Origin of the sequence: Sediminicola luteus (genome assembly GCF_040566555.1) — a bacterium.
Taxonomy (GTDB): Bacteria; Bacteroidota; Bacteroidia; order Flavobacteriales; family Flavobacteriaceae; genus Sediminicola.
On record NZ_JBEWYP010000004.1, the window covers coordinates 57,672 to 115,342 of the forward strand.

Consider the following 57,671-nt stretch of genomic DNA (forward strand, 5'->3'; position numbering starts at 1 on the left):
TGAAAGTGACCGATAAAATAATTCTTCGAAGATGGATAGGTCCTTAATAGGGTTCTCGGCCTGGTCGTAACCATTGAAAGTTTCAATGACCTTTTTTTCCAAATTCATCTCGTTATCGTAATAGAATGTTTTTAAGGTGTCCAGGTTTCCACTTGAATTGAGACTGATTTGAATGTGCTTAGGGTTTAATGTATTTCTTGAGATAATAGTAGACAGCTTTCCATCCGCATCATAGTTATAGTCCAGCGTATCTTTTTGTTCTGGGGTGTCAATGATCTTTTGCAATATCTTATCTTCTTCCCCTAGGATATATGTTCTTACAAATTCCGGTAGCACGATCTCCGGGTCAGTAGTGGATCTTTTAACAATGATTCGGTCAGTTTCATGTGAGACTTCATCGTAGATCTTTTCGGAGAAATCATATGAAAACCCAATCATCTCATTAAAAGCTTCATACATTCCTCCGACTCTCTTAATCACTTGATTATCAGCATCTCTTTCCAAGAGCACCAACTTATCCAAATCCCTGTAATCCATTTTCGCAGGAAACATCATATAACCTAACTTATAGCTACTCATTACCTGGGATATATTCTCAGTGTCCTTCGGGTCTTCTGTTCCAATGCGCTCCGGATTATTAATGGTTTGTTCCGGCTTGGAGCAAGCAGTAATTAGGATAAGTAAGACCGGAAGTAATATGTATTTCTTCATGAGAATGATTTTATGCGCATAAATATATAGTATAATTTCTCTCTAATCTTAAATTTTTCGTTGAATGGTACAGTAATTACCTAAAATTATAAATGCGAGGCGGGGATGTGCTTATTATTACTATTAAATGTTCTAAAACAAAAACCTTGCACTGAAGAAGTGTGTTCTAGTCAATATTTCATTGTAAGCCAATAAATATAAAAATAACGACAAACGACTACAAACGTTTGTAAACGAAAGTAACTATTTCCAAACCGAGTGCAGCGGAAAAGGGGTGGTAGGTTTGTACCGTCGAAACATAGGAACTCGATAGTATGAACTGTAAACCATTAAAAATAAAATTATGAACGCACTTAGAAACAGAGTACAGTTGATTGGAAACTTGGGGAACGACCCAGAAATTGTGAACATGGAAAGCGGAAGCAAACTCGCCAAGTTTTCCATAGCCACCAACGAGACGTATAAAAACACAAAAGGGGAGAAGGTAACGGATACCCAATGGCATAACGTCGTGGCCTGGGGCAAGACAGCAGAGATCATTGAAAAATACCTTGTCAAAGGGAATGAAGTGGCCATCGATGGGAAGCTTACGTCCCGTTCCTATGAAACCAAAGAAGGGGAAAAGCGATATGTTACCGAAATTAAATGCAATGAACTTTTGATGTTGGGCAAGTAGCCCTCAAAACAAATAAAAGCCCCACAATGGAACTTCTCCTTGTGGGGCTTTTTTATTGGTAGTGGTCTATGGTTATTCATTTTTTCCTCCATCACGGTTAGGGGACCTGGTCTCCGGCCATGTCCGTTGTTCCCCAGTTCTTGGATTGGTATGCAATACCGCCTTTTCCCTAGAGGTCCTATCAGGATCCTCACTGGCCATATAGGCCAAGATGGCGGTGAGGATGGCATTGTTCCTCACATCGTCAAATACAATTTTATCATAGGTATCCAAATTGGTATGCCAGGTATAATCAAAATAGCTCCAGTTCAAAGAGCTCAAAGAAAATGCAGGGGCACCGGCGGCTACAAAAGAGGCGTAATCAGAACCTCCTCCTGCGGGAGAACCTGGAAAGGTAGTTTCAATCTGTTTCGTAATAGACTCCGGAGCGGCTTCCAACCAACGACCCATATAATCATAGGAATTCAAAAAGCCTTGTCCAGAAATGCGGACTACCCTTCCTGTTCCATTGTCTTGGTTGAACAAAGCCTGCATCCCTTCCACGATTTCGGGATGGTCCTCTACAAAAGCACGGGAACCGTTCAAGCCTTGTTCCTCACTGCCCCAATGCCCCACAATAATGGTACGCTTTGGGTTGGGATAGATTTTTTTAAGGATACGAGCTGCTTCCATCATGGTGATGGTTCCAGTTCCGTTGTCAGTAGCACCTGTTGCTCCGTCCCAAGAATCAAAATGGGCAGAAAGGATGACATACTCATTGGGAAATTCTGTCCCTGGGATGGTGGCAATAGTATTAAAAGTTGGTACGGTCCCCAATTCCTTGGACTCGGCCATTACTTTAATAATGGGTTGTTCTCCATGTTCCACCATACGGTATAAAAGACCATAATCCTCAAGGGAAAGATCCACTACCGGAATCTTCTTGGTGTTCGCGCCGAATATTTTATTGGCGCCAAAACCTTCTGACCAGCGGGATTGGAGAATTCCGATTGCCCCTGCTGCCTCCAAGGCCTCGTTGATGTTTCTAGTGGTATATCCTGTTTTTTTATAGCGCTCTCTCCAAGTTTCATTTAGGGAATTCCTGTCTTGTTTCATTTTTTCAAAGGACTCCTCAGTAGCATACTCCTTCCAATTATAATCTGGTCTACCGGTAGGCTCCATCATGGAGACCATTACAAATTTGCCCTTCACATTGGGCAACCATTTTTGAAAGGCCAAAGAGTCGGCTACATCAGGAATAATGATCATGCCTGCGGTAAGTCCTTTTTTAGGGGTGCTTGGGCTCCAGGCCAATTGCATGCCGCTTAGGCTCACAACCCTTGGGGAAACAAGGTCTACATGGGTAATTCCGCGTTCCCATCCGCGCCATTGTCCCCATTTTTCATTTTCGGCGGCAATGCCCCACTGGGCGTATTTTTGAACGGCCCAGTCATGGGCTTTTTTCATTTGTGGGGTACCCACCAAACGAGGGCCGATGACATCCATAAGTTCATGGGCCAAAGGCTCCAATTGAGAATTCTCATTGGCCTCCTTTACTATTTTATCGACAATTTCTTGTGTGGTCTGGGCAAAGGCAATTATGCCCTGTAGCATAAAAAGCACTACTAGGAATGGTAAACTTTTTTTCATGGATGTTGGTTTGTTAAAAGTTGAATTCACTAAGATAGTAATTTAGTTATCTAGATAAAAAAGATAAATCTCTATGGTTTTTTAAGTAGGGTTTTTTCATTCTTGGTTGTTATACTAATAGAAGCACAATATTAATAAAGAAGAATTTTAATTTTTTGATATGAAACACATACAGACGTTACTTGCCATAGGATTGTTCATTGGTTCATTTTCTGCCTTTGCACAACATGAAGGAGAAAATGAAGAACAAAAATTGTCCTATTATGAGCAAAGAGCTCAACAGGATGCCAAATTTGAACAAGAATTGAGAGCAGAGAATGAAGAAGAGGCCGAAGAATTCTGGGAAGACCAACAGGCCTATGAGAAAAATTTAAAGAAAAGGGATAAAAAGGCCTATAAGGCTTATATGAAAGGTAAAAGGGATGCTTATGAAGAGCATGCAGAACATTGCCACCACCATCACCATAGTGCACACTTCTACTATTATGCCGACCATTATTATAGTTCCCCGAGGTATTATAGGAGTTCCCCCAGAAGGAGTACTATAAGCACAGGAGTTAGAGTTGGTGCACCAAGAGTGCGATTGGGAATTGGATTGTAAAGAAAAAGGAAAGAAGAAAAAACACCGCCATTTGGCGGTGTTTTTGTTTTTATGCGCCCCGTTTTTTTAATGATTCGAAACAAGTACAGACGTTACATCTCTTGCCTTCTGATTTTTAAAATACTTCATCATTTGTTGTTGATACCTAGCGGTTCAATAGTTTTAAAATCTTAGGGTTACCCCCATGGTGCCAGGGCCAAAATTAAGGTCCCAACTCATATCCTTCGATTGGTCATTATATTTTTCATCGTATTTGGAATCTAAATAGCGATCTATGGATTCTACGGTAAAAATACTGATCGCGACACTTATGGCCACATCACTGAGCCAATGTTGTCCGTCCCAGATCCTTGACATACCGGGAATAAGGCCACCCAAGTAAATAGCTCCCTTTATCCAAGGGCTCTCAAACTGTTTGGCGATGGCATACGCGTTGGTAAAGGCCAACATGGTATGGCCCGATGGGAAGGAGTGGAAATTTCTACTTGGATTAAAGGGATCAAAAGTGTCCTTGCCCAAATCGGCTACCGGTCGTGCTCTCCCTACTACTGATTTTAATACTTGTTGCAACAGCCCTGAAGAGGATGCGGAAGCGATCAATAAAACCCCTGTTCTTCTGAGCTTTTCATTTTTCAGGGCCAACCCAGTTAGATATACTCCTGCTGTGGCTAGATAATTGTTTTCAGGGTTGCCATACAATTCCCCATAATCCCTTAAAAGTTTTGGAACACTGGTCTGTTGGTTTCTAATGAATCTTGAGGTATCGTCATCAATCATATAGAGAACGCCCGTACCTGCAACTACTTCTCCAAAGTTGAGCCATTGTTTCCCTTGCCAATGAAGTGGTCTGGAATAAGAATATCCCATGCTCTTAATGATATTGCCCATATCATAGGTGAACATGTTCCATCTCTTTTCATCTTGGGCGGAGGTATCCATTTCTTGTCCCATCGCATGCAAGGAGGACAGAAATAAGATCAAAATAAAAATATTCTTCATAGTCAAAGGCTTCTTTTATTTCAAAAGTACAGTTCTTTTGCCACACGAAAGGTATTGGAATGGGCTTCAATAATAGTTTTAAGGTCGGGAGAATAGCCACCTCCCATGGAACACTGAACAGGGATCTGATTTTTTTTACAGGTTTCCAAAACAAATTGGTCCCGTTTTTTACACCCATCCACAGTAAGTGCCAAGGTGCCCAATTTGTCCGTTTCAAGAATATCAACCCCACATAAGTAAAAGATAAAATCGGGCTTAACATCCTTGATCAATTGGGGTAGGATTTCCTTTACTATAGTTAAATATTCCTTGTCCTTAATGCCTTTTTTCAGGGCGATATCCAAATCGGATTTTTCTTTGCGAAAGGGATAATTTCCTTCCCCGTGCATGGAAAAGGTAAAGACCGATGGGTCATCCTTGAATATTTCTGCGGTGCCATTCCCTTGGTGCACGTCCAGATCCACAATCAATATTTTTTTTGCCAGACCCTTGGCCTGCAGATAGCGGGCACCAATAGCCTGATCGTTGAGCATGCAAAATGCTTCACCGCGGTCCGTATAGGCATGATGTGTTCCTCCAGCAATATTCATGGCAATACCATGCTCCAAGGCATACTCACTTCCCTTCATGGTTCCATCTGCAATAATCTGTTCCCGTAACACAAGATCTTCATTCAACGGAAACCCTATTTTCCTTGCTTCCCTTGGGGGGATCTTCATATTGAGCAGGTCATAGAAATAATCGGGGTCATGAACGGCAACTATATATTTGTCATTGGGAATATCGGGCTCAAAGAAATCTGAAGTGGTACAGGTGCCTTCCAAAATCAATTGTTGGGGCAGTAGCTCATATTTCTCCATAGGGAACCGATGCCCTTTGGGAAGGGGATGGGTATAAATGGGATGATGTGCTATTCTAAACATATGATGTAACGAAGGAATGCTTCAAAAGTTATTTATGCAATGCCAATTGTATCCTTTTGCGGGGAACATCCACCTCCAATACCTTAACGATAACCTGTTGGTGAAGACTTACGTGTTCGTTGACATCTTTCACAAAGGTATCGGATAAGTTGGAGATATGGATAAGGCCACTTTCTTTGATCCCTACATCTACGAAGCAGCCAAAGTTGGTAATATTATTCACGATTCCCGGTAATAACTGTCCTTCCCTTAAATCGGTTATGGTTTTTATATTTTGGTTGAAGGTAAATACCTTGGCTTTCTCACGTAGATCTAGCCCAGGCTTTTCCAGTTCTTGAATGATATCCTCAAGGGTGGGCAAGCCTATGGTGTCCGTTGTATAGGCTTTTAAGTCGATGGTCTGAAGTTCTTTTTTATTGCCGATAAGGTCTGATATGGCAACCCCTTTGTCCTTGGTCATTTGTTGTACAATGGCGTAACTCTCTGGGTGCACGGCCGAATCATCCAATGGATTTTTTGCGTTTTTGATGCGCAGGAAGGCGGCTCCCTGTTCAAAGGCCTTTTCCCCCAATCGCGGCACCTTTTTTATGGCGGCCCTACTCGGGAAGGGTCCATTTTCATTTCTATAGGCCACAATATTTTCTGCGAGTTTTGGTCCTATTCCAGATACATAGCTCAACAAGGACGTACTGGCGGTATTGATGTTTACCCCCACAAAATTCACGCAGCTTTCCACTACGGTATCCAAGGAGTTTTTAAGTTTGGCCTGGTCCACATCGTGCTGGTACTGTCCCACGCCTATTGATTTTGCATCTATCTTTACCAGTTCCGCCAAAGGATCTGCCAAGCGCCTCCCTATGGAGACTGCGCCCCTAACGGTAACATCGTAATTGGGAAATTCATCCCTGGCAATTTTGGAAGCCGAATAGATAGAAGCTCCTGCTTCACTAACCACAAAGACTTCTATGGGATTTTTAAATTGGATGCGTTTAATGAGCTGCTCCGTTTCTCTTGAGGCGGTTCCATTGCCAATGGCAATAGCCTCTATCTTATAAGCATCGGTCAAGGAGCTGATTTTTTTAATGGCCCCAGAGGTGTCATTTTGAGGGGCATGGGGGTAGATGGTCTCATTGTGCTCCAGATCCCCTTGGGCACTTAAGCAAACCACTTTGCAGCCAGTTCTAAATCCAGGGTCGATGGCCAAGATCCTCTTTTCCCCTAGGGGCGAGCCCAGCAAAAGTTGTTTTAGGTTTTTGGAGAAGACACTAATGGCAGCTTCGTCTGCTTTTTCTTTGGCCAATTTTAGGGTTTCATTGGAAAGGGAAGGCAATAGAAGTCGCTTGTAAGCATCTTGTACCGCCAATTTAATTTGTTCCGAACAGGAGTTGTTCGATTTGAGGATTCGGTCCTCTATTTTAGAGATGGCCTTGTCATCATCAATTTCAATTTTCACCCTGATAAATCCCTCGTTTTCAGCCCTGAGAATGGCCAAAAGTCGATGCGATGGACATCTGCTTAGGGATTCGCTCCAATCAAAATAATCCCGATACTTTTGTGCCTTTTCATCATCTTTCTTTGTGCCGATCACTTTGGTGGTGATCTGAGCAAATTTCTCCAGCTGATTTCTGATTTGGTTTCTAATGTCCAGTCGTTCATTGATCCACTCAGAGATTATATGTCTCGCACCTTCAAGGGCATCATCCTCGTTAGGGACCTCCTTGCCTACATATTGTGAGGCGATATACTCTATTTCTTCTGCATTTTGGGCCATAATGATTTTGGCCAACGGCTCCAAGCCATTTTTTCTTGCGGTTTCAGCCTTGGTCTTTCTACTCTTTTTAAATGGCAGGTAGATATCCTCTAAGGTAACAAGGTCATCTGTTGCCTCAATGGTTTTTTTGAGTTCAGGAGTCAACACTTCCTGCTCCTCCAAGGCTTTAAGGATGGCCTTTTTCCGTTTTTCCAACGCTTCAAACTGTGCCTTATAGGTTACAATATCCCCAATCTGCACCTCGTCCAGGTTTCCGGTACGTTCCTTTCGGTAGCGGGATATAAAAGGCACGGTACAGTCCTCATTTAAAAGGGCAACCGTGTTTTCTATACTTTTTATAGGCAGTTGGGTATATTTGGCAATATAGGGGATCAGTAGCATAAGTTTATTTTAATTGCATTAAAGCCTATGCCAGCGTAGGGACTGGTATTATATTATATCGATGACATAGTAAAGCGAACCTAAAAAATTTAAGTATTTGGTCCTAATTGATAGTCTCTCCATTGCCCACACCATCGGTGTCCGGGTTGACGAAAACTAGTTTTCCATCGGTATTTTCGGTCATCAATATCATGCCCTCACTATCCACACCTCTCAAGGCTCTTGGGGCCAGGTTTACCAAAACGGTTACTTTTTTTCCAATGATCTCCTCAGGGGTAAAGCTTTCCGCTATCCCAGAAACTATGGTACGGACATCCAAGCCAGTATCCACTTTCAACACCAATAATTTCTTGGCCTTGGGCATTTTTTCTGCCTCTATAATGGTTCCCACACGCATGTCCAATTTTGTAAAATCATCAAAGGTGATGGTATCTTTCTGTGGTGTTGCTTCCTTGTTCATCTGCTCGTTCGCTTTTTTTGTAGCTTCCAATTTGTCCAATTGCTTTTGTATGGTTTCGTCCTCTATTTTACTGAACAATAGTTCCCCTTTATTGATTTGGTGACCGCCTGGTAAAAGATGTTGTTTTGTCCCTACATCGTTCCATTCCAAATCTGTATCAATGGCCAACATATTTTTGAGCTTTGCAGCCGTAAAAGGCAAGAATGGTTCACCTAATATCGCCAAGGCAGAAGCAATCTGAAGGGCAACATACATAATGGTCTGCACTCTTTCTTCATCCTGTTTGATTACTTTCCAAGGCTCTTCATCTGCGAGGTACTTATTCCCTAGACGCGCTAGGTTCATCAGTTCCTGACTGGCTTCACGGAAACGGTAGCGTTCAATGGAACTCGAAAGGATGGATGGATATTTTTGCAGCTCGGCCAAAGTTTCCTTATCCACATCTGTAAAAGTTGATGGACTGGGAACCACGCCTTCATAATATTTATTGGTCAAAACCACTACACGGTTAATAAAGTTTCCAAATATGGCAACCAGTTCATTATTGTTTTTGGCCTGTAGATCTTTCCATGTAAAATCGTTGTCCTTGGTCTCTGGGGCATTGGCGGTAAGGGTATATCGCAATACATCCTGCATGTCTGGGAAATCTACCAGATACTCGTGCAACCAAACGGCCCAATTTTTAGAGGTGGATAATTTGTTCCCCTCCAAGTTCAAAAATTCATTGGCAGGGACATTATCCGGTAGGATGTAATCTCCGTGTGCCTTTAGCATGGATGGGAAAATGATGCAATGGAAAACTATATTGTCCTTCCCAATAAAGTGTACCATTTTGGTATCCTTGGCCTTCCAATATGGTTCCCAGTCCTTTCCTTCTCTTGCGGCCCATTCCTTTGTGGATGAAATATAGCCTATAGGGGCATCGAACCAGACATAAAGCACCTTGCCTTCGCCACCTTCAACAGGAACAGGGATACCCCAATCCAGATCTCGGGTTACGGCCCTTGGTTTCAAACCGTCATCGATCCAGGATTTGCATTGCCCATAAACATTGGGTTTCCAATCGTTTTTATGACCCTCTAAAATCCATTCCTTTAGGAAATCCTCATACCTGTCTAAAGGTAAAAACCAGTGTTTGGTTTCTTTCATGGTGGGTACTCCCCCGGAGATAGTGGATTTGGGATTGATAAGGTCTGTAGCGTTCAAGGTAGACCCACAGTTCTCACATTGGTCACCATAGGCCTCTTCATGACCACATTTTGGACAGGTTCCGGTTACAAAGCGGTCTGCCAAAAATTGCTTGGCCTCGGCATCGTACAATTGTTCGGTAACCTCTTCGATAAAATCCCCCTTTTTGTAGAGGGTCTGAAAGAATTCCGATGCGGTATCGTGATGTACTTTTGCAGATGTCCTAGAGTAATTATCAAATGAGATCCCAAAATCTTCAAAAGATTGTTTGATGATCCCATGATATTTATCGATAATTTCCTGAGGGGTCACCCCTTCTTTTTTCGCCTTCATGGAAATGGCCACTCCGTGCTCGTCACTGCCGCAAACAAAGGCTACGTCCTTTCCTGTTAAGCGTAGGTAACGGGAGTAAATATCCGCAGGTACATAAACCCCTGCCAAATGGCCGATATGGATGGGACCGTTGGTGTAGGGTAGGGCTGCGGTAATGGTATATCTAGATGGACTTTCTTGATTCTGCGACATCAAATATGAATTTGGGCACAAAAATAAAGATTTTTGTCAGGGTGCAACCTACAATGGCCCAAAAAAGAAAGGCCTCCTGCCAGCTTTTGTTACCTTGGACGGAACACTAGTTGGACAGAAGGCCTTTGTCATAAGTAGGTAGTTTATACGACCACGACGGATTTGCTCATCTTTTGGTCCTGTACTTGTATTCTATAAATGTATTTGCCGGTTGCCAAAGGAAGGGTCATACGTTCCCGAATGTTTATCTCGGTAGAGCCTTCCATCATCATCTCGTTGAATACCGTTCCCAGGTTCTGACCCAGAATATTGTACAATTGGATGTCCACATGGGCACTAAATGGCATTTCCAAATAGATATGCGGCGCCTCTTTGGTAGGATAAAAAGGTTTGTGAACAATGGCGTTCACTAACTCTGGTGTTGGTTCTCCGCCAATAGGGGTTGGAGGTGTTGGGTCCCCATCGCTATAAACGATATCCGGGAAGTCCACTCCACTACAATTAAACCCAAGGTTTACCGGGGCATAGGGGTGGTTCAATAAGTGCTGTTCCACCAAAGGAATGGGTACACAAAGCCATTCGGCCAAAACCGTGGCATAGAGGTCCCTAAAGTCCATAGTATATTCCAAATTCCCTCGCCCGTCTGGATTGTCCAGGGTAGGGTGGTCACCAACAAAGGCACTACCATTTAGTCCAGACCCAAAAAATAGGGTAGGAGCTGCCTTACCATGATCGGTTCCGTTGGAGCCATTTTCAAAGATCCTTCTTCCAAATTCTGAGAAGGTCATGCTCAATACTTTGTCATCTTGTTGGGTGAAGCCCAAATCATCATAGAAATTATCAATTGCTACAGAAAGGTTGGTCATTAACCTTTCATGGGCCAAAGGCTGGTTTCCGTGGGTATCAAATCCACCCATGGAGATCATATACACTTTGGTGCCCAGATTCCCTTTTATCAATCTGGCCAAAAGGGCCAATTGGCGGGCAAAGCCATTGTCCTGGTATTCTACCTGATTTTGTCCCCTTTCATAGGCTGCATGGATTTTACCTGAATATTCATAGGTGGTATTTGCTACTCCCCTAAGGAATTTCAGTTGGTCTCCGTACATACAGTCATTAAATAGGGTATCATCCAAGCTGTATTGCTGTCCTGTTTCCGCAATTTGCTCCAATTGATCAATGTTATTGGTGACAAAGGCGTAATTGGTCTCTTCCCCTTGGAATACCAAACTACCAAACTGACCAATTTGTATGGCTGCTGGGGATTCTGGAGGGTTGACCAGATAATCTGGATAGATATTTTCGAAATGACGGCCCATCCATCCCGTATTCAAACCACTGAAACCGGTAGTGGTCAAATCGGTATTGGCAAAGATATCCGAGCCCGTAAAATGGGAAAGACTCTGTCCTTCATATCCTACCCCGTGAACCGCCTTAAATTGTCCGTCTGCCCACATTGGCTCTAAGGATTTCATATAGGAGGGCACTCCAAATTCATCGGTAAGCTTTAATATCTTGCTTTCAGGAATGTAAATATTTGGCCTGGCATTCGCATAGGTATCGTATTGCTCAATGGGTATAACAGTACTAAGTCCATCGTTTCCACCTGATAGTCTAATAAGGATAAGAATATTGTCCGTTTCCGCCATATTAATGGCCGCGGTCAATGGGGATGGGGCAGAGGCCGTAAGGAAATTACTTCCCAACATCATAGATCCCGATCCTGCAATCCCTAAGGCCTGCATAAAGGAACGTCTACTCCAGAATTTGTGTTCATGGTCGTGACCGTCTTTACCGTTATGGTGATTTATGGGGATATGGATATTATTGCACATGGTCGTAGGTGTTATTTTAATTGGAATTCTGGTTGTCTGGCAAGGTGTTGTAACAAGAGATAAACTTGGAATGGTACTTCCGGACTCACATCCAACATCCAAAGGCCTTGGCCTCCTTCCACATAATCGGAACCATAGTATATCTCAGGAACATCATCTATAGTAAATGCTGAAAGGGCGTTGTTGAAATCTGCCTCTGTCAACAATCCTTTTGGGGTCAGTTTGTTCACGATGGCCTCTACCACAATCCTAGGATTACTTGTGCCGCTATTACCTGGGCCTACGGCGGCCATGGCAAAAGCACGGAACTGTTCGGCATTGTAGCCATAAAAGCCATCAAACATAAATTCTAGGGAGAGCCATCTCCCAATCAAGAAATTGGTGTTGATCCAGGATCTATCCCTTTGCCATCCGGCTACATCCACAGGTTCAAATAGTTCCTGGCTCAGCATTCTGGTCGTTTCAATAATTTGGCTCATAACACTATCATCGTAAAAGAAACCAGTTTCTTTTAACAAATTCAAGAACAGATCATAAGGGCTCTTGATAATGACACCGATGGCCTCATCATCAAAAAAATGCTGGCTTTTAAACAGTTGGGATAGTACAGGGGCAATCTCAAAATTATTTGAGACCATTGTTGTTGCCATTCCATCTATAATTGTTTGGGCATTTCCCGCATCATCCTTGGAGTCGGGGTGTACAAAGAATTCATAGAGCTTTCTACAAATAAATTCCGCTATTTCATTGGGCCTTTGTTGGAAGAGAATATTGATAACATCATCATATCCCCAATTTCCGGTCTGCCCTAAAATGGTCTTGCTGCCAGTATCGTGTTTGCTGGGATCAAAGGTCACTTGGGTACAACCAATCTCGCCTCTTTCCACGTATCCGGTCAAAGCCCTTGCGGTTTCAATAATATCCTGTTCAGAATAGCCATTGCCTTCCCCTAGTGAAAAAAGTTCATAGAGTTCACGAGCATAGTTCTCATTGGGTCTGTTGTTATTGTTATAAGCTCCATCCAAATAGAACAACATGGCATTGGTAAGACCTATTTCATGTATAAAAGTCTTGAAATTGCCAATTGCGTTACGTTGCAAACAGTCCGTATAATAATAAAGGAAGGAATTACAGTCATACACCTCCAGTTCCGTTACAAAATGGTTGCTCCAGAAAAAACTGAGTCGGTCCCTAAGGTTATTGTTGATCAGGCCATTGGCATAAGCCAATTTCCATTCCCCTATTTGGGAATTTCGCAGGGCACGTCGTGCATCATCATCCTCGGGATAGTTACTGTTGTTCCAATCTGCCCAGGTTGGTGCTGCCAAGGGTGCCATGTTTACGGCCTCATTGATCAAACTGTCCACTAAGGCTGTTGCAGATTGTCCTACCGCCTGATCTATAGTCTGAACAGATGCGCTAAACCCCAGCCTTCTGTACAAATGCGCAGCCTTTTGCCTGTCCAAGGGCGCAGTATAGGTAGCTAGACTGGAGGTATTACAATTAATAAAGAATTCCATGGTGTTTGGTGCGTTGGTTTCTAGGTTCATAGTTTTGGGGATACTAATAAACGTGTAAATGCTATTGTATAGTATTAGTAATCAGCTAAATTCGTTGAATCAGCATTTAAATTACGTGCATAAAAATTATTTAGACGGTGAAGTACCTGTATTTTCGACCAACTGCACATAAATTTAGCATATATAGAATTTATTATGGGGAAACATAACGAATTTGGAAAGGTAGGCGAGCAAATTGCAACGGATTATTTGATAGCACAAGGCTATACCATTAAATACCGCAATTACAGATACTTAAAAGCAGAAATAGATATTGTTGCTTTAAAAGGGAATGATTTGGCAATCATTGAGGTAAAATCCAGAAGCACCAATTTTATAGCGAATATAGCGGAAACGGTAAGTACGAAAAAAAAGCAGTTGTTGGTTATGGCCGCCGACCACTATGTGATAGAAAATGATTTGGATGTTTCTGTGCGTTTCGACATCATTACCATTTTTAAACAACAAGGTAAATTTAAGTTGGAGCATCTTGAGGATGCTTTTTATCATTTTTAATCTATTCTTTACAAGGTGTTTAATTCGGTTAATTACCTTACTAATTGATGGTTGCTTTTAATTGTTGATTTTCCTTCTATCTGATAATCATTTAAGTTTAAGAATTTCACAATTATTGATGCCTTATTTTGCGCATTGTTTTGTGGGCATACGATTTCGACTGTAATTTATTCAAAACGACGACTTTAAGCGTAAACAGAATTGTTTTATTTATAACAAATTGTTATATTTGCAGAGACAACCAAACTAATGCAATAAAATGAAAACAATTTCATCCGTCGTAGAGGAGTATATCAAAAAGAAGCCTTTCCTTCAAAGTGCCCTCGCCCAAGGAATTATCAACCTCACCTCCCTTTCTAGGCTTGTTAGGCCGGAAATAGAAGAAGAATTGGGAAAGGATATAAGGAACGGTGCTATTGTTATGGCCTTAAAAAGGCTTTCTGATGATTTGGAATTTAGGGCAACCCATAAAATAATCAAGGTACTTAAGAATATTGGGGAAATCACCGTGCGTTCTTCCCTGACCGATTTTACCTTTTTGGTTTCAGAATCAATTCTCGACAACCAGACCCAATTAATAAAGGAAGTCAATAAGAATAAGGATGTTTTTTATACTTCTTCCAGGGGTGTCAATGAAATGAATATTGTGGTCAGTAACTTGTTGGACGACACCGTACAGGAGTTGTTCAAAAATGAGAAATGTACCCAAAAGGCCACCAATCTTTCCTCCATTACCGTTAAATTGCCAGCGGAGAACGTATCCGTACCTGGTATCTATTACTTTATTTTCCAGCGCTTGGCCTGGGAAGGGATCGTATTGTTCGAGGTCATTTCCACCACCAATGAATTTACCATTATTGTAAATGATGAGCAGGTAGACACGGCGTTTAAGACGATTAAGGATTTAAAGGCTCTTTAGAAGCATTCAATCAGCTCCTATTTTTTTTAAAAAGGATAGTAATTCGTCCAAATCAGAAGGTTTGGCCACTATTCTTTTTTGGGCGTCCAACACATAATAGGTAGGGGTTTGGTGCACATCATATAGGAAAACATATTCGTTTTCCCATTTTCTCAGTCCAAGGACATGGGTAAAGCCGGTCAATTTTGCAGATTCGGCCTTCCATGATATGTCGTCATCCTCCAAGCCTAAGGCCAACACTTGTACTTTTTTAGAATCCTTTAGTTCCTCATATAACTCAGGGACCTCTTTTAAGCAATGGGAACAGGTACTGCTCCAAAAAAGAACTACATAGTTCTGCGCTCCGGATAGGTCGCTCAGTTTTCTGTCATTCCCTTTGTCTTTCCAACTAATTTCTGGTGCCGTGGCTCCTATTCTCAGTCGATTGTCGAGCTCAATTTTATCTGTTATGTCCCGTATTTCTTTTTGCGCATTGGTTTTGGATAAAGGAAGCAGATAGTTGTTGTAGATAAGATCAGAACTAGTACCCATTTTTAATTTGGTGGTCTCCAACCATAATTTTTCAAAAAGTCTTGCTTTAAATAAGGCATCCACACCCATTATATTGCTACTCAAAACTTTAAGATTTTCCTGTACTTCTTGCTCCGGCACATGTCCTGTTGAATTTGATGATGCTGATGAAAAAACATAGGTTGCTGCCTTGTCCATTAAAAACCCTGAACTTTGCAGGATTGGATTATTAAAATCCAGGACATCAAAAAAGTGCTCCTTTTTGGACAGGTTGTATTGTTCATGGGACTCTTGTTGTAATGGGATATATGGTCTATTGGCTTTGATGAAGTTGTGGGCGATCATCCCTTCGGATTTAGTTTCAAAGGAATTTTGTGTTTGTTTTAAATCATTCACGATCGCATTAAATTTTGCCTTTTCTTTTTGTCCGTTGGCATAATAATCCGCCAATTTTTTTTCTGTCGCATTTATCTCTTTAAGATAGGCCAGATAGGTACCATTTTCTTCGGACGATGTGAAGGAAACTCCATTGGAGGTATTAAATGCAAGTTGGATATCTTCCTTCCCGTTATAGATTACATCAAAATAAAACTCATCGGTAGGTATGGCATAGACCATTCTATACAAACCCGCTTCGGCAGTTTTTGGCATTACCAATTCCAAATTTCCATTTTTTACGGGACCTGCTGTCACATATTCTTGGCTGCTTGGTTTTAATTGATAGGCCATTACCCATTTAAAATCCGCTGAAGGTGAAAATGGACCGGAAATGGTATGTTGGGCACATAGGCTTGTGCTTAGGATTAAAAAGAAAAATAGAAGTGATTTATACATATATCATAGTATTCAAAAACTGTTCCAAGAAATAGGTGTTGCAAATCAACATTCTTCAGTGATTCTAGGAAACAGGTTCGGGTGTTTTTGCAAAAGGTTGAAATGCTTTTAATGCTTTGTCCAATGACTTTATATTTTCAAAAACCAACAATAAACGAAGGCCACCACGGGTCTGTTTTTCCTTTATTTTGCACAAGTGGGCATGTGTCTGCACAAATTGAAGCACTTTGGTAAAGGAGGTGCTTTGGTAAAAGGCCGACTGTTGGTCCGAAATAAAATACCCGATCATCTTGCCCTGCTTTAGGACCACTTTTTCAAGACCTATGCTATTGGCAATCCATTTGATACGTACGGAGTTCAAAAGATCTTCGGCCTGTGTGGGCAATTCCCCAAAACGGTCCACAAGTTCGGTTTCGAATTTTTGGAGTCCAGCTTCATCTTTTATTTCGTTCAACTCCGTATAAAGATTCAATCGTTCGGTTACATTGTTGATATAGTCGTCAGGAAAAAGAAGCTCAAAATCGGCATCTATCTGGGTGTCCTTTACATAGACTTTCTCTCTTGCGCTTCCACCGATTTCTTCATACAAGTCTTTAAACTCGTTTTCTTTCAGTTCCTCAATGGCCTCGTTCAGGATTTTTTGGTAGGCATCAAATCCTATATCATTGATAAATCCACTTTGTTCCCCACCCAAAAGGTCTCCGGCACCCCTGATCTCCAGATCCTTCATGGCTATGTTAAAACCACTGCCCAGATCGGTGAATTGTTCCAGTGCCTGGATACGCTTACGGGCATCATTGGTCATCACATCATAAGGAGGGGTAATGAAATAACAAAAGGCTTTTTTATTGCTTCGGCCCACGCGTCCCCGCATTTGATGCAGGTCGCTCAAACCAAAATTATTGGCGTTATTGATAAAAATGGTATTGGCATTGGAAACATCCAACCCACTTTCTACAATGGTTGTGGAAACAAGGACATCAAATTCATTGTTCATAAAGGCCAGCATAAGTGTTTCCAACTTTTTACCGTCCAATTGCCCATGGCCAATTCCAATTTTGGCGTCTGGGACCAGACGTTGAATCATACCCGCTACTTCCTTAATGTTCTCTATCCGGTTATGAATGAAAAATACTTGTCCGCCTCGTTGTATCTCATAACTGATGGCATCCCTTATCGTTTCTTCGTTAAAGCGGATGACCTCACTTTCTATTGGATATCTGTTAGGTGGAGCCGTATTAATGACCGAGAGATCCCTGGCGGCCATCAAACTGAACTGTAGGGTCCTTGGGATTGGTGTGGCTGTAAGGGTGAGCACATCCACATTTTCCTTGATGGACTTAAGCTTGTCCTTTACGGCAACCCCAAATTTTTGCTCTTCATCCACTATCAAGAGGCCCAGATCTTTAAACTGTACCTTTTTGTTCACCAATTGGTGGGTGCCTATGATAATATCCACTTTTCCTTCCCCTAAGCGTTCCAGGGTGTCTTTCTTTTCTTTTGCCGTTCGGAACCTGTTCAGATATTCTACGGTAACGGGCATGTCTTTTAATCGCTCATTAAAGGTCTTAAAATGTTGAAATGCCAGAATGGTGGTAGGAACCAGGACAGCGACCTGTTTGCCATTGTCTACTGCCTTAAAGGCGGCACGTATGGCCACTTCCGTTTTACCAAAGCCTACATCTCCACATACCAAGCGATCCATTGGACGTTCGCTTTCCATATCTCTTTTGATATCCTCGGTAGATTTGCTCTGATCAGGGGTGTCCTCGTAAATAAACGAGGCTTCCAATTCATGTTGCAGGTAACTGTCCGGGGCATATTGAAACCCTTTTTCCAGCCTTCGCTTCGCATAAATTTTAATAAGGTTAAAGGCGATTTGTTTTACGCGTGATTTTGCTTTTTCCTTTACCTTCTTCCAGGCCCCAGATCCCAATTTGTAAATTTTGGGTTCCTTGCCGTCTTTCCCATTGAACTTGGAAATTTTATGAAGGGAATGGATGCTCACATATAGGATATCCCGCTCTCCGTAGACCAGTTTTATGGCCTCTTGCTTTTTACCTTCAACATCAATTTTCTGTAGGCCTCCGAATTTCCCAATACCATGGTCAATATGGGTTACATAATCCCCAATTTCCAATTTGTTGAGGTCCTTAAGGGTAATAGCCTGTTTCTTGGCATAGCCATTCTTAAGGTGGAACTTTAGATATCTTTCAAAGATTTGGTGGTCCGTATAGACCACTATTTTTAAATCATCATCTATAAAGCCTTGGTACAACGGGAATACTATGGTCTGGTAGTGCACCTGTTTTCCTACTTCATCAAATATGTCGTGGAAGCGCTTGGCCTGTTGATCTGTGGCACAAAAGATATAATTGTTATATCCTTTGTCATTATTATCGTTGAGGTTTTCAATCAACAGATCAAATTTCTTGTTGAAAGAAGGTTGTGGTTTGGTATTAAATATGATTACTTCAGGTGGACTTGACCTCAGTTGCTTGTTAAATTGGGTGCCAACCTCAATTAAACTGTAATCGTCCAATTGTTCTTTTAGAAAGGAGGAGCTTACAAATAATTCCTTTGGTTCCCCATGCTTGATATCTTCCGAAAGGGTTTTAAAAGCTTCCTCCGCTTTGGCAAAAAGGGAGTCCATACGGTCGAATAGCAGGTCCAAGTTTTTGGCAAAGACCACCGTATTGGAGGATATATATTTTAGGAAACTTTCCCTGGACTCGTCAAGAAACTTGTTTTCTACATTGGGGATGATGGTAATTTTTTTAACCTTCAGCGTGGACAACTGTGTCTCCACATCAAAGGTCCTAATACTGTCTACCTCATCACCAAAAAATTCTATACGGTAGGGCTCGTCATGGGAAAAGGAAAAGACATCCACAATACCACCCCTTACCGAAAATTCCCCAGGTTCGGTTACAAAATCGACCCTTTTGAACTTGTATTCAAAGAGTACTTCGTTCAGGAAATCCAACGATAGGGTGTCCTCTAATTTTATCTTTAGGGTATTCTTGTCCAGCTCCTTTCGAGTGACCACCTTTTCAAATAGGGCGTCAGGATAAGTGACAATTATAGCTGGTTTTTTTCTGGAGTTGATACGGTTGAGCACTTCAGCACGCAACAACACATTGGCATTGTCAGTTTCCTCTATTTGATAGGGTCTTCTATAGCTTCCAGGATAAAACAGCACATCCGATTCTCCTACCAGTTGCTCGAGGTCATTGAGATGGTAAGCAGCTTCTTCCTTATCGTTTAAGATCAATAGAAAGGGAGCTCCGGCATCTTGGAACGCCTCTTTAACCGCAAAGGAAAGGGCAGATCCCGTAAGGCCTTTTAATCTGATATGTATTTGGGGATCGGCAATAGATTTTCGCAGTTTCTGGAGTTGCAGAGACTGTGAAAAAAGTTGAGGTACAATTTTTTTACTCAAGAGTAAAATTTTTTATGCAAATATAGGCACTCTTGCGCTATCATGAAAAGGATATGTTTAGAAGGCGTTAAAACAAGAGAGGAACTTATCAAAATCTTCTTTCTGGTTGTAAACATTGGGGGAAACCCTAATAGCTTTCCCACGATAGGATACAAAAATGTTGTGCTCTTGTAACCGTTGTTTTATGTTTTGCATTTCCATTTCCTTGGGTAGGTAAACCCCAAAAAGGTGCTGGCCCCTGAAGTCATTTTCTTCTATAAAACAATTTTGTTCACGTAATTTACCCAAAGCATCTCCTGAAATAAACTGACAATATTCCTGAATCCTTTCTGGCTGCCATTGAATCAGTTGTTCCAGGGCATTGATGAGCATGGGGACCATAATAAAATTGCTGGATTCCCCAACTGAGTACCTTCCTGCATGGGGTTGAAATTCGTCGTGATATTGTGTCAATTGGGTAAAATCTTCACAGTGCAGTTTGTTCATCCAATTATCCTCCAAGGGTTTGCCATTGTTAAAGACATCACTGTAATAGGCAACACCTAGGGAATAAGGCCCCATTAGCCATTTGTAACCCCCACAGATCAAGGCATCTGGCTGCAAATCTTTTACCGAAAAAGGTAGGGCGCCGATGCTTTGGGTGCCATCAATAATAAGGAGCGCACCCACTGTTCGCGTTTTCTCCCGAACCGATTTAAGGTCAAATTTAGTGCCGTCTGCCCAATGTACATGGGCCATGGCCACAAGCGCTGTTTTATTGGTAATGGCATTTAGGATGGCTTCATTCCAAAGTCTCCCGCGATCCTTAAACCCGCTGGGAGGCTGAATAATTTTAATATGGGCCCCATAGGTTTTTGCCAGGCGTCTCCACGTATATACATTGCTGGGAAACTCTTCGTCCACCAAAATTATCTCATCCCCGGCCTTTAACTTTATATTATTGGCAACGGTAGCTGTGCCATAGGAAACAGAAGGAATGATGGCGATGTTTTGATAGTTGGGAGCTTCAATGAGTGCTGCAAAACGCTTTTTTAGGATCACCCTTTGTGTGAAAAAATCGGCTGGACTAATGGAGTAGGGTTGGCTTTTCTTTTTGAGGTTGGCAATACCGATTTCCTCCGTGCTTTTTAATTGGGGAGACATATAGGCACCGTTTAAATAGGTGATATTGTCCTCAAGGCTGAACAAATGTTTTTGGCTGGTAAGCATCTTTAATCGTTTGCCACTAAAATAACCTCATTTTTTGTAATGGCGTACACTTCGTCTTCTTTAGTAGGTGTTAAAATATGCGTGCCTGTAAATTCTCCAAAGGCAGGAAGTATCATTTGGTTTTTCCTTTTAAAAAAACAGGGCAATTTAAGTCGTTGTCGTCCCAGTCCTTTTAGTTTTACCGCGGGATGGATATGCCCCGAGAAATTAAAAAATCCATCTCTTTCTTCTGGGTGATGGGTGAGCAAAAAAGGAGGGAGTAATATTTCCTGAATTGTTTCTATACCGATCCCTTCATATTTTAAGGGGGAGATAATGTCGTGATTACCCATCACCAAAATAATTTTTGATGTTTGTTCGCCTATCCAAGCTTCAAAGAGCTGCCATTCGCTATTTAAATGGGAATGGAAAAGATCCCCCAAAAAACAAATGGTCTTTGGCTTAAAATTCACCACAATTTCGGTGAGCAATTCAAAGTTCTTTTCGATGGCCTTTTGGGGTATGGCCGCTCCATGTTTTCTAAAGTGGGAGACCTTTCCCAAATGCACATCACTTACCAAAAGCATACCTTCTTCCTGCCAAAAAAGTGCTCCAGTGCTATGGAGTGTAATATTCTGATCCTGAATTTGAATACGTTGTGTCATGGAATCTTGGATACCTGCAAAACTACTACTAAAAGGAAAATAAACCATCTCCTTCATCCGATTTACATCGGAATTCATTCTCCTCCTTGCATAAGGAGGAGAGCCTTTTTGTTCCCGTTTTAATTAGAAGATTAATTATCCGTCCATTTATCATTTATTCCCCTTTTAAGGAGAGGTGCCCAAAGGGCGGGGGGTCATTTCTTCATCAATTTTGCCGTCATCTTCTTGATCCTGTCAGCCAGCTTTTCACTGGATAGTTTTTCCCTGAGTCGGTCTGTTATGATAGGGAAGGAGAAGGGGGTAGGTTTTTCGCAATCTTTCCAAACCACGTTCTGATCTTCTATGCGTTCCAATGCCAATCTCAAACGGCCTTCCTCCAATTGGTGCTCAAAAGTTTCCGTGAAAGCCTGCTGGAATAACAAATTGTCTGCCTCGTAATCCCTGAAAACATCAAATAGTAGTTGGGAACTACTTTGAAGGTGCTTCATTTTTATGCCCTTATCGGGATATCCTGTGAATACCATACCACTGATCACGGCTATATCCCTAAATTTTCTCCTTGCCATTTCCGTGGCGTTCAGACTTTTTTGCAAATCGTCCAAAAGGAAATCGGCACTGAAAAGATTGTTGTCCAAGACCTGCTGCATATCAATCTCTTGGTCCGAAAGCAGCTCAAATCCATAATCGTTAAAGGCTATGGAAAAGGTTACTGGTGACAAAAGACTGATGCGATAGGCCAAGAGGCTGCCCATAGCTTCATGTACAAACCGACCCTCAAAGGGATAAAAAATATGGTGGTACCCATCTCTTGTTTTGAAGGTTTCTATTAGAAATTCATCCGGTCCGGGAACCATACTTTCCAATTTTTGCCGCTCAAAAATAGTCTCCAGGGCTTTCATCTCTTTGGAAAGTTTGGCGGTTGGAATATTGGCAGCGTATAGCTCTTCCCTAAGGAGTTCTGACATCTGGGCGGAAAAACTCATTCTTCCCCCCATCCAACTAGGGACTTTATTGGTTTTTTTGGACGAATTGCGCACATGTACCTGCATGTCTTTTATGCGGATAAATTCCAGGTTTCTTCCTGCAAAGGTAAATACGTCACCTTGGGTGAGCTTGGAGATAAAAAACTCTTCTATGGAGCCTATATATCCCCCTTTTTGATACTTGACAATTAAATTGGCGTCGCCCACAATGGTTCCAATTTGAAAACGGTGCCGCATGGCAACCGCTCGGCTATTTACCTTGAATCTGCCATCCGCTTCAATCTCTACTTTTTTATATTCGTCATAGGTTTGAAGGCTCTGGCTTCCGAGTACATTAAAGTTCAACAGCCATTGCCACTGCTCTTTGGAAATGGCCTGAAAACAAAAAGTCTCACTAATTTCATTGTAGATCTCATCGGGAAAAAAACCATCAGAAACTGCCAATGTAGTGAGGTATTGCACCAAGACGTCGTAACTATTGAGATAGGGCAAACGATCTTCCACCACTTGTTCTTTTACCGCCCTTTGCAGTGCCGAAGCTTCTATGAGTTCCATGGCGTGGGTTGGTAAAAAATAGATAACACTTTCTTCCCCCGGTCTATGGCCACTGCGCCCCGCCCGTTGTAAAAATCGGGCAACCCCTTTTGGTCCCCCGATCTGGATAACCGTTTCCACAGGAGCAAAATCTACTCCAAGGTCCAGGCTGGAGGTGCATACCACGGCTTTAAGGCTTTCATTCCGGATTGCCTGCTCAACCCATAATCGGGTTTCTTTGTTTATGCTCCCGTGGTGCATGGCTATTTCACCGGCATATTCCGGATGCAGGTGTAGGATTTTTTGGAACCAAATCTCGCACTGACTTCGGGTATTGGTGAACAGCAAGGTGGTTTTACTGGCGTTGATAATTGGTATCACTTCCTCCAATAAATGCAATCCCAAATGTCCCCGCCAGGGAAACGTTTCCATTGTTTTGGGAATAATGCTTTTCACCGTGATTTTTTTGTTCAGCTTCGCTTTGATCAAAACTGAATTTCCCTGAATCTCTTCGTTAGTACCCAATAACACCTCCCTTGCTTGTTCCAAATTCCCAATGGTGGCCGAAATACCCCAAATACGTATATTTTTAGAGACCGTTCTTAATCTGGAGAGTGCAAGTTCCATTTGAACCCCTCGTTTGGTGCCCAATAGTTCGTGCCACTCATCCACAACAATGGCAGAACAATTCTTGAACATCTTGTCATAGCCCTTGGAGGCCAATAATAGTTGTAAACTTTCAGGGGTAGTAATAAGAAGGTCGGGCATATTTTTTTTCTGCTGAACCCTTTCCTTGTTGGATGTATCTCCAGAGCGAATGCCAACAGTAAAATTTGTGCCCAGGTCCTTGGATACCCGTTCCGCTGATTGGAGGATCTCTTGGGATAATGCCCTGAGCGGTGTTATCCAAATAGCTTTAAGGCCTTTTTTGTGTTGGGTCTGGTAGTCGGGATTGTTTTTAATGTAATTGAGGACAATGGGGAACCAAAGGGCATAGGTTTTTCCACTGCCTGTGGGAGCATTGAGGAGGCCATGTTTGCCTTGTAAAAAAGCTCTCCAAGTATCCTTTTGGAATTTAAAAGGAGTCCAGCCTTGTTGTGAAAACCATTCCTCGGCTATGTTGTAAAGCTGCTCTCTAGTCATTGTTGCTTATTGGACCTGGAATTAATGCCTTTAAATCTACGAGGGTATTGGCCTCTTCTATTTTTTTGTCTTTTCGCCATCTTAAAATACGGGGAAATCTCGTTGCCACTCCACTTTTGTGTCTTTTGGAAATGGCAATTCCCTCAAAGGCTATCTCAAAAACCTGATGGGGGGTAACGCTACGAACAGGTCCAAAGCGTTCCAGGGTATTTTTTTTTATCCATGCGTCTATCTTTCTGAATTCGGCATCTGTAAGTCCGGAGTATGCCTTTGCAAAAGTGACCAGTTCCTTTTCGCCTTGTTCATTTTGATCCCAAAGGGCAAAGGTATAATCAGTAAAGAGGTTGCTTCGTCTACCATGGCCTCGCATGGCGTAGGTCAGCACGGCATCAATGGTCAGCGGGTCTACTTTCCACTTCCACCAATCGCCCTTTTTTCTCCCAACTAGGTAAGGGGAGTCTTTTCGTTTGAGCATTAAACCCTCACTTTTAACCTCCCTGGAACGTTCCCTTTCCTGTGCTATCTCATCCCAATGGGAGAATTCCATCGTCTCAGATAATTGGAGGGGTAGGTCTGTGTTTTCCGCTAGGGGCTGCACCATAGCCTCTAAAATTCTTCTCCTTTCCGAAAAGGGTAATTTTCTAATATCCTTTCCTTCCCATTCCAAAATATCATACACTTTTAGAATGACGGGTGTTTTTTTGAGCAATGCCTTGGAAATGGTCTTTCTGCCTATCCTGGTCTGAAGATCGTTAAAAGTCCCGATATCCCCATTTGGGAAAGGAAGGATTTCACCATCCAAGACGGTTCCATTGGGAATTTCCCCAATATAGGAATGGAACTCAGGATATTTGTCGGTTACCAATTCTTCACCGCGGCTCCAAACAAATAGTTCATCATTTCTAACAATGACCTGTGATCGGATGCCATCCCATTTATGCTCTACAAGCCAGTTCTCTACCTCACCTAAATTATCGGGGGTATCCTCTAGGGCATAGGCCAGGTAGAAGGGGAAGGGTTTGGAGAGGTAATCGCTTTTGTTTTCTTCCAAAACTAATTTTTGGAAGGAGATGATATTGGGGTCCCAGTTCCCCATTAATTTGTAAGCCAAAATATCCTCGTCCAATTCCGTGGCCTTTGCAAGTGCCTTGGTCATTAATTTCTGACTGACCCCAATTCGAAATCCGCCAGTGATCAATTTGGTAAAAACAAAACGTTCATAATAGTCCATCGTCTTCCAATTTTGAAAGAGGTAGGCCTTCTTTTCCGATTCTGATTTTGCTTTTAGCGCTAACATTTCCTCAAGGAACTGGGTTAGGCTTTTATCGGTTTGGATGGAGGCGGAAGGGATGACCAAAGCAATGGTTTCGGCCAGATCTCCCACAATATGATAGCTTTCCTCGAAGAGCCACAACGGGATATTGGAAAGCTCAGAGGCCCATTGACGGAGTAAGGTAGTGTTCACTGGCCTAGGTGGCCTGCGATGGGATAGGATAGCAATGGTCCATACCTTATCCCTGTCATCTGCTTGTTCAAAATAGGCTGTCAAGGCTGCCACTTTTAGGGTGGTCTTGTTGGTACTGTCCAGTGTTTTTATAAGTTGGGCGAATTTTTTCATGTGCTAAAGACCTGTCTGAGGTTGTTATCTTTCCGTGAGTAGTTTCAGGTTTCCTTCTTCTGTCTCTTGTGAATTAAGCTCTGACAATTCCCCTTCATATTGGGTTTGTTCTGTACGCGCATCATACCCCAACTCTCTTAAATATCTAGCAAATAAATCTGTATAGCCATGGGTGCATATGATTTTTTCAGCCCCGGTGGACTTTATGCTATCCAATAATTGCTGAAAATCGCAATGATCACTTAGCACAAAACCCCTATCCATGGTCCTTCTTCTTCGCGCCCCTCTAAATGCCATCCAGCCACTTGCAGAGCCAGTGACAAAAGGCACCATTTTTCTGATCCATGGGCTTCCATGCGCGCTAGGTGGGGCCAAAACCATATTTCCGGACAGCTCGTCTTTTTTGGTGTCCTTGGTTATAAGAGTAGTGGGAGGGAAATGGACCAATGGCCTTAGAACCTCAGTCATGTTTTCTATTGCGCCGTGTGTATAGATCTTGCCTATATCCGTATCTAAATATTTTAAGAGTCGTTGTGCCTTTCCAAGACTGTACCCAAAAAGTACTGAGGTTTTTCCGTCGTCCCTATTTGATGCCCACCAATTGTTGATGTCCTTGAATACTTCTTGCTGAGGTGTCCATTTAAAAGCAGGAAGTCCAAATGTGCATTCGGTAATGAAAGTATGGCATTTTACCACTTCATATGGAGTGGAGATCCCGTCATCCTCAGTTTTATAGTCACCAGTAAAGACCCAAACTTCCCCTTGGTGTTCTACCCGAATTTGTGAAGACCCGATGATATGCCCTGCGGGATGTAGGCTAAATTTGACATTATTGATTAGGAAGGTTTCTCCCCACTCTTTTCCGGTAACGGTAATATCCCCCAGCCGGTGCTTAATGATAGGGACATTATGGTGGTGTGTAATGTATTTTTTGTGGCCGTACCTACTGTGATCTGCATGTCCATGAGAAATAATGGCACGGTCCACAGGCTTCCAAGGATCAAGGTATACCTTGGCGGCACTGCAATAGATACCCTTACCCGTAAATTGTAGAAGAGGTTTATTCATAGCAACGGAAAGTTACGAATTTCTTTTGTTTCTTCTTCTCGTTTTTGGGCAAGTGGTTCCCAAGTTACACAAGTGGGTTGAAAAGGGATTTTAACTGGGATTTGTTAAAATAATTGTGCCATTTTTAAACCGATGATTTTTAAAAAATATATCTTTGTTCTTACCAAAATAAGTAAAGTATGTCTTTTGTAGATTTATATGATAATAGCGAGCACAGGAAGAATCTAGCTCATTTTGCCGCAATTGCCTCATTGGCAGCGGTAGATGGGGAGATTAACCCAGAAGAAATAGAGCTATTGAACCGTTTTGCCCAAAAATTGGATGTAACCGAGTTGGAATATAAGGAGGTCATGAATAAGCCTACCATATATCCTATTGACCCTCCCACCTCTTCCGAAAGGCGTTTGGAGCGATTGTTTGACCTTTTTAGGATGATTTTTGTGGATCATATGATCGATGAAGATGAACTTGCCTTAATCAAAAAATATGCCATCGGTCTTGGGTTTAACACCGAAACCGCCAACAAAATAATTGTGAGATCAATTGATATCTTCCAAGGTAAAATATCATATGAAGACTATGTTTATCTACTTAAAAAGTAGAACAGGAAGTATAATATAAAAGGGGGCAAATGCCCCCTTTTTTATGGTTTTAATGCCATAAACTCTTCTGCTTTCTCTACCATTTTACGGCTTCCACAGAAAAACGGCACCCGTTCGTGTAATTCTGAGGGTTCAATTTCCATAATCCGCCTATACCCATCACTGGCCTTACCGTTGGCCTGCTCTGCCAGATAGGCCATGGGGTTGCATTCGTAGAGCAAACGCAATTTTCCATTTTGTGCCACGCTGCTTTTCGGATACATATAAATTCCACCTTTGATCATGTTTCTATGAAAATCCGATACAAGGGAACCAATATATCTGGAAGTATAAGGCCGGTCATCCTCCTCTTTTTGACAATATTTGATGTAATCTTTTACCCCTTGTGGAAAATGGATGTAGTTTCCTTCATTAACGGAATAGATCTTCCCGGTTTCAGGAAACTCCATGTTGGGGTGCGACAAATAAAAGGTCCCAATAGCGGGGTTTAGCGTAAATCCGTTTACGCCATTACCCGTTGTATATACGAGCATAGTGGATGTTCCGTAAACAATGTACCCTGCCGCTACCTGGTTTTTTCCAGGTTGTAAAAAATCTTCTATCGTTACAGGAGTCCCCACTGGTGTAATCCTACGATAGATAGAAAAAATTGTTCCCACCGATACGTTCACATCTATATTTGAAGAACCGTCCAAGGGATCTATAAGAACTACATATTTATTTTGATTCTGTTTGTCATTGCTATTGACGCTGATAAAGTCGTCCTCTTCCTCAGAGGCTATTCCACAAACAATCTCCCTATTTTTTAGGGCCTGAATAAACTTTTCATTGGCTAAGACGTCCAATTTTTGTTGATTCTCACCTTGGATATTGGTGTCACCTGCTGCTCCTAAAATATCTACTAAACCGGCTTTGTTCACCTCATGGTTTACCACTTTGGCGGCAAGTCGTATAGCATTAATAAGCTTGGAAAGTTCTCCAGATGAATACTGAAAGGCCGTTTGGTGCTCTATAATAAACTCCCCAAGAGTCTTATTCTTTTTGTCCATGTAAAAAGGTTGTGTTATTTGGGTACAAATATCGAACATTTTGTGAAACTACAACGATTTCGCCAAGGTTTAGTTTTTTAAATTTATAACTTTGTGTTTTATTTGTAACAATTATGGGAGACTTCAAAATAAGGAATGCGAAAGCAGATGATATGGGTAGGGTTTTGCAACTTATTAATGAGTTGGCGAAATTCGAAAAAGAGGACAATGCCGTAGAGGTAACAGTGGAAGATTTGATCAGGGATGGTTTTGGTGAGAAAAAGCTGTTCCATTGTTTTGTAGCAGAATCCAATGGGAAGATTGAGGGAATGGCTTTGGTTTATCCGAGGTATTCTACTTGGAAGGGCCCAACCGTACATTTAGAGGATCTTATTGTGACCGAGAAAATGAGGGGTAGTGGTCTTGGTACTGCTCTTTTGAACGAGGTTGTTGCTTACGGTCATCAGTTAGGTGTAAAACGTATCAACTGGGAGGTTCTGGATTGGAATGAGCCTGCCATTAATTTTTACGAAGCCAAAGGGGCAGATGTGAAGCGAGATTGGGATGTGGTACATTTGGATGAGCAGGGAATACGGAATTATATAAATAATATAAAATAGGTCAGTAACTGGATATTAAAGTTGAAAAGATAAGGTATGAGAGTTTTCAAATTTGGAGGAGCATCGGTTAAGGATGCAGATGGCGTAAAAAATGTAGTTAATGTCCTAAAAGAGGTAGGGCATGAAAACACCTTGCTGGTTATATCGGCAATGGGGAAGAGTACCAATGCCATGGAAGACGTGGTCAATGCCTATTTTAAGGATAAGGCTGCTTTGTCATCAGCAATTCATGAAGTGGTAAAGTACCACAATGATATTATAATGGATCTGTTTGAAAACGACAAACACCCTATTTATGGAAAAGTAAAAGCACTTTTTGAAGAGGTTCAGGGATTTTTGGCGTGGAACAAATCCCCAAAATACAGCTTCGTCTATGATCAAGTTGTTGGGTATGGAGAAATAGTATCCAGTACCATCGTGAGTGCCTATTTCAATGAGGTGGGGATTACCAACAATTGGTTGGACGTTAGAGATTTTATTAAAACCGATGATAATTATAGAGATGCCACTGTAAACTGGGAAGGGACCCAGAAAAGGGTTACCGAGGGTATTGATAGATCGAGGCTAAACATTACCCAGGGGTTTTTGGGAAGTGATGAAAACAATTTTACTACCACGTTGGGGAGGGAAGGATCCGATTATACGGCGGCTATCTTGGCGTATTGCATAAATGCTACAGAGGTTACCATTTGGAAGGATGTTCCTGGAGTGCTCAATGCAGATCCAAGATATTTTGAAAATGCACGATTATTGAACAACATTTCCTATAGGGAGGCCATAGAACTCGCTTTTTACGGAGCGTCGGTTATTCATCCCAAGACTTTACAGCCTTTGCAGAGAAAGGAAATCCCCTTAAAGGTTAAATCCTTTTTGAATCCCAAGGACCCAGGAACAACGGTAGGGAAAGGTATTGGTATAGAGCCAGAGGTCCCTTGTTTTATCGTCAAGAAAAATCAGGTGTTGATGAAATTATCATCCTTGGATTTTTCCTTTATCGTGGAGGACAGTATCAGTGAGCTTTTTAAACTTTTGCACGACCATAGAATGAAGGTGGACCTGATACAAAACTCCGCTATTAGCTTTTCTGTCTGTGTGGACAACAAGTTTGGAAGGTTACAGGATCTATTGGATTTACTAAAAAGTAGGTTCAAGGTCGTCTATCACGAAGGAGTATCCTTGTATACCATTAGACATTTTGATGCAGAATCTATTTTATCCCTTCAAAATGGGAAGGAAATCTTGTTGGAACAAAGGGGAAAAGAGACAGTTCAATTGGTAGTAAAATAATGGGATTGAAGGTTGGGTCGAGGATTTGGTAAGGTGTTTCAGCTTGCTTTTCCCTATATTTACAGTGACCAATTTTTAAATAAACTATGGGCCTTGTAACCGCAAAGGAGGTAGCGAAAGCTATTCGTATTGATAAATATGGCGTTTTAGGGACTTTTATGGGATGGTTCCTAATGAAAGTCACCAGATTATCTAGCATCAATGAATTTTATCAAGATCACAAACATTTAGAGGGCACCGCTTTTCTGGATGCCATTCTGGAACATTATCAGATCAAATTTGAAATACCCGAGGAAGATTATAAACGTCTACCAAAGGATGGGGCTTATATTACCATCAGCAACCATCCTTTAGGGGGTATTGATGGGGTGCTATTATTAAAATTATTGTTGCAGCACCGTGAGGATTTTAAGATTATCGCTAATTTTTTATTGTACCGTATTGAGCCAATGGCGCCTTATATTATGCCGGTCAATCCTTTTGAAAATCACAAAGATGCCAAAAGCAGTATTGCCGGATTTAAAAGTGCAATGGGCCATTTACGGGATGGGCACCCCTTGGGGATATTTCCGGCAGGGGAAGTCTCTACGTATAGGGATGGCAAGTTAATAGTGGATAAACCGTGGGAAGAGGCTGCCTTGAAACTCATAAGAAAAGCCGGAGTGCCAGTAGTACCCATATATTTTCATGCCAAAAACAGTAGGATGTTCTATCACCTGTCCAAAATCAGTGACATTTTTAGAACTGCAAAACTACCGTCGGAGGTAACAACTCAAAGAAATAGGGTGATTAAGGTAAGGATAGGGCACCCCATCTCCGTTGCAACCCAAAACGAACAAGAAAGCCTTGAAGAATTTACAGATCTTTTGAGAAGAAAGACCTATATCCTTTCCAATGCTTATGAAAGGGAGAGTCTATTGGATAAAGTACCTACCACACTGAAGATTCCAAAGGCTCCGAAAAAGATTGCCACCGCTGTGCGTACCGAGGTCATACAAGAGGAAATAGAACGGCTAAGGGAAAAGGACTGTAGGTTGTTGCAGAGCAAGAATTACGAGGTATTTCTGGCAACTGCCAAGGATATGCCCTTTATTTTGCAAGAGATAGGAAGACAAAGGGAAGTGACTTTTAGGGCCATAGGGGAAGGGACGAATAAATCTATTGACCTGGATAGTTTTGATGAATATTACCACCACCTATTTTTATGGGACGATGAAGAAAAGGCGATAGTCGGGGCCTATAGAATGGGAATGGGATCTGAAATATTTGAAAAGTACGGGATCAATGGGTTTTATTTGCAGGATCTGTTCCGTTTAGAACCTGAACTTTATGAGATGATGCGGCAGTCCATTGAAATGGGTCGAGCCTATATTGTGAAGGAATACCAACAAAAACCAATGCCCTTGTTCTTGTTGTGGAAGGGTATTGTGCATACTACCTTGCGTTATCCAGAACACAAATACCTTATAGGGGGAGTGAGTATTAGCAACCAATTTTCTAATTTCTCCAAATCCCTGATGATAGAGTTTATGAAATCTAATTATTGGGATCCTTACGTGGCCCAATATATTAGGCCTAAAAAGGAATTTAAGGTGAAACTGAATGATGCCGATAAGGAATTTGTTTTTGATGAAACCCAGGCAGATTTAAATAAATTCGACCGACTGATTGATGAGGTTGAACCAGGAGCATTGCGCTTGCCGGTGCTAATAAAAAAATACATCAAACAGAATGCCAAGGTGATTGCCTTTAACGTAGATCCCTTGTTCAACAATTCTGTGGACGGGTTAATGTATATAAAGATTGCCGATCTGCCGGAGAGTACCGTAAAACCTGTTATGGAAGAGTTTCAAGCCGAATTGGAACGGAAATTGGCAGAGTCCCAACAAAATGATGATATCTCCTTGGATTGAGCTATATAAAAAATAGAAAAAAGAAAAGCCCAAGTACAACTACTTGGGCTTTTCTTTTTTAGATGCCAACCTTATTGCTTCGGCGTTCAAATAGTACGTTGTCTTTCCAAATCCCATGTAATTGCGCTACCCTTTCCCTGTGACCTATTTTCCTAAATCCCAGTTTCTCGTGAAGAACAATACTTCCTTTATTGTCTGGGAATATGCCCGATTGCAGGGTCCAATATCCCGCTGCTTCGCTTTCAAGGATGAGGTGGTTAAGTAATAATTTGCCAACCCCAAGCCCCCTACTTTTAGAGCCTACATAAACACTTACTTCTGCCACACCACCGTATACACATCGGCCCGATACAGGGGAAAGGGCTGCCCAACCCACTATTTCCAGGTCATGAGTAGCAACCAACCTACAAATGGTCAAATGATTTCTGTCCCAATGTTCATAAGTGGGTACCTCTGTTTCAAAGGTAGCGTACCCCGTGGCCATTCCCTCGGCATAGATAGAGGCTACATCCGGCCAATCTGAAGGGATCATTTTTCTGATCTCCATAGTATTTTGATTAGCAGCAACCGCTTCCTGGAGCACAGGAATTGGCAGTATTTTCTTGCGCCGATACTTCTGGTACGCCACAGGTTTCTTTTGCCTTACAGTCGGTCTTTTCTACCCCCAAATGTAGGAACAGCGTATCCGCTTGGACGGAATGGTCATTGACGAACAATTGGGCGGTATGGAATTGAACATTGCTATACTCAAACTTCACCTCCGCGTCTTTTACCATTGGCTTTATACGGTCTACCTTAGATAGAATGCCCATGGCTTTGTAAGCCGACATATACTCCGTCTTGTCCTTTTCGGTCGGACTCTCCCAGAGTTGTATGATGGTTTCTTTCCAATAGTCTGTTCCGGCACCGCAATCCACAGAATCTATAGTGATATTCTTTATTTCGGTGATGTGATAATTGGCTCCAACGTTCTTGCCTGGTTGATATTCAAATACAAGGCTCTTGTTGGGATGTTCCCTAAGAAGGGAAAGAAATTCTGAAGTTTTCATAAGCTTAAGGATTAACAGCAGTTAGCCTGCGTAGTATTAAAAAAACTGTTTAGTTGTGATTGGATTTCATTCCATTTGTTTAAATCGATGCAGTAGCATACCGTTTTTCCCTCTATTTCCCCTTTCAAAAGACCGATGCTCTTCAGTTCTTTAAGATGCTGGGAAATGGTGGGTTGGGCCAGGCCAATCTCTTCCACAATATCATTACAGATACATGATTGTTGTTGACTGATATATTGAATAATGGCAATACGTGCTGGGTTGGACAATACTTTAAAAATAGTGGCCAACTCATTTTGTGCCGTAGTGAATATCTGAGTCTTGGTTGTTCCCATAACGTATTTATATATTGCAATATTACGATAATAAAATTAAATAAAAAAGTCGAGATGGGATTTCTCGACTTTTTTTGCTTTTAAAACCAGGGTTTACGGCCTGCTTGGTAGGTGTTGTAAAAATCTTCATCCGACTTTGTTAGGTAAATAACCCCCTCTATGAGTCCAACTATCCACATTAACGAAGCACCGATACCACAAGTTATAGCCCCAATTACAATGGTTATGGCCAACATTATTACACCCTCTTTGGTATATCCCAAGACTAATTTATGGACCCCGAAACCTCCTAGAACGATAGCAAGAATACCAGCCAATATTTTTTTATTCTCCCCTCCGGCACTCTTCAGGCCCTCGGAAAATTCATGGGCAGTTTTTTTTGCCTCTTCCTTAAATTCTTTTGCACTCCCTTTGGCATCCTGCTGAAAGTCCTTAGCAGATTTTTTGGCTTCTTCAAAAGTCTCTTTTGCTCCTTCCGTAAATTCTTTTGCCGATTCCTTTGCTTCCTTTTTTACATCCTCTGCCTTCTTTTTGGCATCATCAAAAGCTTCTTTTGCCTCTTCTTTTATCTTGGAAGTCTTTTTTTCTGCTTTAGCTCCTGTTGCCTTGGTAGTTTTTTTAGCGGAGTCTGTAGACTTTGTAGTTTTGCTTTTTGCTTTTGTCACCTTCTTTTTAGCAGCTTCACCTGTTTTCTTTGCGGCCTTTTTGGCATCCTCCATGGAATCTTTGGCCTTATCCCCTAAATCTTTGTTTTCTTCTGACATGGTTAGTTAGTGTTGGTTTTTTGGTCTACTAAATGTAGTAATTATTTCATTATCAAAGAAATGCTTTATCTACAGGTTCCCATAGTTCCAATTTATTTCCTTCCGGGTCTAGGATCCACCCGAACTTTCCATATTCATATTCTTCAATTTCGCCAACAATAGTGACGCCTTCCTTTTTTAAGACCTCCAACAGCTCCACTAGATTTTCTACCCTAAAATTCATCATGAATTGCTTTTTGCTGGGTTCGTAATATTTGGTATCCTCGTTCATCGGACTCCATTGGGTAGAACAATCTTTCCCTTCTTTATCCTTCCACCAAAAGGTACATCCATATTGGTCCGTATTTAGCCCCAAATGGGTGTTGTACCATTTTTTGATGCTATCGGGATCTTTGGATTTAAAGAAAAAGCCTCCCAGGCCTGTAACTCTTTTTTTCATGTGTGTTGATTTAGATTAGGTTGTCTTTTTTATATAATTGTACTCCTAGCGCTACCATATTGCTTAATTCATTTATCAATGCCTCATCCATCTTTTTGAAGTGAAAGCAACTTTTTCCCTTAAGGCATTTTTGCATGGGCTGCGAAAGAATTTCAAATTTCTTGGGATGTGTATAAATTGGAAAGAAATAGAAGCGGATGTCTTTGGGTTTGGGCACTACACTGGCAAAGTAAAAACCTTCAACCTTTTGTTTCCCTTGCATGACCGGTTTTGTCCCGCATACCTCAAATATTTCATCAGATTCCTTGCGCACCCGAAGGGGAGGTATAAATGATTTTAGGAGGAGGTGCAGTTTTTGTTGTATTTCCTGTAATTCCATATCCTTTATGTCAAAAACGTTGATCTACTTTAGGGACTGAATCAGTTTTTCGTTCAGCCTTACGTAATCCATATTTTGTCCAATACGCGCCAGTTCCATAGATTTTTCAGCAGTCTCAATGGCACCTTTTTTGTCGCCCATCTTTGCCAATATTTTGGCTTTCACATGGTATACCCAATACTGTTCTTCCTCGCTTCCATCAATGGCCTTGTTGATCCATTGTAGGGCCAGTTTTGGGTTCCTGTCCGTATCGTAGTAATAGGAGGCTCCATAAAAGTAGCTCACTGTATTTTCTGGGATTCCATCTATTAATTGGGTTTTGATATCTTTCATGACCTTGCCATCCACATCCGATTCTATGCTGAACATAGCTTTGGTGTGTTCCCATTTCAGATTGAGGTTCGCCGAATTTGTGGTGAAGTCCGAAAAGCTTATGGTAAAGGTTTCGTAGTGGCTGCTGGGATGTTTTACAGGGACTTGAAATCGGAGCTGGTCTTCTTTGGGATCATAGCCCAAGGCTCCCCACCAGCTCAGGTTCTTGCTTAATATAATGGTAGCTGTTTCTTCTGTAAAAATGGTATATAAGGCATATTCCCCTGCAGGGACAGCATTTCCATTGAGTTTTACATCTTCACTGAAACTTATTTTGGTGGAAGCATTGGCACCCGTACGCCAGACCTCGTTGTAGGGAATAAGATTTCCCGCTACTTGTCTTCCTTTGGCACTGGGTCTGGAATAAACCACCTTCACCTCAGAAAAGCCTACCGGGCCTTTTATTTCAAAGGTTGGGCTGGGTGCAGGCATCGCAATTTGTGCAAATGTACCGAGATGCCAAAATGAGATTAGGATTAAAAGTCCAACACTTTTTAGTTTGTTTATTTTATTGAATTGTAGTTTCATATCCTTGGTTTTGGTTCGTTCGTATTAAAATTACACGAAATTTTCCAAACCGAGGGAAGGGTCTAGCCAAATTGTTTTTTTATCTTATCTACAATGGTTTGTGCCAATTTTTCCTTGCTTTCCACTGTCCAACCCGCCACATGGGGGCTTAACAAAACATTTTCGGCCTTGATAAGGTATTCAAAGGCTGTTGGCATATCCTTGGTAAAGAGTTGTTCAAAGGACGATTTCTCATATTCAAGGACATCTAGACCGGCTCCAAGTATTTTTCCGGATTCTAGGGCAGCGACCAAATCTTGTGTGACAACGCTTTTACCCCTGGCCGTATTCAAGAACCAAAAAGGCTTATAGAATCCATTGATGAATTCCGAGTTGATCATACCCATGGTCAATGGTGTTTGAGGCGTGTGTAAACTGATGATATCAGCACGTTGACGCAGTTCCATAATCCCCACCTGTCGGGCATTTTTGTCACCTACGCCACCTAGAATGTCGTAACAGATCACCTCCACATCAAAGCCAGCGAGTTTTTTGGCAAAAGCCTTCCCCATATTACCATAGCCAACGATGCCCACAGTTTTGCCGTCCAATTCAACACCTCGATTCCCTTCCCGGTCCCAAATGCCTTTTCGGACTTCTCGATCGGCCTTATTTAATTTGTTGAAAAGTGCCAAAAGCATACCCAAGGTATGTTCGCCAACAGCGTTCCTATTGCCCTCAGGGGCGGAGGCGAGAAATATATCCTTATGTTTGGCATACTCCACATCTATATTTTCCAAGCCCGCACCAACACGACCTATAAATTTTAAGTTGGTGGCCTTATCCAAAAAGGCTTGATCAATGGTGAACCTGCTTCTGATGATTATGCCGTCATAGGAACTGATTTTTTCCTCTATCTCCTCTTTACTGGAGGTGTAGTCGGTATCGTTTGAGTATCCTAATGCTTCTAAGCCTTGGGCCAAAATCTCGTGGTTGCTATCTAAATGGAGAACTTTCATATTCTGTTTTAAATCTTTGGATAATCTGTTTGCGTTTTTTCGTGTGTTACATTCCCGGTATGTGCGGTGGATGTTTTCTCAAAAAGAAGCACTTGCACCTCCTCGTTGTTTTTGGTCATGGGGTTGTGTTCCACTCCTTTTGGGACCACAATTATTTCCCCTTCCCTGACCACTTCTGTCCTATCTCTAAATTGCATGTACAAGGTGCCTTTGAGTACTTGGAACAGTTCATCTTCCTTTTCATGCGCATGCCAAACGAACTCACCTTGTAATTTGGCTAAAAGCACTTGCATATCATCTACCATGGCAATCTGATGGGGATGCCATTGTTTGGTGAATTCTGCGTGTTTTTTTAGTAGATTGATAGGTTTCATGCTTGTTCTATATCTTGCTGTTGGCTATAAACGCACTAGGGATTGAAGCTAGCTACCATGTAGCGCGCAAAGCCCGGCACCAACATGGTTGGTGAAGTGCCCTAAAAATTTAAAAGTACCTTGGCGATGGAAAAATAGATAAGTATTCCCAAAACGTCGTTGCTGGTTGTGATAAACGGTCCGGTTGCAATAGCGGGGTCTATCCCTCTTTTATTTAGGAATATGGGTACAAATGTACCGATCAATGCCGCATTTACGATTACTGTGACCAGCGCAATACCCACGGTAAAAGATACCATATAGGAGGTTTTGAACCCAAAATGACTGATCAATAAAAATATAAATGCCAGTGCCAGGCCGTTGACCAAGCCCAAGATCAATTCTTTTAAGAGACGTCCCCAAATTTCTCCTTTTATGGAATCGTTGGCAAGACCTTGAACGACGATAGCCGAGGATTGAACCCCCACATTACCCGCTGTTGCCTGCATTAGGGGAATAAAAGCCAATAAAATGGGGAATGTTACAAAAGCGCCCTGAAATACGTTGATGATACTGGCTGCACCTATACCGCCCATCATACCAATGAACAACCATGGCAGGCGTGCTTTTGTGAGTTCCCAAATACTGTCATCTGCCTCCACATCTTGGGAGATACCTGCAGCCATTTGGTAATCTTTCTCGGCCTCTTCCTTGATAACATCCACTATATCATCAATGGTGATCCTTCCTACGAGTCGGCCTATTTCGTCCACTACCGGAATTGCCTCCAAATCGTATTTGGACATGATCTTGGCAACCTCTTCAGGTTTCTCATTGACGTTTACATAATCGACCTTAGGAATATATATATCTTTAATATGGGTCTTGGTAGAGGTAGTCAACAGATCTTTTAGGGAAAGTCTGCCTTTTAGCTTTTCTTCATCGTCTACCACGTAAATGGAGTGGACCCTGGTGACATTTTCCGCCTGAGCCCGCATTTCCTTAACACAGGTAAGGACGTTCCAATTTTCGTTTACCTTGACCAATTCCTTGGCCATAAGTCCCCCTGCAGAATTCTCATCATAGCGCAATAGGTCTACAATGTCCTTGGCGTGTTCCTTGTCCTCAAGTTCGGAAATTACCCTTTGGACCATATCCTTGGGAAGTTCCCCGACAATATCCGCGGCATCATCCGTATCCAGTTCATCAAGCTCTTCGGCAATTTCCTTGGCAGAAAGATTTCCTAAAATTGCCTCACGGATATCCTCATCCAATTCTGTTAGAATATCTGAGGTCTTATCACTGTCCAGCAATTTAATGAGGTAGGTAGCCTCATCATCATTAAGCTCGTTGATGATCTCAGCAATATCCGCATAATGGATATCCTCCAAAAGGGATGAAAGTTCAGTATCCTTTTGGTCTTCGATCAGCTGTTCTATTTCAGCTATAAGGTCATCGGTTAGCTTAAATGGTATCATGCTCTATCTTCTTTGTCAACGCAATAAATTCGGTCACAGCCAACTGTTCCGGTCTTTTGTCAAATATAGCATCTTCTTTTAGAATATCTGATAGCTCAAAGGTTTTTAAACTGTTGCGAAGGGTCTTTCTACGTTGGTTGAATGCGGTTTTTACCACTTTGTAAAAAAGCTTTTCGTCACAATCCAAGGTCAGATCCTTTTTTCGGGTGAGTCTAAGTACGCCCGATTGTACTTTTGGTGGGGGATCGAATACTTCTGGATTTACGGTAAACAAATATTCTGCATCGTAGTACGCCTGTGCCAGGACCGATAGAATACCATAGGCCTTGCTCCCTTCCTTTTCACAGATTCGTTGGGCCACCTCTTTCTGGAACATTCCAGAGAATTCGGGGATCTGTTCCTTCATTTCCAGCATTTTAAAGACAATTTGGGTGGAAATGTTGTAAGGGAAATTACCAGTAATGGCGAATTGCTCATCACCAAATATAGTGGTGAGATCATACTTGAGGAAATCGGCCTCCAATACTTTAAAACTGCGTTTTCGTTGCATCACCTTGTTGTGTTCCAAGGGGAAACTATGATTGAGGTAGATGATGGATTCCTCATCGAGGTCCATGGCCACCAGATCAATATCTTTCTGAAGTAAATACTTGGTAAGTACCCCAGTGCCGGGACCTATTTCAATCACATTTGTATACCCTTCGAACGAAAGGGTATCAGCAATATCCTGGGCTATCTTTTCATCCTTAAGAAAGTGTTGCCCTAGGTGTTTCTTCGCTTTAACAGGACCCTTGTCCTTGTGGGAATCCTTTTTATGGTTGGTAAAGTTAGGACTGTACTTTTTTCCTTTTTTTTTGGACATGGAACTGATTTGATTCGTAATTAAATGGAATTTTCCACATAAACCCAGGCCTTTTTGCCGGATGCTAAGGTAACCAATATTCTCTTGTAGGCTTCCCCTTCGTAGGTGTCCGTCTCTAAAAGTTCTTGAGATGCCAAGGTGTAACAGACGCCATTCAAGCGGTCTTCGTGGGCGCCAGTTTCATGTATGACCTTATCATCTGCCCATTATTTTTTTGTCGGACAATCGGTATCCAATCAAGCTATCAAGCTCACCGGATAGCTTCCTTCCAAATAGCGCCAATTGAATGTCGACCTCCTGTAAGGTGCCGTACGTAAAAAGTAGGATAGTATCTTTCAAGAGCGGTAATGCCTAAAATTCACCTATAATTTCAAGCTCTGTGCGAAAAGCCACCATTTTGTCGGCAAAAAGTTTTAATGATTTTTGGCGCATTACAGGGGCATCTTCGGTGTAATATTTTGTCAAGGTATTCTTGCTGTCCGTAGTATATTGAACGGAATAGGTGGAGCCTCCCATTTGCTCTTCTACCAATACCCTGCACATTTTTGCCTGGGTAAATTTTCCTGTGGCCAACATTTCAGGGATATGCGTTTTTTGCATCCAGGATAGCCACTGGTCGTGTACGGAGTCTTCAATATTGGTGGTAACATTATAAATATACATACTTTTATTTTTAGAGTTAGTTTATGGCATCACCGCGCAGTATTCTATAATTTTTCCGTGCCAGCGGAAAGTAATAACTGTCCTGGTAATCATAAATGATCTTTTCGTAATGCTCCTTGGCCTTCTCAGGATCATGGAGTTCATTTTTATATAATTCGGCAAGGGCAAAATAGGCGTCGTCGGCCAAAATGCCGTTACTATAGAAGGTGATAATTTTTTGGTAATTGAATTTGGCCGCTTCATAATCTTTGAGTCCCTCCAGTAATTGCCCCTGCTTGAAAAGGGCTTCGTCCTCAATTTTTTCGCCTTTATGGTTTTCAAGAATGTCGTTCAATTCCGTAATGGCATCCTTGGTTTTTTTTTGATAGGCCAAGAGATCGGCTTTGGCGTATTTTTTTAGTGCCGTTTGGGTAGAATCTTCTAGGGAATTGTCTGATATCAGAAGGCTAAGTTGCATGGCATCATTGGCAATAAGCTGGGAAGTGGAACTGCGCAAAACCTTTAATTGGGTAAGGGCCCAATCAAAATCGCCCTTGTAAAAACTGGTCTGTGCCACCTTAAAACGGGCATCTTGGGCAAGCACGTCATTTTTAAGGTCCTTCTGGACTTGTGAGAAATTTATCAACGCTTCATTGAACTTTTGATTATAGACCAAGATGTCCCCTAAGGCCATTTTTATATAGGCTGTCCCATATTTGTTCAACGGGAGATCCAGACATTTTTTGAGAATTACAATGGCACTATCGGGCTGGTCCAATTTAAATGTAAGGAAATTGGCATAGGCTATCTGCAATTGAAGTGACTGAGCATTATAACCGTAGGCGTCCATCAATATTTGGAAATTTTTATCGATTACCTCCAACTTTTTATCATCAGCATCCACGAGGTCTATTTCTATAAGACTCAGCTCCGCGTTTAATTTAATACTGCCCTCGTACCCATTGCCTACGATATATTCAAATATGGTTTTGGCATCCTCCAAGGCTTGGTCTTCCATGGCTAGGGTCCCAAGACTCGCTAGACGTTGTAAAGTGCCTCCAGGGTCTCTCTTATAAATAGCTTTTTCCTGATTAAAGGCACTATTGTACTGTTTTTGCCGCACGAATAGCCAGCTTAAAAGTTCGTTCCAAAGGATATCTGGATTTTTTTGGGCATTCTGAAGGAGAATTCGTTTAAGTTTTATATTGTTTTCATTGGAAGGATCCGTAGAAATAAAATCATCAATGTTTCTTAGGATATTGCTTTTACTGGTACTTCCATTGCTGATTAAGGTTAAGTAGGATCCGTACATTTTTTCAATATCGCCCTGCTCGCCGTAAATCCGGGCCATTTGAAAGTTATAGTCCAATTTTGGATTTAGGGCCATGGCTTTTGTAAATGCTTTTAAAGCAAAGTCCAATAAAACATACTGTTGGAATTTGGAACCGATAACATACCCAAAATTGGGGTTTTCGTCAATGCGTTCCAAGGCTCTTTCATATTGTTTCGAGGCTAGTTCAGTAAGGCCTTGTAAGTCATAATTATGGCCAAGTTCAATGAGGAGGGTAGGGTAGGTGTTGCCATTTTGGATGCTTTGAAGCAAGTATTTCTCAGCCTCTTCGTAGCGTTCCAATTGCTGATAGGAGGCAATAAGCCCTTCCAGGAAATCTGGACGTCTCGGATTTTTATCTACCAGTTTTTGATAATAGATCAGCGCCTTTTCAAAACTACCATCATTGAAATATTGCTTCGCCAAGAAATCATCCTGGGAATAGGAGTTCTGAAGGAAGAAAAGAACAATTATTAGTAGAACCGGTCGCACTTTGGATTTTTATTCAAATATACCATAGAATATGGAAAGATGGTGTTAAGGGAGTCCAAAACAAAAGCCCAAACTAGTGTCTGGGCTTTTGTTTACTTGAATCTCTAATATTAATCTATCCTATCAAAACCGGTATAGGGACGTAGTACTTCCGGAATCATGATCCCTTCTGGGGTCTGATAATTCTCCAAAATACCTGCCAATACGCGGGGAAGGGCCAAAGAGCTGCCGTTAAGGGTATGTGCGAACTGACTTTTCCCAGTTTCGTCCTTAAATCGCAATTTCAATCGGTTAGCCTGATAGGTCTCAAAATTGGAAACGGAACTTATTTCCAACCATCTGTCCTGTGCCGTGGAAAATACCTCAAAGTCATAAGTCAATGCAGCTGTAAATCCTAAATCCCCTCCGCAAAGTCGTAAGACCCTATACGGTAGTTTCAGATCCCTTAAAATATTTTTCACGTGTTCTACCATCCCGTCCAAAGCCTCATAGGACTTGCTAGGATGTTCTACCCTTACAATTTCCACCTTGTCAAATTGGTGCAAGCGGTTCAGGCCACGTACATGGGCACCATAACTTCCAGCTTCCCTTCTAAAGCAAGGGGTATAGCCGGTATATCGGATTGGGAATTCACTTTCATTTAATATTACATCCCTAAAAATATTGGTGACCGGTACTTCTGCGGTCGGGATCAAATAAAGATCATCCTCTCCCACATGGTACATTTGTCCCTCTTTATCTGGTAACTGACCCGTACCAAATCCAGAAGCCTCATTTACCAAATGGGGCACCTGTATTTCCGTGTAACCCGCCTCGGTATTTTTATCCAGGAAATAGGCGATCAAAGCTCTTTGGAGTCGAGCTCCCTTACCTTTGTATACAGGGAATCCTGCGCCGGCGATTTTAACGCCAAGCTCAAAATCTATGATATCATATTTTTTTGCAAGCTCCCAATGGGGCAAAGCTTCAGAGGACAATACGGGTACATCCCCTTCCTTGAAGATTTCCTCGTTGTGCTCTTCCGAACTGCCCGCAGGAACCGAATCATGAGGTACATTTGGTATTTGGTACAATAACGTCTGAAGCTCCTCTGCCGTAGTGGTCAAATCCTCTGAAAATTGTTTGGAGTCCTCCTTTAAGGTTGCGGTCTGTTCTTTAAGGGCATTGGCTTCTTGTGCCTTACCACTTTTAAATAGCATCCCGATCTCTTTGGACAGTTTGTTGGACTCTGCCAGAGTGTTATCTAATTTGGTTTGCAGGGCTCGTCTCTTTTCATCCAATTGGATAATGTTTTCTAAAAGCGGGGCCGCATCTATATTTCTCTTTTTAAGGGCGGTAACAATTCCGGCCGTATTCTCACGTATAGCTTGTAGCTGTAACATTGATTTTTATTTTGATGGCACAAATTTAATGGATTACTCTTAATTACTTTAAGAGTTTTAGGCTTAAGTTTTATGAAGGTTAAAATAAGCTCCCCTTTAGTTTGAAAGTTGCTTCTGAGAGGGCATAATCCAGCTATGATGGGAAAAATGGCGCCAAGGTTCGGCAGCCAAATCTACCTTGGGGTCAATAAATGTTCTCAGCGATTTGCCATTGATGCTAACTCTAGAGGTTATATATACCGAAACTTCCTTCCCGTTTTCTGCAGCTTCTTTTTTTAAATGCTGGGTAAATTGCCAAATAAAATCTGGATAAGCTGCAATTTTACGCTGTTGGGATCTAGATAGGTAGTCATCCAGGCTGGCAAATTTAAAGCTGCCGTCTGCCTTGTTGACCACTTTAAAACTAATGGTTCCTGTTCGGGACCTAAGCATCATTCTCCAGCTCATTCTATGGCCCTCTTCGGTCCAAAGCACATCGTCCTTGATAAAATGGTGGCGGATAGGTAGTGCCAATTGTATCAGAAAATAAATCCCCATAGCTGAAAGGAGCAGTAACCTGTTTTGGGGGATTTGAATTTCATCGGTTTGAAGGGGTATCCTTTTTTTAAAGAATATGCTCCTAATGGTTTCGGGATCAAAGAAAAAGACCATAAAAGCAATAGACAGATAGGGGAAAATACCGATCTGAAAAACGATGGAATTGAAGAGATGAAAGAAAATGGCAGCAACGAAGGCCACTTTCCTCGTTGGTTTCCAAAGAAGGGCTGGTACAATCAACAAATCGAAGAGAATACCTGCGCTTCCAATAATAATGTGAACCCAATGTTGTTGTAACAGGTCGCCGATTATAGCATAATCGGCTTTAGGAGCCATCAGTACCTTAATAAAAATAAAGTCTAACCAATCCCCGTACATTTTCGCGATGGCGGCAAAGGTATACACGATAAAAAGCTGAAATATAATTATCCATTTCACATAAGCTGCCATGGTTTGGGTGCGCTTGGCGGGGTCTTTTTTAGCATCCAAGGCGTAGTCCGCATTAGCCGGTAAAAAAATCATGATCGCGGAAATCAAAATCAACAAATAGTAATGATTGTTGTAAGATGTCTTCTGCATTAGATAAACGGCAGTCCACAACAGGGTAAAGGAGATGATGCTAAATCTGTACTTATAACCCAAAGCGATAAAAATCCCCAAGGTGCCCATGGCAAAGAAATAGACGTACATACCAATACCGGGTAAGGGTTGCAGCCATTCAAATCCAATAAAAGTAAAGGTAAATTGTGGATCTATCAGCGTTCTTTTGACCCATCCGGTGATGATGGCTCCGTAACATTCCAAACTAATTAGGATACCAAAAAATATACGGAAGATGAGTAAGGGGCTATTGTCTATTCTTTTGAAAAGAAATTTATCCCACATCTATTTTGATATTATGGCCAGGGACGTTTGTTTATCAATCTGTAGCTGGGCCTTTAGTTCCTCTAAAGTACCAAATTTATGTTCATCCCGGATACGCTCCAGGATATCAATCTGTAATTTTTTGTCGTACAAATCGTTTTCAAAATCGAAAAAGTGGATCTCAATACTTTTTTCTGTGCCCGAGACAGTTGGGTTGTACCCTATGTTCATCATGCCATAAACGGTTTGCCCAGCAATGGTACTCTTAACCACATAAACCCCTTTTTTAGGAATCAGCTTATATTCTTCGGGAATATGGAGATTGGCGGTAGGGAAATTAATTTGCCTTCCCAGCCCTTTACCTTTGGAGACAGTCCCTGTTAGCATATAAGGATAGCCTAAATAGGTGTTGGCCGTTTCAATATCTCCCTCCAAAAGGGCATTCCTGATTTTTGTGGAGCTCACGGATACGTCTTCTATTTCTTGAGCAGGGATTTCCTCTACATCAAAATCCATCGTTTTGCCAAATTCGATCAAATCCGTGATATTGGCATTTCTATTTCTTCCAAAGCGATGGTCGTATCCAATGATGATCTTTTTGGCACCAAGGGCATCGACTAAAATATCCTGAACAAATTCTGTGGCCGAGAGCCTGGAGAATTCTTTGGTAAAGGGATGGATGATGAGATTGTCAAGGCCAGTTTCCTTTAAAATTATTGTCTTTTCCTCTATGGTGTTCAACAGTTTTATATCGGCATGTTGCTGCAAGACCATCCTAGGATGTGGGAAAAAAGTAAGGACCGTAGATTTCAAATCCAATAATTTGGCATTATTTATGAGACGTTCCAGTATCTTACGGTGACCAATGTGAACTCCATCGAAAGTGCCTATGGTTATGGCCGTAGGATGTTTTTTGTCGTATTTGGAAATGCTTTGAACTGTATTCACGAATAAAAAATAATAAAAAGGCTTATTTTTGAAACTATAACTGACCCTCTTGATGAATACAAAATTACATCTTGTTTTTTCAATTACCATATTATTTCTTTCCTTTTACGGTTCGGCACAGACCAACTACTGGGAAAGGGAGGCTTCAAGAGCGCCAGTTTCTGCAAAATCCCTACCTCAATTGGATATGGAGAAAGCAGCAATGTTTTCTTTGAGGGAGACCGAATTTCACAAGCAACTTCCCGCTAAAAAGCGAGGTATGCCCTCTAAAATTGTTTATTTCCCTAATGAAAAAGGGGAGTTGGAAGGTTTTAAGGTGGTGGAAAAATCAATAATGTCCCCAGAATTGGCCGCCAAATATCCACAGATTAAATCTTTTGTGGGCCAAGGTCTTTCCCATCCAGAAGATAGGATCCGTTTTAGTGTATCCCATAAAGGGGTGCAGAGTATGATTGTGCATGGTGGTAGCAACAAAACCACTTTTATGCAAAAGGCATCAACAGATGGCAATGACTATGTGGTTTATTCCAATGAAATGAACGCTGCCTCCAAAGCCGAATTTATTTGTAATACTGCTGCTATTCTGGAAAAAAATGGTTCGGGATTCACTCAAAAGCTTGTTGATGATCAACAATTGCGAAAATATAGATTGGCCATTTCAGCTACAGGGGAATATACGGTGTACCATGGGGGAACTAAGGCAGATGCGCTCTCTGCAATAAACGCTACAGTAACGAGGATCAATGAGGTGATGGAGACCGATTTGGGAGTAACTCTGGAACTGATAGCAAATAATGATTTGGTAATCTATACCGATGCAGCTACAGACCCCTATAACGGCAATCTGAACAATCAGGTACAGAATACCTTGACCACAAATATAGGTGAAGCCAATTATGATGTCGGCCATCTGTTCCACAAAGATTCAAATAGTGGTAATGCCGGTTTTATTGGGTCTGTGTGCCAAAATAATAAAAAAGGAAGTGGATATTCTTCAGCTGTTAATCCTGAAGGAGACTTATTCGACCTTGATTTCGTGGCCCATGAGTTGGGGCATCAATTTGGTGCGAACCACACTTGGTCCTTTGAATCTGAAGGTACGGGGGTACAGGCAGAACCTGGGAGTGGATCCACCATTATGGGGTATGCAGGAATTGCCGAAGCCAACAATGTTGCCTCCAATGGGGATGACTACTACCACTATTACAGTATTTTTCAGATCATAGAATATTTAAAGACTACCAGTTGTGCCGAAATTATTCCATTGACAAATGCGACTCCGACCATAGCGCCCATCGGGGACTATGTGATTCCTAAATCCACGGCTTTTGTGCTCACGGGCTCAGCATCGGATGCAGATGTTGCCGATGTCCTTACCTATACTTGGGAGCAAATAGATGATGGCGTGGTGACCAATGTGACCTTTGGTCCGACGAATCCCAGTGGGGCCAATTTTAGATCTTTAAAGCCAACAACAGACCCTAAGCGATATTTTCCGAAATTATCCAGAGTGATACAAGGGAATCTTAAGCAGGTGAACCCAACGATCAATTCGGCTTGGGAAACGGTTTCAGACGTAGCGAGGGAAATGAACTTCGCATTAACCGTTAGAGATAATGCCGTGGGTGGTGGACAAGTAAATGCCGAACTTGTAAAGGTTGAAGTGGTCAATAATGCAGGTCCTTTTATTCTGACATCGCAGGCCTCAAATGAGGTTTATGACGCAGGGTCCGTACAGGATGTAACTTGGGATGTGGCCAATACCAATACAGCACCTGTTAATGCCAATACAGTGGATATACTGTTGTCCACCAATGGCGGACTCACATTTCCTATTGTCTTGGCAAGCGATGTGCCCAATGATGGTCTACATCCTATTCTTTTGCCCGGCAATGCTACAGTGAGTGCCAGAATCATGGTCAAAGCCCATGACAACATATTTTTTGCGGTTAACAGCTCCAATTTCACCATACAAGCTTCACCAATTGTTTTGGAATTTGGCCAACTTGAGTTCGAAACTTGTCAGCCCCTTGACTGGGTCATCCCATTTACTTATAGGACCTATTTAGGTTTTAATGAGGAAGTGACATTTAATACATCGGGTGTTCCTGGGGTATTGGGCACAAATTTTTCACCTGGTACGGCGACTGCTGATAATACAACCGCTACCCTAACCTTAAGCAATACTGGAAGCCTCCCCGAAGGTATTTATCCCATTGATGTCATTGCGTCGTCTGCGGGTGGTACATCGAGCCAAGTGCAGCTCCTCTTAAAAGTGTATGATGCTACTTTCCCAGATGTAACTTTAATCTCTCCTTCAGATGGACTTGTTGGCGTGAGTTTGGCACCACAATTGACCTGGCAAAATGATGATGCCTATGATTCTTATGACATAGAGGTGGCAACAGATGCTTCCTTTGTAAATATAGTGGACACGAAGACTGTTATTTTTAATAATTATATACCCGCTGCCCTACAGCAGGATACCACTTATTATTGGAGGGTAAAGCCGCGAAATAGTTGCGGTGAAGGTACTTTTGGGTCTGCATTCAGCTTTACCACCAAGCAGATCAATTGTCAAAGTTTTGAGGCCAATGGTCTACCAATTTCAATCACTTCTGTTGGAACCCCGGTAGTGACATCCAAAATAAGTTTTTTTGAGGACCTCCCTGTAGCAGATGTCAATATCAATTTGGACATAACCCATACCTATTTGGAGGATCTGGTCATTAGTTTAATATCACCGGCAGGAACCAAAGTAGTTCTGACCTCTAGTTCTTGTGGTTCACTAAGAAATATAAACGCCACTTTTGATGATGATGGATCGCCTTTCACCTGTATGAACAATCCGGCAATTAGCGGAGTAGTGAGGCCATTGGGGTCGCTTTCTTCTTTTAATGGAGAATCTTTGTTAGGGGAATGGACCTTGGAAATCAGGGACAATGCGCCATCTGACGGAGGGTCCTTGAATGCCTTTTCGCTTGATATTTGTGTGGAAGGGGCCTTTAGGCCTGATGCCGATGAAGATGGTGTCTTTGATGATGGGGACGATCTTTGCCTTGGTACACCAAAAGGGCTGGAAGTGGATGTCAATGGATGTGCTATCTATAGATTGCCCAAAGACAACTTCTTGGTGGAAATACAGAGTGAATCCTGTAGAAATAATAATGACGGGGCCATAAATATTACAGCTGAACAGACATTGGATTATGCTATAACCATAGTCGGTAATGGAATAAATGAGGCGGATAATTTTACAACTACGTATGGTTTGGCTACGTTGCCTGCGGGAACTTTCCAAGTTTGCATTGTAGGTGCTTCGGATACTGTAACCTATGAAGAGTATTGCTTTGAAGTAGTGGTGGCAGAGCCAGATCCCCTTAGTGTCTATTCAAAAATATCTGCTGATGGGACACAGGTAACCTTGGATTTGGAAGGGTCAGAGCTTTATTCCATTGAATTGAATGGTGTGGTGCAACAGACTTCAAAATCGGAAGTGACCCTAGATCTGAAAAATGGAACCAATATCCTTAAGGTGTTTACCAATATTCCATGTCAGGGAGTGTATGAGGAGGAGTTGTTTGTGGCAGCTAATGCTGTTTTATATCCCAACCCGGTAGTAGATCGGGCCACCTTGTTTTTTGGTGCAGTAATGGAGCGTGCCACTGTAAGGATTTATAGCTTGGATGGAACCTTGGTACAAGCTGTGGACCAGGAGGTAGTAGGGAGGCAAATGCAAATTGATCTCAGCGGACTAGCAACTGGGATTTATATCTTAACGTATGATAGCGCGAAGAGCAAAGGAACCTATAAAGTAATTAAAAAATGAAAAATTTAACCCTATTGATGTTGTTGCTGTTCCTGTTTGGCTGTGGGGGAAAAGATGCCCCAAGAGCACCTGAAAGTAGTATATTGGTGTTTCCTTTAAAGGATTCTGAATGTACCACGGGCGTAAGCCTATCCGGTTCTACCAGCGAAGTAGAATTTCAATGGCAAGCGTCAGATTTTACAGAAACATACCAGATAAGGGTGACAAATTTAGTCACAAATGTAAGTCAGAATATGAGCACCAGTGCTACTTCAATAAAGTTGCCATTGGAAAAAGGAGCTCCATATTCCTGGTTTATCTCCTCAAAAAACACCAATGTAACGGAAACAGCGACAAGCGAAATATGGCGTTTTTATAATGCAGGATTTCAAACCACTTATGCCCCTTTTCCTGCAGAAATAATATCACCTAAATCTGGGGCTTCAGTTTTAAGGAGTGCCAATAACGAAGTGGAATTAAACTGGTCCGGTGCGGATGTGGACAATGATATTATAAGCTATGAAGTTTATTTTTCTATCAATAACCCGCCTGAAACGCTAGTATTTTCACCATTTGCAAATGATACGGATGTGAATGTTACTGTAGCGGCAGATACAGTATATTATTGGAGTATAAAAACGTTGGATAGCGAAGGGAATACCTCAGACTCTGGAGTATATCAATTTAAATCCCTCTAAAAATCCTAATTAAGAATTGTTGTACTGGTTCATGGTTCGGTAGATTCCCGAAAGTACAAATGATTTAATCAAATCTGTGGCCTTGGTGAAGCGTTCCGGTAGCGCTTTTTGCTCATCTTCATTCCATTCTCCCAAAACATAGTCGACTTGTTTGCCTTGGCCAAAATCGGCCCCGACCCCAAACCTAAATCTGTTGTAATTGGTGGTTTCCAAACTGGTCTGTGTATCCTTTAACCCATTGTGTCCGCCATCGCTACCTTTGGTCTTTACTCGGATGGTGCCAAAAGGAAGGTTGATGTCATCGGTAATGACCAAGAGATTTTCCAACGGAATTTTTTCCTTCTCCATCCAGTATTTTATGGCTTTGCCACTACGATTCATATAGGTAGATGGTTTTAAAAGAAGAATGCTTCTGCCTTTTACTTTTAGGGTGGTTACATCCCCCAACTTTTGGGTCTCAAACGTAAGTCCTTCTGCTTTGGCAGTTTCGTCCAAAATTTTGAAGCCAATATTGTGTCTGGTATTTGCATATTCATCTCCAATATTTCCTAATCCGACAACTAAAAATTTTTTCATGGTATCTGCTTCCTCTAAAAGGGTCTTATTTTTGGTAAAAAAAGATTTAAACAATCCAAACATAGCAAGGACATGTGAATTTGGTGTAAAAATACAAAAGCATCCCAAGAAATTGGGATGCTTTTAAGTATTGTGTATGAGTTACTATTCTTTAGCCTCAGTAGACGCTTCAGCAGCTTCTGCTCCTTCAGCAGCTTCTGCTCCTTCTGCTCCTTCTTCTTCGTCCTCATCAATAAGAACGGCGTTACGTGCAGATTTAACCTGTACAACCAAAGTTGAGTCTGGGTGCAAAATCGTAAAATCGTCATTTAAAAGGGAAGCAACAGTAATGTAACCACCAATTTTCAATGTAGAGATATCCACATTAAAGAAATCTGGAAGGTTGTCTGGAAGTGCCTTAATGGCAAGTTTCCTTTTTCTCCACAACAATCTACCACCGTTTCTTACTCCAGGAGAACTTCCTAACAAGTTAACCGGGATATTCATAGTAACTAGTTTGTCACTGAACAATTGGTAGAAATCTACGTGTAAAATTTTATCGGTTACAGGGTGAAATTGGATATCCTGCAATACCGCGTTGAATTTTTTTCCACCCAAATCAATCACAGCTGTGTGTGCATTAGGGGTGTACACTATTTCTTTGAATGATAACTCATCTGCTGTAAAGTGTAATGGCTTATCCCCTCCGTATAACACGCAAGGAACCTTTCCAGCATTACGTAGAGCCTTACTAGCCTTCTTGCCCACGCTTTCTCTTTCTGATCCTTTAATTGTAATTGACTTCATTATATATATTAATTATTAATTAAATACGCTTTCTTAGCCCAGGTGTTTCCTGGGGTTACATTAAAAATTTTGAACTTATGGATGTGTTCTGGTGTACGCGTTGCATCACATCCGAGAACAATTCTGCACAACTAAGTACATTTACTTTGTTGCTTTCCTTTTTTAAGGGAATTGAGTCGGTTACTATAAGTTCTAATAGTTGCGACTTCTCTATTTTTTCATATGCATCCCCCGAAAGTAGTGCATGGGTGGTAATTGCCCTTACGCTTAAGGCACCACGTTCCATCATTAAATCGGCCGCTTTTGTCAAAGTACCTGCGGTATCTACCATATCATCCACTAGGACAACATTTTTTCCCTTTACGTCCCCGATAAGTTCCATATGGGATATTACGTTTGCCTTTTCCCTTTGTTTGTAACAGATAACTACATCACATTCCAAGGCTTTGGAATAGGCATAGGCTCTTTTTGACCCGCCCATATCCGGAGAGGCTATCGTCAGATTGTCCAAATTAAGGTTTCTGAGATAGGGCAAAAATAAGGTGGAAGCGAACAAATGATCTACTGGCTTTTCAAAAAATCCTTGAATTTGATCGGCGTGAAGGTCCATGGTTATGATCCTAGTCGCACCGGCAACTTCCAACATTTTAGCTACCAATTTTGCTGCAATCGGCACTCTTGGCTTGTCTTTTCTATCTTGTCTGGCCCAACCAAAATAGGGCATCACCGCTGTGATATGTCTTGCTGAGGCACGCTTGGCCGCATCCAACATCAACAGCATTTCCATTAAGTTTTCAGAACTTGGATTCGTAGAGCCTACAATAAAAACCCTTGCCCCTCGTACCGATTCTTCAAACGATGGTTGAAACTCTCCATCACTATATCTGGAAAAGATCACTTTTCCCAAATCGGATCCAAATGATTTTGCAATCCTTTCTGCAAGGTTCGTACTTTGTGTACAAGCAAAAATTTTAGGTTCAGGTACTTGATAGGACATGCTTAAAGTGTTTATTTTCAACGTTTTTATCAAACGAGGTGCAAATTTAGAAATTAATTGTGTTGAGGAGATATAAATATTGATTTTTTTTGTGTGAAAATGAAAATAATTTCTATTTTTGCAGTCCAAAATTAGCCTTGGTGGCGGAATTGGTAGACGCGCTGGATTCAAAATCCAGTGTCTTTGACGTGTGGGTTCGATTCCCACCCAAGGTACAAAGCCTCACAGAAATGTGGGGCTTTTGTTTTTTAAGGCCTTTTCATACTTCCAAAAAGGAGCTTTTTTGTCAGGATCAACGAACATTTCTTAAGACAATTTTAATAATCTTTATAAGGTCTGGGGCGTATTTTTGTATCCAAAAATTAGTGATGACAAACACAGTTCTTCATAAAGCCGATACAAGAGGTCACGCCAATCACGGGTGGTTGGAAAGCCACCATACCTTCAGTTTTGCCAATTACCACAATAGGGAGCGCATGAATTTTGGGGTTCTGCGAGTCTTAAATGATGATGTTGTCGCTGGCGGAATGGGTTTTGGAACCCATCCCCATAGCAATATGGAAATAATTTCCATTCCGTTGGAAGGGGATTTGCAGCATAAGGATAGCATGGGGAATGTGGCGGTCATTAGCCAGGGAGATGTGCAGGTCTTGAGTGCAGGTACTGGCATTTCCCACTCCGAACAAAACAAGAACAAGGATCGTGCCGTTAAATTTTTGCAGATCTGGGTGATGCCAAACAAGCAAAATGTCACCCCTAGGTATGATCAAATTTCCATTGGTGATCTTGAAAAAAAGAATGAGCTGTACCAGGTGTTATCACCTAATCCAGAGGATTCAGGAGTTTGGATCCATCAGGATGCTTGGTTTTTCATGGGAAATCTGGAGGCAGGGGTGTCTCAGGAATATAAAATTCACAAGTCAGGAAATGGGGTCTATGTTTTTATCCTGGATGGAGACGTCACCGTTAATGGGCAGGCCTTGAACAAACGGGATGGTTTAGGCGTTTGGGATGTGGACTGCATTCAACTCAAAGCTGATACCGATACCAAGGTTTTGGTTATGGAAGTTCCCATGCAGTTGCCTTAAATTCTGATTTTTTTTCTGAAAGATTATTAAATCTGTGATGCGAGGGAGAAGAAGTCTTAAAATATCACTCCCGCTGTTTTTGTAGTTGGGCAAATTTCTTAGAGCTGTGATAGTAGATAATAATACTACAATCCACTTAAATGTTCTGATTATTATGTAACTTATTTCATATAAGCGACTTAATATATGGGATCATGAGTAAAACACTTGCCTCAGCTAAAGCCAATTTTGGTACACTCCCGGTATTTTTAACAGCAATCTCTACTATTTTGGGAGCAGTGATGTTCTTGAGATTTGGCTTTGCGGTGGGCTCTGTCGGTTTCGCGGGCACTTTAATGATCATCCTTATTGGTCATATGGTAACCATCCCCACTGCCATGGCCCTGGCAGAGATCGCCACAAATCAAAAAGTGGAAGGGGGAGGTGAATATTTTATCATTTCTCGATCTTTTGGAGTGAATATTGGTGCTGCTATAGGAATTGCCCTCTATTTATCACAGGCCATAAGCGTTGCATTTTATGTCATTGCCTTCGCCGAGGCCTTTGAGGCCATTAAACCATGGGTGATTAGCGAGTTTGGTTATGAGCTCTATGATAATAGATTGTTTAGTATCCCCGCATTGCTGGTGCTGATTTGGCTTATGGTGACCAAAGGCGCCACTTTGGGGATGAAGGCGCTATATGTGGTCGTCGCAATCCTCGCTGTTTCCCTGATTCTATTTTTTATGGGTTCCACCACATATTCTGATGTTTTTGATAGCTCATTGATCTTTAAAGGGGTCACTTCCGATAAAAGTTTCTTCTATGTATTTGCCATTATATTTCCCGCATTTACGGGAATGACCGCAGGGGTTGGGCTATCTGGGGATTTGCGCGATCCTAAAAAATCCATTCCCTTGGGAACCCTGGCCGCTACTATTATTGGGATGGTGATTTATGTTTTTATCGCTTATAAACTAGCTAGCTCGGCAAGTCCGGCAGATCTTGTAAACGATCAATTGGTCATGGGTCAAATAGCCCTTTGGGGGCCTATAATTCCCATTGGTCTTGCGGCAGCTACCATCTCCTCGGCCCTAGGCTCTTTTATGGTGGCCCCTAGGACCTTGCAGGCCATAGGAGGAGATAAGGTTTTCCATAACAGGTATGTTAACTTTTGGGTATCCAAAGGAGTCAAGAAAACTAACGAGCCTAGAAATGCCACAATCCTTACCAGTGGGATCGCCTTAATATTTGTTTTAATGGGAGATGTGAATGCCGTGGCAGAGATTATATCAATGTTTTTTATGGTGACCTATGGGTCGCTCTGCCTGATTTCCTTTATGCAGCATTTTGCAGCTGATCCATCCTATAGGCCATCGTTTAAATCAAAATGGTACCTATCTCTTTTAGGGGCTATCATGTGTGTATATTTGATGTTCAAGATCAATACACCTTATGCCTTTGCGGCCATACTTTTAATGGTGGCGCTATATTTTTACATTTCCTTAAAGAGTGATACCGAAAAGGGCATGGCCAGTATTTTTCAAGGAGTCATCCATCAGTTCAGTAGAACAATTCAAGTCTTCCTTCAGAAATCTGAAAAGGTCAAGGAAGAAGAAGATTGGCGCCCCGCGGTCCTATGTCTGTCCAAGGACAGTTTTGAAAGGTATAGCGCCCTTGAAATGATGAAATGGATATCGCATCGGTATGGGTTTGGTACCTACATCCATTTTGAAAAGGCCTATTTTTCCAAAGAGTCCAAAATGAAGGCTGAGGAAAAGTTGAAAAAACTCATCACCATAGCTTCCAACAGTAAATCCAACGTTTATTTGGAAACGTTGATATCCCCTTCCAATACCGGGGCAATTATACAGGCAATACAGCAACCAGGAATTTCTGGGCAGCCAAATAATATGATGCTCTTTGAGTATAAAAAAGGAGAAATTGATTGGCTTTCCGTTATCGTGGATAATTACAGTGTCCTTAAAACGGCCAAATATGACCTTTGCATATTGGCGAGTTCGGATAAGGGATTTGGATACAAAAAGGATATTCATGTTTGGATCAGGCAAGCCGATTACGAGAATGCAAATCTTATGATATTGCTGTCCTATATTATTTTGGGCCATCCAGATTGGAAAAAGGGGGAGATAAAAATATTTGCCACTTTTCCAAAAGAGAAACTAAAGGAAGAAGAAGAACATCTTATTCAGCTCACATCTAGTGGTCGATTGCCCATATCAGCTAAAAACATTCGGGTCATAGCTATGGAGGAAGGTGTAAATATAAAGCAATTGGTAAATGATATTTCTATGGATGCGGATTTAACCCTCATAGGCTTCCACGAGGGAATGATAAAATCTGACCAAGGGATTGAAATGTTTGAAGGCTATGATAAGGTTGGGAATATTCTATTCGTAAATACCTTGACCTCAAAATTCATTGTCTAGCGCTTATTTATTTTCAATTGGATCCCAAAAGAACGTTTTTTTCAAATATACTTGGCGATATTTGCATTTTTTGTGACAGGCATGGATGTAAAGGGCAAACAGCGGATTACCTTGAGTATTTATTTTTTTCTTTCGGGCTTCTGCTTTGCAACTTGGGCATCCCGAATCCCAACAATTAAAACGAATTTTGATTTTAATGAGGCGGAATTGGGCAGCCTTTTATTGGCCATGCCCATAAGCTCTTTAGTAGGTCTTCCCATTTCCGGATGGTTGGTATCCCGATTTGACAGTAGGATTCCTTTGTTGGTCTCTTTCTTCTTTTTTAGTCTTGGACTTACCGCGATTGGGTTGGCTAAAACGCCGTTTATGTTAGTAGCTGCGATATGTTTGTTTTCCTTTAGTATGCGCATCCTGAATATCGCTATGAATACCCAGGCTATTACCTTACAAAAGCTGTTCAATAGAAAAATTAACGGTAGTTTCCATGGTATTTGGAGTACAGGGGGAATAGCTGGCGTAGGCTTCTCTTCTCTTTTGGTGAAACTACAGGTTTCCATGGCGGTCCATTTAATGGCGGTATCCCTGGTAGTCTTGTTGGTGGCCATCATGGCCTTTAAGTTGTTATTGCGAAACGATAGATCCCCATATGGCAATAAATTGATCATAGGGAAACCCGACCCGTTTATTCTTAATTTGGGTATTCTTATCTTTTTCGCGGCACTATGCGAAGGCGGTATGTACGATTGGAGCGGGGTCTATTTCAAAGAAGTCATTCAAGTAGAAGTATTCACCTTGGGGTACTTGGTATTTATGATTTTTATGGCACTTTCCAGATTTTTTTCAGATTTTATCATAGATCGTATAGGGGTAGAGAAAACCTATTTGCTCAGTGCCTTAATGATTGTTTTCGGAGTTTTGGTAATTATAGTGTTTCCTTTCTTCTGGCCCGCCATGATAGGGTTCTGTATCGTAGGCTTTGGGGCTGCGTCCATTTTTCCAATGACCATGACCTTAGCGGGAACCTCAAAGAAATATTCTGCAGGGATGGTGATTTCAATCATTGGGACGTATGGGATATTGGGAATGTTCATAGGTCCTCCACTAATCGGGTACTTGGCCCATGCCTTTGATCTAAGGATATCATTTATCTTGTTTATTTTTGCAGGCTTGATGCTTATCCCAGTCTCCCAATTGCTTTTTCGGTACCAAAAAAATCAAGAATAAAGGGGTGTAGAATAGGGTAGGTGTCCGTTAAGGCGGATAGGTGAAGGATTATGCCTTCCACTTGCCTAAAAAATTGTAATTTTCCACAAAGAATTTGATATACATGCGTAAGTATGGAATTTTATGTCTTCTGTGTATGTTAACCGCTTGCGACTGGTTTCCTTCCAAGGAGGTCAGAACCCAAA

General features: G+C 41.7%; 50 protein-coding genes and 1 tRNA gene (2 of these 51 cut by a window edge). 15 read left to right on the forward strand and 36 right to left on the reverse strand.

Annotated elements, in window-relative coordinates:
* Positions 1 to 711, reverse strand: partial view of a hypothetical protein gene (locus ABXZ32_RS08925; protein WP_354618332.1) — the 5' portion only. The gene continues 129 nt to the left of window position 1, outside the view; 711 of the gene's 840 nt are visible here — the first part of the coding sequence; the start codon lies at positions 709 to 711; its stop codon lies beyond the left edge, outside the window.
* Positions 712 to 1,054: 343 nt separating this feature from the next.
* Here ABXZ32_RS08925 and ABXZ32_RS08930 point away from each other — a divergent pair, with 343 nt between their 5' ends.
* Positions 1,055 to 1,387: a single-stranded DNA-binding protein gene (locus tag ABXZ32_RS08930; RefSeq protein ID WP_062059113.1), complete on the forward strand. Its 333-nt coding sequence runs from the start codon at positions 1,055 to 1,057 to the stop codon at positions 1,385 to 1,387.
* Between the two features lie 72 nt (positions 1,388 to 1,459).
* Here ABXZ32_RS08930 and ABXZ32_RS08935 read toward each other — a convergent pair whose 3' ends face one another.
* A complete protein-coding gene (locus ABXZ32_RS08935; protein WP_354618333.1) occupies positions 1,460 to 3,016 on the reverse strand; it encodes a M20/M25/M40 family metallo-hydrolase in 1,557 nt (518 codons plus the stop codon).
* Positions 3,017 to 3,176: 160 nt separating this feature from the next.
* Between ABXZ32_RS08935 and ABXZ32_RS08940 the strand changes: the two genes are divergently transcribed.
* Complete coding sequence (locus ABXZ32_RS08940) at positions 3,177 to 3,617, forward strand: hypothetical protein (RefSeq protein ID WP_354618334.1); 441 nt, start codon at positions 3,177 to 3,179, stop codon at positions 3,615 to 3,617.
* Positions 3,618 to 3,779: 162 nt separating this feature from the next.
* Here ABXZ32_RS08940 and ABXZ32_RS08945 read toward each other — a convergent pair whose 3' ends face one another.
* From ABXZ32_RS08945 to ABXZ32_RS08970, 6 genes are all read right to left on the reverse strand, one after another.
* Positions 3,780 to 4,616 (reverse strand): phosphatase PAP2 family protein, encoded by an 837-nt coding sequence (locus tag ABXZ32_RS08945; RefSeq protein WP_354618335.1) that lies wholly within the window; start codon positions 4,614 to 4,616, stop codon positions 3,780 to 3,782.
* A 20-nt stretch (positions 4,617 to 4,636) separates the two neighbouring features.
* Positions 4,637 to 5,539: a histone deacetylase family protein gene (locus ABXZ32_RS08950; RefSeq protein ID WP_354618336.1), complete on the reverse strand. Its 903-nt coding sequence runs from the start codon at positions 5,537 to 5,539 to the stop codon at positions 4,637 to 4,639.
* 28 nt (positions 5,540 to 5,567) lie between these two features.
* On the reverse strand, positions 5,568 to 7,691 hold the full coding sequence (locus tag ABXZ32_RS08955) for a Tex family protein (RefSeq protein WP_354618337.1): 2,124 nt from the start codon (positions 7,689 to 7,691) through the stop codon (positions 5,568 to 5,570).
* A 103-nt stretch (positions 7,692 to 7,794) separates the two neighbouring features.
* The gene (metG, locus tag ABXZ32_RS08960) at positions 7,795 to 9,864 is read right to left on the reverse strand and encodes a methionine--tRNA ligase (protein WP_354618338.1); all 2,070 of its coding nucleotides are present in this window, start codon (positions 9,862 to 9,864) and stop codon (positions 7,795 to 7,797) included.
* A gap of 143 nt (positions 9,865 to 10,007) precedes the next feature.
* Positions 10,008 to 11,699 (reverse strand): DUF1501 domain-containing protein, encoded by a 1,692-nt coding sequence (locus tag ABXZ32_RS08965; protein ID WP_354618339.1) that lies wholly within the window; start codon positions 11,697 to 11,699, stop codon positions 10,008 to 10,010.
* 11 nt (positions 11,700 to 11,710) lie between these two features.
* A complete protein-coding gene (locus ABXZ32_RS08970) occupies positions 11,711 to 13,249 on the reverse strand; it encodes a DUF1800 domain-containing protein (protein WP_354618340.1) in 1,539 nt (512 codons plus the stop codon).
* 165 nt (positions 13,250 to 13,414) lie between these two features.
* On the opposite strand from ABXZ32_RS08970, the gene ABXZ32_RS08975 reads away from it, so the two are divergent.
* Together ABXZ32_RS08975 and ABXZ32_RS08980 are read left to right on the forward strand one after the other, a co-directional pair.
* Positions 13,415 to 13,774: a YraN family protein gene (locus ABXZ32_RS08975; protein WP_354618341.1), complete on the forward strand. Its 360-nt coding sequence runs from the start codon at positions 13,415 to 13,417 to the stop codon at positions 13,772 to 13,774.
* A 259-nt stretch (positions 13,775 to 14,033) separates the two neighbouring features.
* Positions 14,034 to 14,693, forward strand: a complete 660-nt coding sequence (locus ABXZ32_RS08980; protein WP_062056350.1) for an aspartate kinase — start codon at positions 14,034 to 14,036, stop codon at positions 14,691 to 14,693.
* Between the two features lie 6 nt (positions 14,694 to 14,699).
* Here ABXZ32_RS08980 and ABXZ32_RS08985 read toward each other — a convergent pair whose 3' ends face one another.
* The 7 genes from ABXZ32_RS08985 to ABXZ32_RS09015 all read right to left on the reverse strand — a co-directional run bounded on the left by ABXZ32_RS08985 (position 14,700) and on the right by ABXZ32_RS09015 (position 26,678).
* Positions 14,700 to 16,037 (reverse strand): TlpA family protein disulfide reductase, encoded by a 1,338-nt coding sequence (locus ABXZ32_RS08985; RefSeq protein WP_354618342.1) that lies wholly within the window; start codon positions 16,035 to 16,037, stop codon positions 14,700 to 14,702.
* Positions 16,038 to 16,101: 64 nt separating this feature from the next.
* Positions 16,102 to 19,479 (reverse strand): transcription-repair coupling factor, encoded by a 3,378-nt coding sequence (gene mfd / locus ABXZ32_RS08990; RefSeq protein ID WP_354618343.1) that lies wholly within the window; start codon positions 19,477 to 19,479, stop codon positions 16,102 to 16,104.
* A gap of 57 nt (positions 19,480 to 19,536) precedes the next feature.
* Positions 19,537 to 20,688: an aminotransferase class V-fold PLP-dependent enzyme gene (locus ABXZ32_RS08995; RefSeq protein ID WP_354618344.1), complete on the reverse strand. Its 1,152-nt coding sequence runs from the start codon at positions 20,686 to 20,688 to the stop codon at positions 19,537 to 19,539.
* Positions 20,689 to 20,690: 2 nt separating this feature from the next.
* Entirely contained in the window at positions 20,691 to 21,332 is a 642-nt protein-coding gene (gene pdeM / locus ABXZ32_RS09000) for a ligase-associated DNA damage response endonuclease PdeM (protein ID WP_354618494.1), read from the reverse strand.
* A gap of 194 nt (positions 21,333 to 21,526) precedes the next feature.
* Positions 21,527 to 23,992, reverse strand: a complete 2,466-nt coding sequence (locus tag ABXZ32_RS09005) for a ligase-associated DNA damage response DEXH box helicase (RefSeq protein ID WP_354618345.1) — start codon at positions 23,990 to 23,992, stop codon at positions 21,527 to 21,529.
* Positions 23,985 to 25,610, reverse strand: coding sequence for an ATP-dependent DNA ligase (locus ABXZ32_RS09010; RefSeq protein WP_354618346.1), 1,626 nt, complete (start codon positions 25,608 to 25,610; stop codon positions 23,985 to 23,987). Before ABXZ32_RS09010 ends, ABXZ32_RS09005 begins: the two co-directional genes overlap by 8 nt.
* 24 nt (positions 25,611 to 25,634) lie before the next feature.
* A complete protein-coding gene (locus tag ABXZ32_RS09015) occupies positions 25,635 to 26,678 on the reverse strand; it encodes a ligase-associated DNA damage response exonuclease (protein ID WP_354618347.1) in 1,044 nt (347 codons plus the stop codon).
* Between the two features lie 179 nt (positions 26,679 to 26,857).
* Between ABXZ32_RS09015 and ABXZ32_RS09020 the strand changes: the two genes are divergently transcribed.
* A complete protein-coding gene (locus tag ABXZ32_RS09020) occupies positions 26,858 to 27,280 on the forward strand; it encodes a tellurite resistance TerB family protein (RefSeq protein WP_354618348.1) in 423 nt (140 codons plus the stop codon).
* Between the two features lie 41 nt (positions 27,281 to 27,321).
* Here the strand turns inward: ABXZ32_RS09020 and fbp are convergent, their stop codons facing one another.
* Positions 27,322 to 28,329, reverse strand: a complete 1,008-nt coding sequence (fbp, locus tag ABXZ32_RS09025) for a class 1 fructose-bisphosphatase (RefSeq protein ID WP_354618349.1) — start codon at positions 28,327 to 28,329, stop codon at positions 27,322 to 27,324.
* A 113-nt stretch (positions 28,330 to 28,442) separates the two neighbouring features.
* On the opposite strand from fbp, the gene ABXZ32_RS09030 reads away from it, so the two are divergent.
* From ABXZ32_RS09030 to ABXZ32_RS09040, 3 genes are all read left to right on the forward strand, one after another.
* The gene (locus ABXZ32_RS09030; RefSeq protein WP_354618350.1) at positions 28,443 to 28,928 is read left to right on the forward strand and encodes a GNAT family N-acetyltransferase; all 486 of its coding nucleotides are present in this window, start codon (positions 28,443 to 28,445) and stop codon (positions 28,926 to 28,928) included.
* A gap of 36 nt (positions 28,929 to 28,964) precedes the next feature.
* Entirely contained in the window at positions 28,965 to 30,215 is a 1,251-nt protein-coding gene (locus tag ABXZ32_RS09035) for an aspartate kinase (protein ID WP_354618351.1), read from the forward strand.
* Positions 30,216 to 30,301: 86 nt separating this feature from the next.
* Positions 30,302 to 32,128: a GNAT family N-acyltransferase gene (locus ABXZ32_RS09040; protein WP_354618352.1), complete on the forward strand. Its 1,827-nt coding sequence runs from the start codon at positions 30,302 to 30,304 to the stop codon at positions 32,126 to 32,128.
* 58 nt (positions 32,129 to 32,186) lie between these two features.
* On the opposite strand, the gene ABXZ32_RS09045 is transcribed toward ABXZ32_RS09040, so the two are convergent.
* The 17 genes from ABXZ32_RS09045 to ABXZ32_RS09125 all read right to left on the reverse strand — a co-directional run bounded on the left by ABXZ32_RS09045 (position 32,187) and on the right by ABXZ32_RS09125 (position 45,880).
* Positions 32,187 to 32,675, reverse strand: a complete 489-nt coding sequence (locus tag ABXZ32_RS09045; protein ID WP_354618353.1) for a GNAT family N-acetyltransferase — start codon at positions 32,673 to 32,675, stop codon at positions 32,187 to 32,189.
* Between the two features lie 10 nt (positions 32,676 to 32,685).
* Positions 32,686 to 33,177 (reverse strand): DUF6428 family protein, encoded by a 492-nt coding sequence (locus ABXZ32_RS09050; RefSeq protein WP_354618354.1) that lies wholly within the window; start codon positions 33,175 to 33,177, stop codon positions 32,686 to 32,688.
* An 11-nt stretch (positions 33,178 to 33,188) separates the two neighbouring features.
* On the reverse strand, positions 33,189 to 33,512 hold the full coding sequence (locus ABXZ32_RS09055; protein ID WP_354618355.1) for an ArsR/SmtB family transcription factor: 324 nt from the start codon (positions 33,510 to 33,512) through the stop codon (positions 33,189 to 33,191).
* 80 nt (positions 33,513 to 33,592) lie between these two features.
* Entirely contained in the window at positions 33,593 to 34,276 is a 684-nt protein-coding gene (locus tag ABXZ32_RS09060) for a TM2 domain-containing protein (RefSeq protein ID WP_354618356.1), read from the reverse strand.
* 52 nt (positions 34,277 to 34,328) lie between these two features.
* Positions 34,329 to 34,715: a VOC family protein gene (locus tag ABXZ32_RS09065; RefSeq protein WP_354618357.1), complete on the reverse strand. Its 387-nt coding sequence runs from the start codon at positions 34,713 to 34,715 to the stop codon at positions 34,329 to 34,331.
* 10 nt (positions 34,716 to 34,725) lie between these two features.
* On the reverse strand, positions 34,726 to 35,094 hold the full coding sequence (locus tag ABXZ32_RS09070) for a hypothetical protein (RefSeq protein ID WP_354618358.1): 369 nt from the start codon (positions 35,092 to 35,094) through the stop codon (positions 34,726 to 34,728).
* Positions 35,095 to 35,118: 24 nt separating this feature from the next.
* On the reverse strand, positions 35,119 to 35,994 hold the full coding sequence (locus ABXZ32_RS09075; protein WP_354618359.1) for a DUF2911 domain-containing protein: 876 nt from the start codon (positions 35,992 to 35,994) through the stop codon (positions 35,119 to 35,121).
* Between the two features lie 62 nt (positions 35,995 to 36,056).
* Positions 36,057 to 36,992 carry a 2-hydroxyacid dehydrogenase gene (locus ABXZ32_RS09080; RefSeq protein ID WP_354618360.1) on the reverse strand — a complete coding sequence of 312 codons (936 nt, stop codon included), beginning with the start codon at positions 36,990 to 36,992 and terminating at the stop codon, positions 36,057 to 36,059.
* A gap of 8 nt (positions 36,993 to 37,000) precedes the next feature.
* Positions 37,001 to 37,366 (reverse strand): cupin domain-containing protein, encoded by a 366-nt coding sequence (locus tag ABXZ32_RS09085; protein ID WP_354618361.1) that lies wholly within the window; start codon positions 37,364 to 37,366, stop codon positions 37,001 to 37,003.
* Positions 37,367 to 37,467: 101 nt separating this feature from the next.
* Complete coding sequence (gene mgtE, locus ABXZ32_RS09090; RefSeq protein ID WP_354618362.1) at positions 37,468 to 38,823, reverse strand: magnesium transporter; 1,356 nt, start codon at positions 38,821 to 38,823, stop codon at positions 37,468 to 37,470.
* Positions 38,810 to 39,685: a 16S rRNA (adenine(1518)-N(6)/adenine(1519)-N(6))-dimethyltransferase RsmA gene (rsmA, locus tag ABXZ32_RS09095; RefSeq protein WP_354618363.1), complete on the reverse strand. Its 876-nt coding sequence runs from the start codon at positions 39,683 to 39,685 to the stop codon at positions 38,810 to 38,812. Before rsmA ends, mgtE begins: the two co-directional genes overlap by 14 nt.
* Before the next feature lie 20 nt (positions 39,686 to 39,705).
* Positions 39,706 to 39,843 (reverse strand): hypothetical protein, encoded by a 138-nt coding sequence (locus tag ABXZ32_RS09100; protein ID WP_354618364.1) that lies wholly within the window; start codon positions 39,841 to 39,843, stop codon positions 39,706 to 39,708.
* A 193-nt stretch (positions 39,844 to 40,036) separates the two neighbouring features.
* Positions 40,037 to 40,348 (reverse strand): DUF4286 family protein, encoded by a 312-nt coding sequence (locus ABXZ32_RS09105; RefSeq protein WP_354618365.1) that lies wholly within the window; start codon positions 40,346 to 40,348, stop codon positions 40,037 to 40,039.
* Positions 40,349 to 40,364: 16 nt separating this feature from the next.
* Complete coding sequence (locus tag ABXZ32_RS09110) at positions 40,365 to 42,149, reverse strand: tetratricopeptide repeat protein (protein WP_354618366.1); 1,785 nt, start codon at positions 42,147 to 42,149, stop codon at positions 40,365 to 40,367.
* A 110-nt stretch (positions 42,150 to 42,259) separates the two neighbouring features.
* Positions 42,260 to 43,531, reverse strand: a complete 1,272-nt coding sequence (serS, locus tag ABXZ32_RS09115) for a serine--tRNA ligase (protein ID WP_354618367.1) — start codon at positions 43,529 to 43,531, stop codon at positions 42,260 to 42,262.
* A gap of 96 nt (positions 43,532 to 43,627) precedes the next feature.
* Entirely contained in the window at positions 43,628 to 44,953 is a 1,326-nt protein-coding gene (locus ABXZ32_RS09120) for an HTTM domain-containing protein (RefSeq protein WP_354618368.1), read from the reverse strand.
* Positions 44,954 to 45,880, reverse strand: a complete 927-nt coding sequence (locus ABXZ32_RS09125; RefSeq protein WP_354618369.1) for a bifunctional riboflavin kinase/FAD synthetase — start codon at positions 45,878 to 45,880, stop codon at positions 44,954 to 44,956.
* Positions 45,881 to 45,932: 52 nt separating this feature from the next.
* Here ABXZ32_RS09125 and ABXZ32_RS09130 point away from each other — a divergent pair, with 52 nt between their 5' ends.
* Positions 45,933 to 49,709 (forward strand): reprolysin-like metallopeptidase, encoded by a 3,777-nt coding sequence (locus ABXZ32_RS09130; protein WP_354618370.1) that lies wholly within the window; start codon positions 45,933 to 45,935, stop codon positions 49,707 to 49,709.
* On the forward strand, positions 49,706 to 50,386 hold the full coding sequence (locus tag ABXZ32_RS09135) for a hypothetical protein (protein WP_354618371.1): 681 nt from the start codon (positions 49,706 to 49,708) through the stop codon (positions 50,384 to 50,386). Before ABXZ32_RS09130 ends, ABXZ32_RS09135 begins: the two co-directional genes overlap by 4 nt.
* Before the next feature lie 9 nt (positions 50,387 to 50,395).
* On the opposite strand, the gene pth is transcribed toward ABXZ32_RS09135, so the two are convergent.
* The 3 genes from pth to ABXZ32_RS09150 form a co-directional block, all read right to left on the reverse strand.
* Positions 50,396 to 51,025 carry an aminoacyl-tRNA hydrolase gene (gene pth / locus ABXZ32_RS09140; protein ID WP_354618372.1) on the reverse strand — a complete coding sequence of 210 codons (630 nt, stop codon included), beginning with the start codon at positions 51,023 to 51,025 and terminating at the stop codon, positions 50,396 to 50,398.
* Between the two features lie 81 nt (positions 51,026 to 51,106).
* On the reverse strand, positions 51,107 to 51,748 hold the full coding sequence (locus tag ABXZ32_RS09145) for a 50S ribosomal protein L25/general stress protein Ctc (protein ID WP_354618373.1): 642 nt from the start codon (positions 51,746 to 51,748) through the stop codon (positions 51,107 to 51,109).
* Positions 51,749 to 51,803: 55 nt separating this feature from the next.
* Complete coding sequence (locus ABXZ32_RS09150; protein WP_354618374.1) at positions 51,804 to 52,745, reverse strand: ribose-phosphate pyrophosphokinase; 942 nt, start codon at positions 52,743 to 52,745, stop codon at positions 51,804 to 51,806.
* Between the two features lie 134 nt (positions 52,746 to 52,879).
* On the opposite strand from ABXZ32_RS09150, the gene ABXZ32_RS09155 reads away from it, so the two are divergent.
* From ABXZ32_RS09155 to ABXZ32_RS09175, 5 genes are all read left to right on the forward strand, one after another.
* Positions 52,880 to 52,960 (forward strand) — tRNA-Leu (locus ABXZ32_RS09155).
* A 153-nt stretch (positions 52,961 to 53,113) separates the two neighbouring features.
* Positions 53,114 to 53,833 carry a pirin family protein gene (locus tag ABXZ32_RS09160; protein ID WP_354618375.1) on the forward strand — a complete coding sequence of 240 codons (720 nt, stop codon included), beginning with the start codon at positions 53,114 to 53,116 and terminating at the stop codon, positions 53,831 to 53,833.
* Positions 53,834 to 54,027: 194 nt separating this feature from the next.
* Positions 54,028 to 56,262 (forward strand): APC family permease, encoded by a 2,235-nt coding sequence (locus ABXZ32_RS09165; RefSeq protein WP_354618376.1) that lies wholly within the window; start codon positions 54,028 to 54,030, stop codon positions 56,260 to 56,262.
* A gap of 51 nt (positions 56,263 to 56,313) precedes the next feature.
* Entirely contained in the window at positions 56,314 to 57,486 is a 1,173-nt protein-coding gene (locus tag ABXZ32_RS09170) for an MFS transporter (RefSeq protein WP_354618377.1), read from the forward strand.
* Between the two features lie 136 nt (positions 57,487 to 57,622).
* Positions 57,623 to 57,671 carry the 5' end (the start) of a hypothetical protein gene (locus ABXZ32_RS09175; protein WP_354618378.1) on the forward strand. Its footprint extends 395 nt past the window's final position, so only the first 49 of its 444 coding nucleotides appear in the window; its start codon is at positions 57,623 to 57,625; its stop codon lies beyond the right edge, outside the window.

Bases quoted from the DNA above. Each gene is read 5' to 3' on its own strand.
- ABXZ32_RS09065 (WP_354618357.1), bottom strand. From the start codon at position 34,715: ATGAAAAAAAGAGTTACAGGCCTGGGAGGCTTTTTCTTTAAATCCAAA.
- metG (WP_354618338.1), bottom strand. From the start codon at position 9,864: ATGTCGCAGAATCAAGAAAGTCCATCTAGATATACCATTACCGCAGCC.
- ABXZ32_RS08955 (WP_354618337.1), bottom strand. From the start codon at position 7,691: ATGCTACTGATCCCCTATATTGCCAAATATACCCAACTGCCTATAAAA.
- ABXZ32_RS09050 (WP_354618354.1), bottom strand. From the start codon at position 33,177: ATGAAAACTTCAGAATTTCTTTCCCTTCTTAGGGAACATCCCAACAAG.
- ABXZ32_RS09085 (WP_354618361.1), bottom strand. From the start codon at position 37,366: ATGAAACCTATCAATCTACTAAAAAAACACGCAGAATTCACCAAACAA.
- ABXZ32_RS09080 (WP_354618360.1), bottom strand. From the start codon at position 36,992: ATGAAAGTTCTCCATTTAGATAGCAACCACGAGATTTTGGCCCAAGGC.
- ABXZ32_RS08995 (WP_354618344.1), bottom strand. From the start codon at position 20,688: ATGCTTACCAGCCAAAAACATTTGTTCAGCCTTGAGGACAATATCACC.
- pdeM (WP_354618494.1), bottom strand. From the start codon at position 21,332: ATGACACAACGTATTCAAATTCAGGATCAGAATATTACACTCCATAGC.
- ABXZ32_RS08930 (WP_062059113.1), top strand. From the start codon at position 1,055: ATGAACGCACTTAGAAACAGAGTACAGTTGATTGGAAACTTGGGGAAC.
- ABXZ32_RS08940 (WP_354618334.1), top strand. From the start codon at position 3,177: ATGAAACACATACAGACGTTACTTGCCATAGGATTGTTCATTGGTTCA.
- fbp (WP_354618349.1), bottom strand. From the start codon at position 28,329: ATGGACAAAAAGAATAAGACTCTTGGGGAGTTTATTATAGAGCACCAA.
- ABXZ32_RS08945 (WP_354618335.1), bottom strand. From the start codon at position 4,616: ATGAAGAATATTTTTATTTTGATCTTATTTCTGTCCTCCTTGCATGCG.
- ABXZ32_RS09150 (WP_354618374.1), bottom strand. From the start codon at position 52,745: ATGTCCTATCAAGTACCTGAACCTAAAATTTTTGCTTGTACACAAAGT.
- mgtE (WP_354618362.1), bottom strand. From the start codon at position 38,823: ATGATACCATTTAAGCTAACCGATGACCTTATAGCTGAAATAGAACAG.
- ABXZ32_RS08985 (WP_354618342.1), bottom strand. From the start codon at position 16,037: ATGTATAAATCACTTCTATTTTTCTTTTTAATCCTAAGCACAAGCCTA.
- ABXZ32_RS09130 (WP_354618370.1), top strand. From the start codon at position 45,933: ATGAATACAAAATTACATCTTGTTTTTTCAATTACCATATTATTTCTT.
- ABXZ32_RS09005 (WP_354618345.1), bottom strand. From the start codon at position 23,992: ATGACTAGAGAGCAGCTTTACAACATAGCCGAGGAATGGTTTTCACAA.
- pth (WP_354618372.1), bottom strand. From the start codon at position 51,025: ATGTTTGGATTGTTTAAATCTTTTTTTACCAAAAATAAGACCCTTTTA.
- ABXZ32_RS09020 (WP_354618348.1), top strand. From the start codon at position 26,858: ATGTCTTTTGTAGATTTATATGATAATAGCGAGCACAGGAAGAATCTA.
- ABXZ32_RS09030 (WP_354618350.1), top strand. From the start codon at position 28,443: ATGGGAGACTTCAAAATAAGGAATGCGAAAGCAGATGATATGGGTAGG.
- ABXZ32_RS09120 (WP_354618368.1), bottom strand. From the start codon at position 44,953: ATGTGGGATAAATTTCTTTTCAAAAGAATAGACAATAGCCCCTTACTC.
- ABXZ32_RS09010 (WP_354618346.1), bottom strand. From the start codon at position 25,610: ATGAAAAAATTCGCCCAACTTATAAAAACACTGGACAGTACCAACAAG.
- ABXZ32_RS09145 (WP_354618373.1), bottom strand. From the start codon at position 51,748: ATGAAGTCAATTACAATTAAAGGATCAGAAAGAGAAAGCGTGGGCAAG.
- ABXZ32_RS09055 (WP_354618355.1), bottom strand. From the start codon at position 33,512: ATGGGAACAACCAAGACTCAGATATTCACTACGGCACAAAATGAGTTG.
- ABXZ32_RS09060 (WP_354618356.1), bottom strand. From the start codon at position 34,276: ATGTCAGAAGAAAACAAAGATTTAGGGGATAAGGCCAAAGATTCCATG.
- ABXZ32_RS09070 (WP_354618358.1), bottom strand. From the start codon at position 35,094: ATGGAATTACAGGAAATACAACAAAAACTGCACCTCCTCCTAAAATCA.
- ABXZ32_RS08975 (WP_354618341.1), top strand. From the start codon at position 13,415: ATGGGGAAACATAACGAATTTGGAAAGGTAGGCGAGCAAATTGCAACG.
- ABXZ32_RS08935 (WP_354618333.1), bottom strand. From the start codon at position 3,016: ATGAAAAAAAGTTTACCATTCCTAGTAGTGCTTTTTATGCTACAGGGC.
- ABXZ32_RS08970 (WP_354618340.1), bottom strand. From the start codon at position 13,249: ATGAACCTAGAAACCAACGCACCAAACACCATGGAATTCTTTATTAAT.
- rsmA (WP_354618363.1), bottom strand. From the start codon at position 39,685: ATGTCCAAAAAAAAAGGAAAAAAGTACAGTCCTAACTTTACCAACCAT.
- ABXZ32_RS09015 (WP_354618347.1), bottom strand. From the start codon at position 26,678: ATGAATAAACCTCTTCTACAATTTACGGGTAAGGGTATCTATTGCAGT.
- ABXZ32_RS09105 (WP_354618365.1), bottom strand. From the start codon at position 40,348: ATGTATATTTATAATGTTACCACCAATATTGAAGACTCCGTACACGAC.
- ABXZ32_RS09035 (WP_354618351.1), top strand. From the start codon at position 28,965: ATGAGAGTTTTCAAATTTGGAGGAGCATCGGTTAAGGATGCAGATGGC.
- ABXZ32_RS09135 (WP_354618371.1), top strand. From the start codon at position 49,706: ATGAAAAATTTAACCCTATTGATGTTGTTGCTGTTCCTGTTTGGCTGT.
- ABXZ32_RS09165 (WP_354618376.1), top strand. From the start codon at position 54,028: ATGAGTAAAACACTTGCCTCAGCTAAAGCCAATTTTGGTACACTCCCG.
- ABXZ32_RS08950 (WP_354618336.1), bottom strand. From the start codon at position 5,539: ATGTTTAGAATAGCACATCATCCCATTTATACCCATCCCCTTCCCAAA.
- ABXZ32_RS09045 (WP_354618353.1), bottom strand. From the start codon at position 32,675: ATGGAGATCAGAAAAATGATCCCTTCAGATTGGCCGGATGTAGCCTCT.
- ABXZ32_RS08980 (WP_062056350.1), top strand. From the start codon at position 14,034: ATGAAAACAATTTCATCCGTCGTAGAGGAGTATATCAAAAAGAAGCCT.
- ABXZ32_RS09040 (WP_354618352.1), top strand. From the start codon at position 30,302: ATGGGCCTTGTAACCGCAAAGGAGGTAGCGAAAGCTATTCGTATTGAT.
- ABXZ32_RS08965 (WP_354618339.1), bottom strand. From the start codon at position 11,699: ATGTGCAATAATATCCATATCCCCATAAATCACCATAACGGTAAAGAC.
- ABXZ32_RS09075 (WP_354618359.1), bottom strand. From the start codon at position 35,994: ATGAAACTACAATTCAATAAAATAAACAAACTAAAAAGTGTTGGACTT.
- ABXZ32_RS09160 (WP_354618375.1), top strand. From the start codon at position 53,114: ATGACAAACACAGTTCTTCATAAAGCCGATACAAGAGGTCACGCCAAT.
- serS (WP_354618367.1), bottom strand. From the start codon at position 43,531: ATGTTACAGCTACAAGCTATACGTGAGAATACGGCCGGAATTGTTACC.